Below are 45,322 nucleotides of genomic sequence, written 5' to 3' on the forward strand. Positions count from 1 at the left end.
TTCAGAAACATACTAAGCAGCACGTTGCCACCATCCGAGGTAATTGGTGCCCCATTGTCTGAAACTGCAACTAAAGGGTTGCTAGGTAATACTTTTTGAATCATAATTTTAGACGCTCCAATTTTTGAGTATTTGGTTTGTTTTTCACTAACAAAATATCATAAAAAGGAGCTCCTATGGTTTTCACCCAACGGGTGAAAGCGCAAAGCCCGCTGAAACGGTATTAACTTGCTGTTTCAGCGGGTTTTTGTTTGTCTTGATGAATAATCCGGGATTGATATTTGTACCACCAGATTGATACAATGAAATTATGGGTGTAAAACCCGATATAAAGGCGTTTGTGGGACTAGCGATGGCTAGGCTTTTTTGTTTTGGGGAGGATTTTGTTCGGTTTTTCAAGAAATCGCTTTTGAAAAATTACCCCCGGGGGTAGAAATTATTACCCCCTACTCTGAGATTTTACCCCCCTATAAAATATGGAAATGAGAGAGTGGTTTAGAGATGAACGGCTTAAAAGTCGAGGAATTGTGAGGAAATGTTGATGTTACGTGATATAATATACCTAGTGCAAAACGTGGTTGTTAAAAGAAATTTCGAGGTGAAGACGTGTCAATAACCTACAAGAATTTATGGAAAATATTGATAGATAAAGAATTAAAAAAGACTCAGTTGAAAGAAATCGCTGGGGTCAGCAGTAATGTCATTGCTAAGCTGGGGAAAAATGAACCAGTTTCAATCGAAACACTTGTTAAGATTTGTCTTGCTCTAGGTGTTGATATAGGCGATGTTATCAGTATTGAGCAAAAATAAATCAAGAAGTGGAGGTGGGCTGTTTGCTAGTGGAAGAAGAATCAGTTGAAAAAAATATAGAAGAATTAGAAAAGACGATCGAAGATATCAGCTCTACAGATATTCTTGAAAATACAATACGAGAAACGATGCCGGCGATTCTAGATATTCTCTTGATTGACCGTACGACATCAACTCCGAAAAAATCTAAAAATATCATTTGGGCCAACGAGAACTATCTACAGTATGGTCAAAAGTCATACGCTGCAACAGCTCAAATGCTTCCTTCGTTAGTCACAGGACAAATGGGACAAATCATCATGCCGCGTGCCCTTAAATCACGAGAACTTCAAAAAGAGCGAACCAAATCTAAGGCTGAGGTATTTACTCCGACTTGGATTGTGAAAAAGCAAAACGATGAAATGGATAACGACTATCAGAATGATGAACTTGAGACTTATGTCAAACGTAAATGGCTCGAAATCACATGTGGGGAAGGGCCTTATATGGCTACCAGATACGATATGGAAACTGGTGAAATAGTACCACTTGATGAGCGTGTTGGCTTTGTCGACCGCAAATTGAAACGAATCAATGCCGAAGTCGAAGATAAGGCTGAATGGCAACGTTTAGTCGAAGAGGCCTATAAATCAAGCTACGGTTTTGAGTGGAGTGGGGACTCGCTCTTGTTAGCTAGGGAAAATCTTCTATACACATACAGAGATTACTATTTCGCAAAATGGTTAGAGGAACCGCTATATGGATTGTTTGAAGATATCGCAAAAATCATCAGCTACAATATTTTCCAGATGGATGGGCTGAAATACATCATTCCACTATCAGAGAAACGAGAAAAAGTAGAGAGCTATCAGCTGTCGTTATTTGATTATGACGATGAAGAGCCAGCTGAAGAGTGGATCATAAAACCTGGGAAACGCGTCAAATTGATGAATTGGGAGACGAACAAAATGGAGTATTTTGATAAGGGGGTCAAATAAATATGAGCGCTATTGCCACTAGACCAGATACAACAAACTTTGAATTTCTAAAATTAGACTGGGATTTGAAAGTTCAGTATTACGATCGTGCGAAATACGTTGAAGACTTCTATGTACAGGGAAATTTTGCTAAAACAATTGAACAAGCTGATTCGTTTGAAACGGCCATTATTAATTCTAATGTCGTGAAAGAACCTACTGAGAAATATTCGACAGGAAATGAGCAAGAAGATGCATTGATTCGATTAAGAGTCATTTATCAGGCTTTAAAACAAATATCAATTAATGCTGGCCAACCGGTAAATAATGAATTTGAAAATCCTATCTCAGAGAGTCTATATCAGTCCAACGAGCGTAAGATGATCTATATCCAAACAGCGGATAACTCGTCAGGTAATTGGGATGTTTATGATGGATCTGAAAAAATAGGTGAAACGACGGCGGATAGTAGTTCCAATCCGCTAGACTTCCAAGCCAATAGTGAATATCTTAGAAACCAAGCCAATACGCGTATTAGATCATACATGACGACGTCTGGCGTCCCATATACAACCGATTGGGCAGAACTTGCATATAGACCGCAGGATAAGCTGAATCCATGGTTTGGTGATAAAGATGTTCACGAAGTTCTGAGACGCTCAAACTTTAAAAAGAATGAAGACGTTGAAGGAAACGAGTGGTGGCAAGTAACTCTGGATGTTGCCAAACAAGCAATTGCTGCGGTTAAAGAAAATCGTGAAGTAATTGATGGTCCTGTCGTTGATAAGAGTAAGATTGTTCTTCGGCCGGAACAAAAAGCTGCAGTGGCACAGACTAAGACGGTGTTTAAGAAGAAAGACCGAATGCTCTGGAATGCTAAGATGCGTTTTGGTAAAACCTTATCAACATATCAATTGATCAAAGAAGAAGGTTACCATTCTGTTTTGATCCTAACGCACCGACCAGTCGTATCAGATTCTTGGTTTGAAGATTTTTCAAAACTAGAAATGAAAGAAGCTGGCTATCGTTATGGTTCTAAGAAGCACGAGAGCATTGAAAGCTTAATCAAGGATGGCGGAAAGTTTGTTTATTTTGCCAGTATTCAAGACCTACGCGGGTCATCTCAAGTCGGAGGAAAACAAGGCGAGAAAAATGAACTCGTATTCGCTACTGATTGGGATTTGATCGTCTTTGATGAAGCCCATGAGGGGACGCAAACTGAATTGGCGCAGAACGTTGAAAAGACCATCAAAAAGAAAGATACAAAAGTTCTTGAGTTGTCAGGCACGCCGTTTAACTTGCTCGAACAATATGAAGAGGACCAAGTTTATACTTGGGACTATGTCATGGAGCAAGAGGCCAAATTACGTTGGTCAACAGAAAAACCAGACGAGCCAAATCCATATGAGACATTGCCTAAAGTCAACATATTTACCTTTGAAATGGGCAATAAAGAAAAATACGCAGATGACAACAAGGCATTTAATTTCAAAGAATTCTTCCGTGTAAAAGATGATGGTTCCTTTGAACATGAAGCAGACGTTAATAATTTTTTGAATCTAATAACGAAGAAATCAGCAACCAATTATCCATATTCGACCGAAGAGTTTAGAAATGAACTCAGACATTCACTCTGGTTGTTGCCGGGGATTGCAGAAGCTAAAGCCATGAAGTCTTTGATGAATAATCATCCGGTTTTTGGTAACGAGTATAAAATTATTAACGTGGTCGACAATGATGATAAAGAAATCACGAGTAAAGACGACCCTGATTTAGGTCGCGTCCGCAGTGCGATTAGTGATAAGCCGTGGGAAACTAAAACGATCACACTGTCAGTCCGTAAATTAACCACAGGGGTAAACGTCAAAGAGTGGACAGCGGTCATGTTCTTAAACAACACAAGTTCTGCGATGAACTATCTCCAAGCTGCCTTTAGAGCTCAAACGCCATACTCAAATGAAGTTCAAGGCCAAAAGACCAATGCATATATTTTCGACTTTGCACCTGATCGTGCTTTGACCGTGATGGCGGAATCTGCTTCGATCAACTCTGGTGTTGGGAAACGCAATACTCCAGAGCAAAAACAAAAAATGGCAAATATGCTCAACTTCTTACCGATTATCGGAATGGATGGAAACGGCATGAAGACCTTCAGTGTCGATCGCATGTTGACGCAGCTGAAGAAAGTTTATGCTGAAAAAGCTGTCCGTTCTGGATTCGATGACGATAGTTTGTATTCAGATGCATTATTAACTATCAACCCTGAGGCAGCCGAGCTCTTAGAAAAGCTCAGAGGAATTATCGGTAAGACGGGTGCTTCAAAAGGTGCAAAAGAAGTTAGGGTTAACGACCAAGGTCTGACTGATGAAGAGTACGAAAAAGCGGAAAAAGCTAAGAAAAAAGCAAAACGCCAACGTACCCCTGAAGAACAAGAAGCGATTGATAAACAAAATCAAGCAAAGAAAGAACGACGGAATGCCATCTCTATTTTGCGTGGGATTTCGATCCGTATTCCGCTAATGATTTTTGGTATGGAAGTTGATATTTCAAAAGATATTGATGTTGAAACATTCGTAAACGAAGTCGATGATGTTTCTTGGGAAGAATTCATGCCAGCAGGTGTGACTAAGGATATGTTCAGGGAACAGGCTAAGTACTATGATTCTGAAGTCTTTATTGAAGCCGGACGAATCATCAGGACAAGAGCAAAATCGTATGACGATTTATCTTATACCGATCGCGCGGAACAAATCGGTCTTTTGCACGGTACATTCAAAAACCCAGACAAAGAAACAGTTCTTACTCCTTGGCGAGTTGTGAATATGCAATTAGCCTCAACGATTGGTGGCTTGTCTTACTACAATGATGATTTTTCTGAAACTTCTATTGATGGTACACCGGCGCTTCACTGGGTAGACCAAGAAGATACAGAAAAGATTTTCGGGGATGATAGCAAGATTTTAGAAATTAATTCTAAGACGGGGTTGTATCCATTATTCTGTGCTGCAAGCTTCTTCTTCAAACAACAGATGGAGTTTATTGACAATAACGTTGGTAAAATCACGCAAATTGATGAAGAGAATATCATCCAAAATGTCTTGAAGAACAATATTTATGTGATCGCTAAAACTCCGATGGCTAAGACGATTACTCAGCGGACGCTGGCAGGTTACAAAGGTTGGGATACAAATATTCTATTCATTCCAGACCTGGTCAAGAAAATTAGGAACAACATTGACGATGTCGAAAAAGAAGTTCAGAAAGGGTTTAAGGTAATGAAATTTGATGCAGTAGTTGGGAACCCTCCATATCAGGAAAATGATGGTGGATCTGGTTCAAGTGCAACCCCCGTGTATAATAAGTTCATTCAACTCTCCGATAGGGTATCGAACCAATATGTTTCTCTTATCACGCCTTCTAAATGGTTTGCTGGCGGGAAAGGTTTAGACCAGTTTCGTGATTACATGCTTAATAATGATTCAATTAAAGTAATGGTTGATTACGATAATGCGAAAGAATTATTTCCTAATACCTCAATTGCTGGTGGAGTGAACTACTTTATTATTGATAAGGATTATCATGGGACAGTGCAATTTACGAACATTCATGATGGCCGTACTATCACTTCAACGAGGAAAATGAATGAATTTGATACATTTGTCCGGTATAACGAGGCGGTAAGTATTATTCATAAGATAGGTAACGTGGGATCTGTTAGTGATTTCGTTTATCCCCGTAATCCCTTCGGTTTTTCTTCAAAAGACAGGGGAGGAACGGATGGAGATATTACTCTAATTTCAAGTGCTGGAGCGGGTAAAGTAAAACTTAGTGAAGTTAAATCTGGCAGTGAACTAGTAGATAAGTATAAGTTATGTATTAGTAAAGTAACATCAGAGCATGCAAATGAACCAGATAAGAATGGTCAATATCGTATAATTTCAAGTAATTTTGTCGTTCCTCCGCAATCTGTTGTAACTGATTCGTATCTTGTTATATATTCAGATTCTGATGAAAACAAAGTACAGTCATACTGGAACTACATGAAGACTAAGTTTTACAGAAACCAGCTGCTGCAGTCGGTAACCTCTATAAACTTGTCAAAAGATAAGTTTCAATTTATTCCATTACAAGATTTTAGTGAAGCCTCAGATATTGATTGGACTAAATCAATATCTGAAATAGATCAGCAACTATATACAAAATATGGACTTAACGAGGGTGAAATCGCCTTTATTGAAGAGAAAGTGAAGGCGATAGATTAAAATGATGGAAGAAAAGAAAATTTTTGTCAACATTGCCAACTCTTAGATTCTTGAGGTTTCAGATATGGCAATGGAGAATACAGAAAGCATAACTGTAGGGTCCCTTGATGAAGCAATTGATTCCTTCAATGAGAAAAATTGGGAATTCGATGATAATATCCGAGCAAAGCTTGAGGAAATTTTTTCTGAAGATGAGGGTGATGTATTAGAAGTCTTTGATATTAAGGTCTCCACTGAAAATCGGTCATATAACGAATTGGCAGATATGTTTAAAGAAAACGACATCCGAATTCCTGATGTCCAAAGAAAATTCGTCTGGGATACGAACAAGTGCTCGAAACTTATAGGGGAATAATGTCAATACTTTGGAGTGGTTTTTAGATAGCCCCGCGAGGGGCCGGAGCTACCCCGAAAGTTTAATCAAAAAGAATAAACGAGGTCCAGGCAATCATCGCCCGGACCTCGTTTGTTTTCTATAATTTATTTTCGGATTCAATCATGTGAGAATCATAGTTGTCAATTTTCCACTGTAAATAATCACAGGCATCAACAATTTCTTTTACCTTTTCGTTAAGCGTATTAATTGCTTCGCCTAGAATGTCTTTACGGGCTGGAATGGTAGTCGGGTCGTCTTCGAACACGGCGCTGATGTCAAGATTATGGACAGGCTTTTTTGGCACCGAGAGGTACCGCACTCCGAAAATTTTTCAAAACCCGGATTTCAGCTTAAAACGGCGTGATTTCTGGGTGTTTTTGTAGGTGGAACAGGGCCGAGTCCTACCGGTGAGAGAAAACAGGTGGTATAGATTGTGAACCAGCCGGATTTCACAAGTTGTATCGTGCAAGAAATAAGCCTTCACAAGGCGAATTTTTGAAATTCACAAGTGACGGCTTATAAACGGCGTCGTACCGGCTAGTGCCGATAACCGGCATTATGTTAAGCAGCAAGTGGTATAGCTGCCGGACGGGTCTTCGTAGATATTTTGGTGGTGTTCCACCAGTAGTCATAGCGGTGCGCTCCTGCAATAATCGCATTGATTGACCAACTTAAGCGACGTGGGTTGAAGAATTCTGATTTGAAAAATGAGTGATAGTTTTCGATGATTGTGTTGTGCTCGGGATGCCCCGGTGAGCTGAATGAGTGCATGAGGCCATAAAATGAGACGGTATCTTCGTATTCCTCACTGATGAAGTGGGAACCGTTATCTGAGTGCAAAATGATGATGTTTCGGCGTTGAGAATCGATTTAGGAATTTGACGCATAGCTGTTTGAAGTGCTCATTTAGTTAAATCAGATGTCATATCATAGCCAACGACGGCACCAATGACATCACCGGTAAACCAGTCTAGAACGCTGGCTTTATAGAGTTTCTGCTTATCTGGCATTACCAGGTAAGTTACATCGGTTGTGAGAACTTGGTATGGTCGTTCAATGATAATGTCTTTAACCAGATTGTCGCGTTCAACAACTGGACGGCCGCGATTTCCTTTATAAGACTGAGTGATAACAGACTTATATTTAATCTTCTGCATCAAGCGATGAACACGGTGTTCACCGGTATGTATGTCATATTGATCGGCCAATTCCTGCACCATACGCTTAATTCCGTAGGAATTATTGAACTCGTGCGCGTCAACGATTTCTTGAATTTTCTCGATTATCAGAGCGTCTTGTAAATCGTGTTCTGTGGGCGATTTTGGAGCTTTGTGCGAATAAAAAGTGCTTGAGGGCACATTCATGACCGCAGGCAACTTGGTTTGAGAATATTTCGCATTTTCAGACATATCGACGACGGCGCGCTCCGCTAAACTCATCGTCGGTTGGATTTTTTTATCTGTTCACGTGAGTATTTGTCCATTAAAGTGACTGCTTCACGCAAAATTTGGTTATCTTGTTCGAGTTCGGCGATTCTCGCTTCAAGTTCAGAGACTGTTTTCTTGGTAATTTTTTCGCCATTGTCATTCATTCACCGCAGGTGAATACTCACGGACCCAGCGCCGAACGGCGCTTATTGAGATTTTATTTTCACGTGAAATTTGGCTTAATGTTTGTTTTTCATCCCAATGTAGGGCAGCGATAGCTGCCTTCTGTTCAGGGGAATAATAATTTCGTGTAGTCATAATAAAAAGATGCTCCTGCTGGTTTCATTTTACAGGAAATGGTTCTAAAAACCACTCCATGAAACTAGCATAAGCACCGATGATTTTGGATTTAACAGTAAAAGCATTACCGTTGATAATTATCGTATTGCAGATTATCAGCTACAACAAGCACGTAATGCGATGAACATGGCATATGATGTTGATAGCGGGATGCAGCAAGTGAAACAAGCATTAGGGATTTACTAGTTTCATCTCCTAGATTTTCGCCACCGAACAACCGGTGGCTTTTTAAGTAGTTCATAGGTTGGACACAGAACCTGTGTTAAAATGTTTGTATACATAAAATCAGGCTTGGAGGTAATGTGATGGGTTTTAAGGAATGGGCTATTAGTTCAGGGAAATTAAACGAAAAAACCGCTGCGACACATTGGAGTGGACTGACAAATACAAGATTTAAGGAAGATGGTATAGCAGTAGCTGATGTTACGAGTATCGATGAATTAACTGAACGCATTGGTAAGGATACTATCGATACACAGGATATCGAAAAGCTTTTTAATAAACCTAGTTATCGTCCTGATTCGGATATTAAATCTTTTGTTCAAAAATACATTGATTACCTAAAGTCGGAGACAACAAATGGTGTTGTTGGTGACTATGAAAACTTTTTTGAAATGTTGAAATTTTGGATTAAACAGACAGACAACAATATTGTGAATGACGGGCATAGAGTTAGTTTCCAAGAAATACAAGAAGGCAATCTTGATGGACCTGATGGAGCGGTGATGAGATTCACTGAGCCACAATTTCACAAACAATACATTCAGTTTTCAGATTTCGCTATTCGAATTTCATTTTTTAGAAGCGGGCGATACAAAGGGGAAAAAGTAAATTTCGTTGTTTGTCGACCCACTGGATTTAAAAGTTGGGGGCTTCATATCCGTTATCTTTATGATTTGAAACAGTTACGAGTCAGCTATAGACGAGATCTACCAAACAACTCAGATAGGCAAGCTTTTAAGGATTACATGACTGCTCTTGATTATCAGAAGGATGTGTCATTTTCTATTGGGGAACTTGGTCTTACTCAAAGTGAGCCCAATAGAAAGGTTAAGGAATTATTCGATTATTTCCATAACATGATAGTATCAGCAAGGAATTATGAAGAAGTGGATGATGAAAATGTGAAAGCTATGGAATTATCAGAAAAGTTGAAACAAAATTATAACTTGATTTTACGTGGAGCGCCAGGGACAGGTAAAACTTATCTCGCAAAGGAAATCGCTGCAAGCATCATAGGAATTCCTAAAGAAGAACTAGCATCAAGCGACCAATTCGAGTTTGTCCAATTTCATCCAAGTTATGACTATACAGACTTTGTTGAAGGATTACGGCCGGTGCAAATTAACGGGCAAGTCGGTTTCGAACCCAAAAATGGTACATTCAAGGAGTTCTGCAAAAATGCATTGTTGCAGCAGAATGTTCAATTTGATTCATTTGATAATATTTGGGAGAATTTCATCAATAACGTGGATGAGGCAGGAGAAGTTGTGATACCTCAGGTTCGTTCTGAACGTGAGCTGACTTATTCACTAAACAGCAATAGGAATCTTAAAGAAGAAAATGTGAACAGTGTACACACACTGACGAAAGAGAACATTTTTCGCGTTTGGCAAGGGTTAAAAGGTCGTGAGAGTGGAGGGCATCAGTCGATAATGACGGCCGTTGTCAATTATTTGAAGGACCAATATAACTTACCAGATTATGATGAGTCGCTTGGTAAAAATACTGGAGTTAGCGATAAGAAGTATGTTTTTGTGATAGATGAAATCAACCGTGGCGAAATCTCTAAAATCTTTGGTGAGTTATTCTTTTCCATTGATCCTGAATATCGCGGTGTCGCTGGTTCAGTTTCAACACAGTACGCTAATCTCTTTGAAGAAAGCGAAAAATTCTACGTGCCAGAAAATGTCTATATCATTGGGACTATGAATGATATTGACCGTTCCGTAGATACTTTTGATTTTGCGATGCGCCGCCGTTTCAGTTTTGAAGAAATCACGGCTGCCGATTCGCAAGTGATGTTGAAATCGGATGAAGTCAAAAATCGTATGAACGCCTTGAATGATGCAATCATCTCGCCTGAAGTTGCACTGAGCACCGATTATCAAATTGGGGCAAGTTACTTCCGAACGTTGGAAGATAAGTCTAAGAATCTTGGAGTAGATGAGTTGTGGAACAATAAGTTGAAACCTCTGCTTAAAGATTACTTCCGTGGCGAAAGGAATGCAGAGCACAAACTAGACGTTCTTGAGTATGCATATTTCATGAGTGATGCCAATGATTCAAGTGAAGGATAATAGTGACGTAACCAAATACCAAGAAAATCCAATAGTACAAGAATTACTCGATAGAGATTTAAGTGATTTGGCAAATGAAAACTTTATCATCTTCCCGCCACAACTTCAATCTTCGGATGACTTAGATGGTGAAAACTATATTTTTCATCAACACAATCGGCATATTCGAACCGGGAACATTGTGGGTGTGATGAAACGGGGAGCGGAAGAAGCTCGAATTCATTCTAGATTTTACGATTCAGAAAATGAAACGGATGATTTCTTTATAAAGTATCTCCTGCATCAAGTGCTCAGCATGAACGTTGTCAGGACGAAGATTAATATTGACCCAGCTGATTCGTACTATGACTTGTTGGCTTTCTTGTTCCCAATGTACCTGAACTCTGCTTTGGAGAAAGGTGTTTATAAAGAGTACGTCAAAAGGCAGTACAATGATGCAAATGTTAAAGGACCAATCAACATTGCAAGACACATCAAAACCAACACGCCATTCATGGGCAGGATAGCTTATGACACTCGTGAATTCAGCTTCGATAACCGTCTGACTCAGTTAATCAGACATACGATTGAAAAGTTGAATGCTGAGTATTCTTATGATTTTGCCTCTGACTCGCTTACCAAGGATAATATGAAATCGATTATTCATGAAACGCCCAGTTATTCTCGTATTGAGCGATTTGAAGTCTTGTCTGAAAATGTGGCTAATCCCGTTCGTCATGGGTATTATGAAGAATACTATTTATTGCAGAAACTGTGTATCCAGATTCTCAATGAAGAGAAGATAGGTTTCGGTCATGAGGATGATGAAATTCACGGGATTATTATTGACGTAGCTTGGCTATGGGAGGAGTACCTTAACACGTTGTTGAGTGAACGGTTCATCCACCCAGAGAATAAGAACTCTAGATACGGTATTTCACTTTTTTCCGATATACAAAGAACCGTCTATCCCGATTTTTACAGCAAGGATAAACAGGTCGTATTAGATGCGAAATACAAGATGTTGGACAACAGCGAAAAAGGAATCAACCGAGGAGACCGATATCAAATCATCAGTTATCTTCATGTTTTGGCTGCAGAGAGGGCAGGGCTTGCTTATCCTAGTAAGTGGAAGAGCGATTATGTTCACGCAGGGAAATTAGATGGGTTCGGTGGTTCATTGTTTAAGCTCCCCTTGATGATACCGCAGAATGTCGAGTCCTATGATGAGTTCGTCACCGTGATTCAAGAAAGCGAAATGTCATTTACTTCAAGCCTTATCGAGATTTTTTAAATTGGTAATATGACTATACCCGATTGAACCAATTTTCTAAGCCGTATATAATTTTTAGAATAGGTAAGTCATATGCAATACTGATTGAAAATGTAAAAGAATTATTGCGTGAACGTGGATGGACACAGGAGAAACTTGGAGACGAGGCAGGGCTAAGGCAGGAGGCAATCTCGTATTTACTGAGAGGTAAAAATATTCCAACGTTGGAAACGGTCGATAAACTTTCCGCAGCCTTTAATGTATCTACTGTTGAACTACTAACTGATGGTGCCTTGTCAGACCGAGCTAAAGAGCCAACAGCTCCCTATTCTGCGAAGCGTAATAAAGAAGTAGTATTCACAAAGTATGGTAAGAATAGCAAAGTATCTAACGTCACCATAACCATCCCTCATCATCAGCGGTTTAGGGATGCGTTCATTGACTTCAACTTTGATAAGAGCAAGCCGAAGTCCGGCAAACCAAGTTCCTATGCGAACTACATGGAATACACCTTCCAAAACTACTATGATAATTTTTTCGAGGTGCTCGATCCGTTCGATAGGGAGTCCCTCGAAAAATCGACAAGCTAAGAAATAGTCCAAACTTCAAGGAGTACAATCTCAATGAAGGACGATTTCCAAATGCATCCATCGAGGCGTATCATAAATTTATTGAATCGAAATAACCTGAAAAGGAATCATCCTAGCAAGACGAACCTTGCTGGCATGATTCCTTTTTTCTTATTCCGGCCTGATGTATACTGAATCCGAGAGCCTACACTTTTACAAACTCCTTAGCTCTTTGTAAAAGTGTGCGACCCCCTTGGCTGATACTTTGACAAATTGCTAGGGGTACTTTGACAAATTGCTCTACCCACTTTGTCGTAGTATGGCAAGCAGTTTGTAAAAGTTCAACATAAGCAATTCCGCATTGTATTTATGCTACGAAAAATGATTTATTCCTGCTCATAGAATCTAAGTCAAAAAGTTTGCGAGATTCAGAAAAAGTTGCAGTTCGTTCACAAAATAATTTATTTAGTAATTTAGCCAATGTTGAATGGGCAAAAGTAACAGATAAGGACCAAGTAATTAATTTGTTGAAAAATTTTAATAATTAGTGGAAATTATAGATATTTATAAATAAAATATGTCAATGACAATATGGAAAGCATGATATCGAGATAGGGAACAGAATTTAGTTAAATAAGCACCAGTACAAAAAGTTTTACTTTTATGCTGGTGCTTATTTATTTTGGCATTAAGAATTATTACTAAAATAAATGTAGTACTTTTTTAGGTTTGAATAAGTCGGGTTTAATTAACTAGACCAATTCAAGTTGACATAATTGTTGTTTTATAGTCAGTTGTTGATTTGGTGGGTTTGATCAACGTTTGTGCAATTCATGAAATTCACAAACTTATTTTTTCCTGCCAGCACATTTCACAAACTTGAAATTCAAGAAATTTCACAAAGTAGACCACTTTATAAATTAGGGGTTATTCGGATGGAATTGTTGCCATTTACTTCGAAGATAACTCCACATATAACCACCACAAAAAGCAATGCCACAGAGCAACCAAATTCCTACAGTTTTAAAGAGCCACCAGCTGACAGATACAATCAAAATAACTAACCAACGAATGATTCGCCAGGACCAACCAATGGTGAGACCAAAAAGATAACAGACGAGAAATAACAGCAGGTAAAGAATAAAGTAAGGCATGGTCAGACTCCTTTCTGTAGGCGCTAAAATATTATGTATCCTAACTCATAGGAGTTAGGTAATCTGACAAACAGGTGTTTAGTATCTTATTGGAGAATTTAATTTTTTTTAAAGGAGGTTTTGTCAGAGTGATCTTTTCGGCAGCCACGTTCCATAGGTTTAATATATCATTTTTACGATGCTAACAACTGGCTAAAAGTATTGATAACCCGCTTGCCAATTTTTTAGTTCGTGTGTAATGATTTTTTGTAATTGTGATAAAAAGTTTGCATCAGACATTTTGTGTTGAAAAGTCATTGCTAGGATGGTCCCTAAGTAATTGACGAAGTAATGTGCTATATCAGCGTCATTGACGTTTAATTGAAAGGTGGCCGCCGTTAAATTAGTGGCACTAGCCGTAATCCCAAACGAAACTTGATTGTGTTGTTGTTGTAGCTGTAATTGATAAGTGGTGACAGGTGTTGTGACAGTTGTTCGTATCATAGCTAGCCTCCTAAAATTTTTCTGTTGGTCAATTGCCTTTCAGCAACTAACCAAACTTTCATTTTGACAGGAGAAGCGTGATACAGGCGGTGTCCGATGACAAGGGCAGCGTAGCTGTGCTATTTACCCTTGTCATCGGGCCTAGTGTTTCTTAGTGCCTGGGCACTTAGAAACACTGCCTGTATTAGAGTTTGGATGGCAAAAAGAAAGGATGGGTGATGAAAGGACGGTTGCGCCAAGCGGAACCGTTTGGCCCCGGTGGGGTCGGGGGTGTAAGGGAGCCCCGCTTGTGGGGACTGGGGCACGCAGGGAAGGGCGCAGTGCGCCCCGGTGATTTAGATTTCAACCCAACCGGTGTCAGTGGTTGGCGTATTGATGAGATATTGTGCATTTGTTAAGTCGGTAGCGGATAACACGACTTGTTCGTTCTGGTAGGCTTGTCGTACTTGTTGGTCAAGCTTGTTTTCACTATCGACTGTTAGCGCAACGGTACGGGCTAGTGTTTCTTCAAATGTGACGTAAATTTCTTTTTTCATGGTTTCTCTTACCTTTCAAAATCGTTTTTTACATGTAGATGAACTGATTGGGTGTCATCTGGGGTTAGGCTAATCTCGCCGTTGTCGTACATATTCATTGCTTGTTGACTTAAATCGTCAATGTTCATTTCAGGTGTTAAGTCAAGGGTGACTTCTTTTTGGCGATATTCCTCAAATAAAATGCGTACTTTCATTAGTTTTCTCCTTCATTTCTAAAGTGATACAAGGTACCGTTTTCTAATACATCATTAAAGGTCGTATGTGTTTGTTCATTCAACATGTGCGCCTTTTTTGTTTGAGCAAATTGATCAGTCGCAACGGATAGCGCTTGATACTGGCTTGCGGACATGGTACTTGGTTTAACCCCGGTGTCCATTAATAATAAGGCTTGAAAGAATAGCCGGGGGCTTTCTTTTTGTAAATCACTTAGCATGTTACAAATCGTTTCAACTAATTTTGCGTTGACGTTAGCCGATACCAGTTCTTCATAACCAGTCGATAAGGCTTTTTTGTAGTGTTCTTTGGGTACTTGAGTTTCTTTATAACCAAAGGTTATATCAGCCATAGCTTGCGCCATTTTGGTTAGGGGCAACTTTGTAAAATCATCATAATAAGTTTTCGTCATGGTTGTTCTCCTCGTTGTTCAGCGTATTTAATGAGTGTTTTTAGACTTTCGACATCTTTTTGATAGTCGTCATTGCCTAAACGAATGGTTACGGTGTCTTGTTCCTTACGGGCTACTAATAATTTCATAATCAAATCATCAAGCTCACTGGTTGATAAATCAATATCGGCAAAATTATCGTTTGCGAAAGGTAACGGTGTGGGACGAACACCACGCCACGCTAAAAACGTTAATGAAAAGTCGGTTAAGTTTTGAAACATAGTAAAACTCCTTTAAGATTGACTAGGTGTGACAAAAATTTATCTGCCAGCAACCACCTGTTGTTGCTGGGTTTGTCGTTGTGACGGGAAATTTTTAGCAGATAGCGGGGCCAAGCACAAGGGCGGCGCAGCCGTGCTATTTACCCTTGTGCTTGGCACTAGTTGTTCTTAGTCGCTTGCGACTTAGCACAACTGCTGTCTTGCTATAAATGATAGGCACATAAGGCAGGCCCAGTAACATCAGGTGGTGGCAGGCGTAAGCCTGCTTTGACCCCCGCTTGCGGGGCCTGGGGTTACTAGGTTATTACTGTTTGAAAAATTGTTTGGGACACTTTTACATAGGCCTCTTAAAATTCGTTACGATAACCCTAGAGTAAAGCAATGAATTTAGTTATTTAGGGAGGCTATCACATGGTATCGAAGAAATTAGCAATACGTTTAGCAAAGAAAAAGACTGAATTGGCAAATGCCGAGGATCGCGTAAAAGTGTTGAAGGAAGAATTAGCAACGTTAAATCAACAAGTCCAACTAGAACTGGTTAAACAATTACAAACGAATCTAAAAACGGATGATTTAACGGAAGTGGCTAATTTTATTGCCCAGGTTGATCCAACACAAGTCCCCGCTGATGACGGAGGTGAGCAAGATGGCTATTAATCGTGCTGCAATGAAAGCCTTACCGATTCAAGGCTATTTAGATTACAAAGGAATTGATTATACGACGGAACACAACCGCTTGCGGCTTGTGGACCATGATAGTTGCGTGATTAATACTGATAAGAATGTCTTTTTTTGGAACTCCAAACAAATTTCGGGTGATTTAGGTGACTTTATTGCCGCGTATGAGGACATCACCCCGAAAGAAGCCTGGGTGCGCTGGTCAGAATTTGGTCGGCATTACAACGGACAAGATGAGACCGAGAAGGCTAAATATCAAGCATCCTCTCGGGAAAATAATTACAAGTTTAATTGGCAAAGATGGCGAATAGCGCAAACCACTAACAATTCAGAAGATTATTTAGTGAACGAACGTGGTTTTGACGCCATGTTCGTGCAACGTTTGGCGAAAGCTGACTTTATTAAACAAGGTAAACCAAGACAGGACCGACAGACAAAAGAATGGCAAAAGCCGGCGATTTTATTTCCATGGCACGATGAAAATGACCAAGTTGTTGGTTTAGATCAACAAGGTACTGAAATTAATTTTGAAAAATATGGTAAACGTGGGACGCAAAAAAAGGTGGCCACTGGTTTGGATACCCGTTACGGGTATAACTTTCGCACAGGGAATGGTGCTGACCAGTTAATCGTGTTTGAGTCACCAATTGATGCATTATCTTATGCCCAGATGCATTTTACGGAACCAACCAATAAAAATACGACTTTCTTATCATTATCCGGGACAGATCATCAAAAAGTCTTGTCACAACTTGATCGCATGAAGCAATTAAACGGCCATTTACCAAAGCAATTGGTTTTGGCAACGGATAATGATTTAGCCGGATTTAAAGCAGCAGCACCCTTTGATATGCTGCAATTTGAGGGTATGACAAATATTAGGCAAATCCCAACACAAGGTAAAGATTGGAACGATCAATTAAAGGCACATGACCCCACTATTAAAACACTCACAATGGATGAAAACCAACAACAATTAGCCGCACTAGAGACGTTTACACAACAGGCCAAGCCAGCAGTGGCAAAAGCAACGACTGATGAAAAGCAAGTTGCCCAACCGCAACGTGTGGCGCGCCAGCAACGGCGGGAAGTCCGTAAGGGTAAGAGTCGTGAGCGGAATGAAGAAATTATTAAAGATACTTTGACGCGTGTACAAAATTATCAAAATGATCCCAAAGAAGTACAGCAATATTTGGATTTTGTGGCCCAGGGGCAAAACTATTCTCCTCGTAATACTTTACTAATTTATGGCCAACGACAAGATGCCACCATCGTCATGGGGTATAAACAATTTGCTGAACGGGGCATCCAAGTTAATAAAGGCGAAAAAGGTATGAAGATTTATGGTGCTCCCAAAAATCTTCAAAGTATTGTGACTCCTGCCGGTGATCGGGTTTATTGGCGTGATGCAACAGCAGAACAGCGACAACAAGCCAAAGCCGGTGAGCTAGAAACGCGGACAGTTAAGCATTATCCGATTGAGACAGTCTTTGATGTGAAGCAAACTAATGCCAAATTGGATGACTTGCCTAAGTTACTGCCAAATCGGCCGGTTAATTTAGCCACTGACCAATCACCGGAACACCTTGAAACGGTGTATCAAACGCTTAAAAAGTATGCGCAAGATGAACAACATGCACGAGTTGTGGATCAAGACCAGGGTGCGATTAAGTTTTTAGCCGATCACAAACCAATGACGAGTCACGGGATTGCCAAAGGCGTCACAGCGATTAATCGCCAGAAACCAGATGAGCCGATTATTATTTTACGACCGGATTTACCCTTTACTGATCGGATTGCCACGTTAGCGCACGAGATGGGCCACACAGCATTGCATCAACAAAGCGATGCTAAAACCCCCAACGGGGTGCAAGAGTTGCAAGCTAAAATGACCAGTTATGTCGTGTTGAAAAACGTGGGTGTGGAACCCGGTGATATTAGTGAAAAATATATGAGTGATTGGACGAATCACTTAAAACAATTTACGGATTTAAAAGAAAAATCACCAAATATGATGGCGGATGTGACTAGAGCGAGTACGTCAATCACAAATTATCTGGCAGATCGCCTTTCAGATGGGCAACAAATAACGCATACCCGTCGTGCAGCGCCCAACATACAACCAACGGCTGTCCAATTGGCAACCAACCAAGCAATTCAAGATCAAACAAATGAAACACGAGGACCTAAGCGATGACACAATTAACCACCTTACAAGGCAAACTGGTACAAGTGGCCCAAGGTAATGGCCTTTATATGTTGACTATTGATCCGGCACAAGCAGCAACTGGTTTATTAGAATTACCGGTAACCGCCGAGCAATATCATGGTTTATTTCCTGCCGGTGATCCGGTTTTAAATGAGGAATATGAAGTGACAATACAACAAGATGCGCAACACATGACGTTAGTTAATGTTTTTCCAGTCGATGCTGAAGTAATCCCGGCTGATTTAGTCCCAACATTGACCACAACGCAAGATATGGAACTACAAGGAGAGCATTTTATGGATACGCAAAAGCAAGCGGCTGCTTTAGAAAAACGCTTAAATGAAATTCGACAAGATGATTCTTTAATGCAAGATATTCAAGCAGAACTTGATCAAGAAGCTGAACAACGCCGCGCAAATATTGAAGCCCGTCAACAAGGACAAGGCATTGAACAACTCTTTACTGAAGAAGAATTAGCCCAGATGCAACAAAGACAACAACAGGCAAAAACCGAAACGATTTCTCTGTCAGAACAAACGCGGGTTGCCAAACAAGATGATGACGATTTACCACTGGGAGGAGATGATGAGGTATGACCAACACCTATCTAGAAGGGTTTACAACCAATTTAAATCTAGTCATTGCTGCACAACCGTCAGAATATGGGGCGTTTGGTCGTGATGCAGAATTAGGTCGGTTAATTCGCATTTTAAATCAACATAAGAAAAATAGTGCCGCAGTCTTAGGTGAAGCCGGGGTTGGAAAAACTGCCTTAGTTGAAGAGTTGGTAAAACGCATTTTGACGCAAGACGCCAGTTTACATGGCACGTTAGTCAATCGTGAAGTCCATTCATTAGAGTTAGCCAGTTTAATGACGACAACCGCTGGTGGTAATTTTGCCTCAAATCTGCATCATTTAGTGGCTGAAGTTAAAGCAAATCCCCAGATCTTATTATTTATTGATGAGATGCACGAATTAATTGGCACAGGTGCTGAAGGCACGTCTGGTATGGATGCCGCTAATATCTTAAAGCCGGCCATCGGCCGGGGTGAAATTCAAGTTATTGGCGCCACCACAACGGCAGAATTTAAACAATATATTGAATCTGATAATGCGATGGAACGTCGTTTTGATAAAGTCATGCTAGATGAATTCACGCCATGTCAAACCAAAACAACTTTACAGCGAATCATTGCGGCAACCAGGGATCATGTTGCGGTACCTGATCCAGTCATTGACACCATTATTCAATTTTCTGACCGGTACATTACTACGCATTTTTTCCCGGAGAAGGCGATTACCTTGCTTGATAATGCCTTAGTCGCTGCAAAAATGAATGACCATTCAGTCTTAACAACAACAGATGTCGCCAGTATCATTAACGAGCGCTATCGCGTACCAATGTCAGTTTTGACGGAAGAAGATGACAACCGCTTGTTTCAGTTGTACGAACGGATGCAGCGTCAAGTGATTGGTCAAAACGCAGCGTTGAAAAAAATTGTTACGAGTATTCGTGTTCGTGCTGCTGGTTTAGGTGATATAAGTAAGCCCTTGTCATTTCTATTAGCCGGCACACCCGGTGTTGGGAAAACGGAAACCGCCAAAGCGTTAGCAACGCATTACTTTGGTGACGAACGGCAATTAATCCGCTTTGATATGTCGGAATTTAAATTTGCCAAGCAGTCGATGCAACGGTTTGCCGAGCGGGCAGCCGAAGCGGTGAAGTTTAATCCCTATTCAGTTTTATTATTGGATGAGATTGAAAAAGCGGATCCGATGGTCTTAGATTTATTGCTACAAATCCTAGACGATGGTCGTTTAACCAACGAACGTGGGCAAACGATTAACTTTAAAGATTTGATTGTTGTCATGACCACCAACATTGGGCATCAATTAATTATTGAACGCGCAGCTAAAAGTGATGACTACCGGCATGATTCACAGCATCAATTGACCTTCAGTAAAAATTTTGAAAATGCCTTATTAGGAGCCGGCTTACGGCAAGAATTTATCAGTCGTATTGGCGCTATTATTATTTTTGAACCATTAGATGTGCCGGATGTGAAGCGCATTATTGATTTGAAACTGACGAAACTTAATCAACAAGCCCAACGGCAAGGTTATCAATTGGTTTATCGTACGCAAGATGTTAGCCAATTAATTCCAAGTTTTGCAAGTGGCCAAGAATTTGTGGATGATCGGGTGATCGCCACGCATCCACTCATTGATTTCCTCGTTGATAAAGGTTATCGGAAGAGTTTAGGTGTACGCCCACTGGATGATTCCATCATGGAATTTGTGGAAGCACAGATGGCCACCGCAATTTTACACGAACGTCGCACTGGTCAAGTCAAAGGGCATTCCTTTGTCTTTCGGGCATGGGGTAATCCGCCGGATGCCACGCATCCACGGGGAAGTTGGCAAGCCGTTGTTTCGCAAACAGAATTACCAAGCAACCAAGAGGAGGAGGTTTCATGAGTAAAGAGTGGTTTGGCAACCGTTATGAACAAGCGCGATCGTATGAAAAACAAAGTCAAATTCGCTTGCGGGGTCAATTCTGGTTTCAAGGACTTGTTTTTGTCGGTTATTGTGCCTTAGGAATTATGATGGCACTGCTGGTGGGAACTTTAGCAGGCGCACTTTGGTACATTATTCGTTCTGGGTTGGGCAACATGGCGTTGAATATGTTCAATGTATACTTTAAACCGGCTTTTAGTTGGGATTACTTGCAACAATATGTCATGTTTTCATTATCTGGTGGCGTCTTACATGAACAGTCTTATGTCATTTGGGCGATTATGGTGGTCATGTTTGCCATTTTCTGCCGGTTAGGGATTAAGAATTGGTATGACTGGGTTCAAAAATTTGGTGACCGGACAACCAATCAAAATCGCTGGGCCACGCTACATGAAATTGAACGGACGTATGTTTTAATTCCCGACCGCAATAAATTTTATAAGGGTCCGGCAGGACAACCGATTAGTCACATTTCCGGTTATGCGTTTGCTTTTTTCAAATTGCATCCATTCCTGTGGTTAAAACAGGTGATAAAAGCACCCCTGGGTTTGAATCGCGAAACATTCCCCAAATGGTACCAGCAAGTGCGACCACGGTTGATGCAATTACCACTATTAAACAAGTACTTTGATGCCCAACTCACGGTTGAAGGTGGGTTTCAAGGCTTTTATTGGATTGATCCAAAACCGACACACGCGATTACCACTGGAGCAACCCGTTCGGGTAAGGACCAACGTCGCGGTTATATCTTTATTGATATTATGCGCCGAGCCGAAGAGCAACCCAATATTATTGATACCGATGCAAAAAATGAAGATGCCAAGATGTCGTTTATACCACTACAAAAGGCCGGATATGAAGTGCAATTACTCAACATTGCCGACACGGATTGGTCTGAATCGTGGAACCCGTTTCAAGTTGCTTTGAATTATGCAATGGCGGGTGAATTAGATAAGGCCCGAGACGAGGCAATGGTCATTGTTCAAATTATTGGCTCATCGAGTTCATATGAAGGTGGTAATGATATTTGGGATAAGACAGCGGAAGACACGCAATTAGCGATTATTCTGATTCTCTTATGGTTAGCGATGGCCCAAGATGATCAAACATTGGCTACACCAGCAGGGGTGCCGCAATTCATTAATTCTGTGAATCAATTTAATGATGCCAAGGACAAGAATTTGGATGGATTAACGCAATACTTTAACATGTTGCGTCAATTAGATCCGATGCCCCCAATTATTAATGAGGCCATCCTAAAAGCAGGGTCTTACTTGGGGGCGACTGGTGATACCAAATCATCCGTTATGTTTACGCTTCAAAGTCGTTCTAGTTTGTTTGCGTCTGAAACAGTGGCACGACTTACCTCACGGTCAACCATTCAAATTGCTGATTATGGTTTTCCTCGGATGCTAAAGGTGAATGTCCCAACTGACTATGCCGGTGCAACGGCGTTAGTAGAACTTTACAAACGCCAAGATGACGCACCCCAAGGGCATTATTTGGAACAAGATGCCGTGAAAGTGAGTCGTGCCGGCGTTATTCAATATCCGTTCCATCAAGTTTTTCCTGATGAATGGCTGATTAAGATTCACTTTGCTGACAAGGGAAATCCAAAGCATCTACAAAAGTCATGGCTGCAAATTACGGGTGAGAAACGCGTTAAGCGTCAATTGAATCAACAAGTCAAAATTGATCCACATAGTCAACGACCCGTTAAACAAGTGGTGACGTATCCTTTGCAGCAAGCGTTAATTAGCGATGAGCCGGCTACTTTTGACTTGCGTTATTCTGAAAAGCCCAAAGCCGTGTTTATTGTGACGCCACAAAGTAATGATAATTATGCCGCAATTGCGCCATTATTCTTAGGTCAGGTTTTTTCAGTTAATACGCAAATTGCTTCAGAAATTACTCGTCGTAAGATGGACCGGCAGATTATCTACAAGTTGAATGAGTTTTCAATGTTTCCCCGGATTCCCGGCTTTGATAACTTCTTAACCCGTGGTTTAACCTACGGTCATATTGTGGATATGTATGTACAAGATGATGTGCAAGTTGCCAAGCACTATTCAGAATCAGAAGCCAAAGAAATTATGAATAACATGTTAATGCAATTTCATATTCAAACTAAGGATCGTGATACCAACCAAGCCGTATCCGATCGTTTAGGTGAAATTGAGGTGCAAAAAGAAATTGTGAACTCGCAAATGGGTGAGCAACAACAAGACCGAGGCAATCGCCAAATCTCAATTGATAAGATGCCATTACTGTCAGCCAAAGAATTAGAGGAGTTAAATGATGGTGAAATGGTGATTATGCGTACGGCGAAGCGGAATGATAAGAAATGGCGCCGGATTCGACCACTACCGATTTTCGATACCGGCAAAATATTGATGCCAAATGCCCGGGATCTCATTGGTAAAAGTTATCGTTTGGATTACTACACCACGGATTTGCGCATTAAGAACAACACCAAGCATTTAAGCTATCAAGATATTTTCCAGGATTACAGTGGGTATTTCAAGCAATTAGCTGCCCAGGTGAATCCGGAGACCATTGAAACTGAAATTGAGACAGCACCAGCAGTCAATATGAGTACTGATGTGTCGGAAACATCAAATGAGACAACCTTAGATGCGGCAATGATGAATTCGTCTGCTACCAAGTCGACGGTAACGGCTAAACAACCAGTAGAACAGCCGGTATCTGACAGTGACGAAAGTCAACCGGTGGCTGACAATGGCAGTGAGGAAATCAATGATGATGAGGAAGTGGATGATTATACGATTTGGCAACGTGATTTTACGCAACATGCCAATGAGAAGTTAGTCTCAATTGTTGATTTAACGAATGCCGATTTTATGGCACAAGTTGAAGATACGATTGCAGCAGCACTAGATACATCAACCATCACAGCTGATGCCGAGAAGTTAGCGGTACAAGCCGATGCCGTTGACCATCAATTCTTTAAACGACATGGTGATTTAAACCAACAAGCGGCGATGCGGGAATTTCTGGCAGATGATGAACGGTGTTTTGATTTACTAATGAATATTGACGAGCTGCGTGAAGCACAAGTCACAGAAAATTAAGGAAAGCGAGGAACAAACATGATTGGATTGGTACCACTACCAGCAAGTGGCCCCACAAATGCGTTTTATGAATCATGGGCCGATTATTTACAACCAAAATCACGCATGTTTTTGTCAGTTTTACAGATGATGTGTCAAGGAATTGCGGATTTGTGTTATGACTTAGCAAACGCCGTACTAACCGCCTGGCATGCAGCTTGGAAACTAATGGATTTTAGTAGTTTGTTTACAGAAGCCAATGGTTCTGGACAAGATATGTCCGGATACGGATTAACCCAGTATATTGGCATTTTCTTTATGATTGGGATTATTATTTTAGCTTTGATGTTGGCGATTCAAGTGATTCAATTTAATTTAACTTCCGGTCGTCGAGGCAAAGAATGGCCAGCCGGTATTGTAACAGCGGTGATTATCATTGCAATGGTCCCACTACTCATTTCAGGTGGTACCCAGGTCGCTAAAAGTATGAATACGGAACTTTTAGGGGGTACCAGTACAACGAATGTTCGGTCAGGGAGTCATAGTATTTTGACAGATATTTGGAAAAATAATTCTGTTGATCTTAAAAAGGTGGCTCAAGCTAATTTCAATGTGGATGATAAAAAGATTCATGATTATAGCCCAATTCAAAAGAATTCATCCAATGCAATTGTTAAGTCATCCATCTTTACGGATACTATTGATGACGATGCCAAAAAGGGTATGAAGGATAAGGCTAAAGATGTTTTTGCGAATAAACAAGGAGAAAGCTCAATCAAGAAAGTCGATAAAGGCGGTTGGTTAAAAGGAACTGAAGAAGTTTACCCACGGGTGAAAGTGAACTGGATTGGGATTATTGCAGCAGAGATTGTCTTTGCGATTGTTGGATTCTTAGCAATTATTGAACTAATTGTGCGCTTCTTCCGGTTAGCTTATTATTCACTAACCTTACTAGCATTAGCTTTTCGCGATATGGAAGGTAAAAAGGCGATGCAAATTCTGCATGTGATGGAAGGCAGTATCTTAGGCATGGCTTTGTTGCCTTTAAATTTGGTTTTATTTTTTGCTTTCGTACAGTGGGGTATAATAGCAATTAACGATCAAAATCTCTCTTGGGGACCTTATACTGTGGTAAGCGTGGCGTTATTGTTAGCTGCCGGTAAAGGGTTGTTATCAGGATTTGCTTTGATTGACGACTGGACGGGTATGCCAACGGGTCATGGTGGTACGGCTAGTGGCCTCATTGGTGCCGTTGCGGCCACCGCAGGTGTTGGTCGTGCATCCAAAGGATTGGCGGGATCGGCCGTGCGGACAGCGGGTGCTGTTGGACATGGTGTTGCCAAAGGTGGTCAAAAAGCAATGGCTGGTGGTCAGAAATTTACTAGTGGTGCCCAAGCTATGAAGGAAAAAGTTAGTCAAGCTGGTAAACGTGGTAATGCAACACAGCAAGCAGTACAAGGTGGTGCCAGTGGTGGTCAAGGCCAACAAACAGCTACATCGGCAAATAGTCTTGGGACAAGCGGTTTGCCAATTAATGCAGCTGCTAGTGGACCAAATACCAGTGCAGATCACCCTGAAACAGCTAGTCAAGCAGCCGGAGCGACGACTACCGGTGCCAATACCACTAGTGATACGCAAGCAGTACCTGGTACCAGCGGATCACGAACACCAGCACAACCAGGGCGAGCAATCAGTGGTAATGCAGGTACCATGGCGCAAACTAACCAGCCAACCGGTGATCAACCTGAAAATGGCGGTGTAGTAGGTTCTGGTAACACAGCAACGGGTGGACAACCAGGGCTTATCTTACTAAATAGTGTGACAAGTAGCAGTGGCTCAAGCGAATCGTCACATGCATCTGTAACTAGTCGTAATGGTAGTCAAGCAGCTGCAAGACCGGTAGTTAACCCACCAAAAACGACACCAATGCCGTCAGCTACTGGACGTCAAAGTGTTCAATCACGGCCGATGGGTTCATTTAATGGTTCAACGGTTGCACCAACAAGCACTAGTTCGCCAGCAATGCCTAATCAGCAATCAAGTCAGATGCAACAACCACAGCCTAATCCAACGCCGGTACAACCAGTTAATTCAGTGGGAACTAATCGCCAACCAATTAATAATCAAGGGGTAACTTCGCAGCGGACAACTAGTCAACGAGGTACTGTTCAGCCAACTAACCGAGTGCAAACAAACCAACGCGCAACCAATAACACGTATAATAATCTGCAAAAGGAAGTGAAACAAGATCTAAGACAGGTTTATCCCCGAAAAGATAATCCACAACGTTCATAGAACCAGTCGGAGGTAAAACATGAATACAAAAATTAAATGGCTAATTAGTCTAATTGCAGCAGCTGTTGTTGTCGCTGGTGGTGTTTCATATGGTATCTACAAACACAATCAACCTTTATCAGATGAGGCTTTTAACAAATTGGAAATTGATAAGCAGTTTGAAAAGGCACCAGCTGGATATTATATACATTTACGCAAGGATGATCCCACACTATATCGGACGACTTGGTCAGCAAAACAAATAAAAAATTACTTTTTTAATAAATATAATATAGGAGTTAAAACTAGTGCTGACGGAATAACCGCAGAAAAAACTAAATTAGGAACTAATCACTTGTTTAACAACAATCGTTTAGTTGATAAACAACAAGGTTATGGAGAAATTGGTCGTATTTATCATGAAACTTACGGTAACAGTAAATTTAATTCGGGAATGACATATTACTCTGACTCGGTTTATAACTGGTACTTTAAGAGTCCAGAACAAGCACAAAAGGATCCTGACGTGAAGGAAAATGTAAATCAATTAGTCCGGTAATTGTACAGTTTATTTCATTACTCGTAAAAAAATTAGTAACCAAAAGTAGTTTGTTTAAACGGAAAATACGTATATATATAAGATACAAGTCTAAGAACCTGTGCTACAAAGCACTTAGTTCTTAGGCTTTTTTTGAATATGAGATGATTTTTTCCTTATATATTAAGTAGTTATCTTATATCTTAGTGCTGGATTTCCTATCACTTTACAGTAATGAAAATTATTTATTAGAGTAACTTTAGTCACCGAACAAGTTTAAATTTTCATTAAATTTTTTAAGCTATATTTTAGTCTTAGTGAATCATGGTGTATAACTGATATTGTTTACATATATGTATTATTATCAATAAATATAGGAATAGGTTTTCGAAAAATTATGAGATTTAAAGAACTAGATAATCAATTAGACCAATGGGAAGAGTTTGTGGAAACTAATGAGTTAGGGAACTTTGGTCAAAGTAGTTATCAATTTGAATTATTGTTAAGTAGAGGTCGTAAAGCAAAAGTATTTGGTGTTGTGAACGATACAGACGAAATTCTTGCGGGGGGGTCGTTAATTGGGACCCAACAAAATTAGGTTATAAGTATTCATTAGATTACGGACCAATTGTAAAGGATTGGGCTGATAAGGATGCTTTGCAATGTTTTTTTGATGGTTTAGTACAGTATGCTAAACATAATAAAGGGTTGTATTTAAGTGTGTCGCCAAATGCGATTTATCAAGAATTCGACAATGATGGCCAACCAATTTGTACACCTAAAAAGCAAATTCTTGATACGATGTGTAGTTTAGGGTTCACACATGAACCATTTAAGTATGGGATGCAAGATACTGGAGTGACAGTTTGGCAATATGTGAAAAAGATTGATGGTAAAACATACCCGGAAATAGCAAAGAGCTACCATAAGATGGCCAAGCAGTATTTAAAGAAGAATAAACTCTATCAAGTTAATGTGCGTGAACTATCTAGAGAAGAATTACCAATGTTTAAACAAATTATTGATGATACGGCTGAACGTCGGCATTTCTTGAGTAAAGATTTAATTTATTTTGAAACAGCGTATGATAAATTCCAGGATCGGATTAAGTTTGTAGTAGCAGAAGTATGCTTCTCGAAGTATATTCAAGTTGCGACCGATAAACTGGAAAAGGCCAACCGTGATATTGATAGGTTACAGCAGAAACGTGAGACAGCTGCTAATAAAACGCGTATTGATAAACAACTTAGTGAATTATTTAAACAAAGGGAAAATCATAAAGTACGCATTGAACATGGTAAGCAAATGCGGATTCACGTAGGAAAAGATGTAATTCCAGTTGCTGCAGCTATGTTCATCATTATGCCGCAAGAAACGGATTATTTATTCTCGGGATCATATGAAGAATACAGTGAGTTCTATGCACCTTACCAGATTCAAGACTATATGTTACAAATTTCGCAAAAATTAGGGGTTAAAACGTATAACTTCTTAGGCATTGACGGTAAATTTGACGGTACCGATGGTGTGTTAAAGTTCAAGACGCACTTTGAGGGTGTCGCACAGCAATTAATTGGTACTTTTGACATACCGGTAAATAAATTTAAATATAATATGTATATTAAACTGAAAAAATTAATCGCAAGATAGTGAAAATTTATTATGTTTTTTGACAAACCTAGCCTTAAAATAATTTAATGGAAGATGTTTTGTGGTGATTATACTATTACATAGTTGTAATATTAATTTGGGTAAAATTTAAAACAGAGTGTTCAACGTAACTTTATGTTGAACGCTTTTTTTGTGCAAAATTGTTCCTATTTTTCTTTGGGACACTTTTACATAGGCTTTTAAAAATTCGTTACGATAACGGTAGTTAATCAAAGAAATAAATTATTGAAAGGTGGCATTTTTATGCAAGGTTACAATTATCGTGAATTTTCACCAGGTAACAATATCTGGCAGAAACAACCCCGATTGCTATTTTTAAATTTTGAACGTCTCGCCGTATTGGGAGGCTTTTTCCTCTTTACGTATATCATGCTCTCCAAAGCATTTTCTTATCAATTTACTTTTTCCAAAGGCTTTTTTCTGGTGGTTATGGTCGTGACTGCAATTTATGCGATTCTACCAGCACCCAGTAACCCCAATAGTTTAGTAATTGATGAAGTGTTTGTGCGTGGTCCTAAAACCATTAGTTCACAAAGTCTTCATGGGTCGATGAAATGTATGCCACTGGAGAAGGAGGATTAAATGGGATTCAAAAAAGCCAAAAAGCAAAAATTTTCTCTCAAGCAACTTGCTGAATTACGCCGGCCGCAAGTCGGTGTTTTAGATATATTGCCGTTTAAACGATTCGAAGGTGACGATAACTTGTTAGTGTTGGCAGGTGAAAACAAACAAGATGCTGGCTATATGGACATGTTAACGATTTACGGGAAGGATTTAGATTTCGTTTATGGGGTCGGTTCTGAAGGGGCTTCTAATATTATTCGAGATTATCACTTACTGCTCAATACGTTTACCAGTGATTTTGATATTATCATCACACGAATGGCAGCAGAAACAACGATTCAACAACGGGCTTGGTTAGCCAATCGGCAAGCGATTGATCAAGAAATGGCACAGACTACTGATCAACGTCGTTACCGTCAATTACAACTGCGTTATCAATTAGTTACTCGCCAAATAGAAAGTTTACGGCATGTAGCAGAAAACGTGAAGCACCAAAGCTATACAGCATTTATTTACGGGGAGTCCGCAGCCGAAACCCGGACCGCCAGAGAAATCTTTATGAGTTCTGGCGGGCGGGCAATCACAGCTCAACCAATGTTATTAGATAAAAAAAAGACGATGTTGCAAATCTTACAAGATCCAACACAACAACTAAATCAATAGCTAAAAAGGAGGCTCCTTATGAAACGCAGTGTTGCGGCTAAATTACGCAATCAAGGGTATGACTTAGATTTAATCTGGCAGGTTCAAAATCCGAGTCCAACTATTTACCATTCAGATTATATTCATTTTGGTAATGGAGTCGGCACCATCGTGACGATTTATGATTATCCCAAAGAGACCCAACAACAAATGTGGTTCCGTAATCTGCTGGATACGGATAACACGATTACGATTCTTAAAGTGGGTACCGAAAGTCGTGCCAAAGTAGAAAAAGCCTTGCAAGACGCAGCTAATGCTAACAATGCAATTTTAGGAGATAAATGGCAAAATGACCAACGCAAGCTGTTGGCCAGCAATGAATATCAACAAAATATGGCCGATTTAAACGATGCGTTGAATGGCCAAGAAATTTATAAGCGTTTGTATGTCCGCGTGTTATTTACGGAACGTACGATTGAAAAATTACGCACAAAACTAGACGCCTTCCGCCAACGGTTGAGTAACTATAAATCAATGGTTTATGCCGGTGAAATGGCTAACCACATGCGTCAATTCTTTGTACCTGCAATGAAAGTACAAGATTTAGCGTTGAAAGATAAGGGTTTTCCGATGAAATCTTACTCATTGGCGGGTACCTATGCCTTTAATCAAACGTTTTTGGCAGACGCGCGTGGTGCAAACTTGGCCACGACGTTTCAAGGTGGCGAAGTGACGTTTGACCCGAGCCACTCTGATGGTAAACACCGCACAACGGCTTATAACTTAACCATTGGTGACGCCGGTTCAGGAAAATCAACCTGGATGCATCAACAATTAGATCCACTCTTTGCCCGTGGTGATACGATTTGGTTATTTGATCGGACCCGTCGCTATTTCCCACATATTCAACAATTAGGGGGGCTGATTTTAACGATGGATGGTTCCCAAAATCGGGTTAATATCCTTCATGTCTTCGGGACGGTCCTAGATGAAAATGGCCAAATTGATGTGATTAATTCTTTCTTACAACACTTAGAAAAAGTCAAAACGTATTATGCCACGTTAAATCCTGAAGCAGGTGTTGGTGAATTAAATCTATTCATGGATGAATTACGTCGCTTTTATATCGAAGATCAAGAAATATGGTCATATTCACCAGAAGATCACCCAGAAGAATTACGGATTATTGGTTTGGATGCCAATGCTTATCCGACGTTAGAAACATTTATCAGTTATCTGCAAGCGCGTCTGTTGAATGCTCGTGATTTTACGGGGAATAATCGGGAACGACTAGATAACATTGTGATGGTCCTTAATAATCTATTAAACCAGTATGGTTCAAAGGTTAATGGGCATACAAACGTTCCTGATTTATCAAATGAACAACTTATCATGTTCGATACTGCTGGGATGTCCGAATGGGACCCCAAGGTTTATGCAGCCCAGTATTTTAGTATTATGTCCTTGATGAATTCCTATGTCGTGATGAATGGGTATGAACAACTTGCACGTGAACAGCGTGGTGAGTTCACCAAAGAAACCGTCGCAGATGGTACAGCAGCTCCTAAATATTTTTGGTGGATTCAGGATGAAGCGGATGACGTCATCAATTATACGAATCCATTAGGCATTTCCTTTGCCGACAAAATGATGCAACAGCAACGTAAGAATTATTTTGGCTTGTTTATGATTTTCCCAGGACTTAAAAACGTGTTACCAACAGGACAACAACAAGATTCAGAAGAAGCCCGTGCCATGACCGATTTTTTCAATCGTTTTCAAAATCATCACATTGGACGGTTACCAGAAGATGATAAAAACCGTTATGCCAACGTGACGAGTCGTTCAGATGCCACGCCGGATCAATTAAATACTTTACCAATGCTACAAGTAGGACAATTCTTACTAATCTTACGTGGCTTCCAGTCCATCTTTATTACGGCTTATCGACCAACCGATGATGAACTACGGATGTATGGTGGGGGTATCTAATATGAGTAAAAAAGAAAAGAAACCAGCAGTCAGTCGTTTGCATCGGTACAAGCCCAGTACGATTCGTGCTGATGCAGAACGTGATTACCAGCACTATAAGGAGACGGGTGAGTGGCCTAAAAAAGATCCAGCTGTGGTGAAACGCACACTGCGCTTATTATTAATCACCGTCGTGATTTTCTTAGTGTTGGGCATTATGCTGTTGCTGCAAGCGATTGGGGGTTAGCCGATGAAAAAAGCCATTACAGTTTGGTTTTGGGTTAAAATTTTAATTCCGGTACTACTTGTTTTACTGGGTTTGTTTTTCTTTTTTCTGGTGGTCATTAACTTATTAGCCGGTGGCGGCGGTGATGATAGTAGCGTCTGTTACACCAGCAATAACGATACACCGTCCGGTGCAGGCATTGGGGGTGATTGGAAAGACAGTAAGTCCAATACCCACAAAGCAATGCAAACTGCAGCTGATAAATTTAAAAATGAGCTCCATATGAGTGGTGATAACATTGCCGCTGCGTTAGCCATTGGTTTGCGTGAAAGTCAATTCAATCCCAAAGCTGTTAATCCTGGCGGGCAAGTGAAAGGCATTTGGCAATGGGGTGCCGGTAATGTGAATGGTAATCGGTATAAAGATACGCAAGACAATGTGGATAGTCAAATCAACTTAGCCATTAAAGAATTGAAAACAACGCATGCAGCGACGTTATCGGATATGCACAACGCTGACTTAACCCATTCACTGGAAGCCTGGGACGTGCATTTTGAAGGTGTTGCTGCTTCTGATCCGCAACGAAAAGCCACGGAAACCTTAGCTACAGCACAGAAGGTCAAAAAAGTTTTTAAGCTAGATTTTTCTGGTAGTTTAATAGATTTAACGGGTGGTGATTCAAACACAGCTCAAGGTGGGGCAACCTTAAATCCAAATAATTGCCCACCTGCAATGGGGACAAGTTCTGGTTTGCCAATTAAAGGTCAGTACAATATCACCGGTGGGTATCCCAATTACCAAGGTGCCGGCGGTAGCCCACATTATGGGGTGGATTTCCAATCGGTCGGCGCAAAGGAAACGGGTGATTCCAGCAACGTTTATGCCGTTGCTGACGGTAAGGTGTATGCCAAAACCTCGGATTCAACCGGTGGTAATTATGTCGTGATTAAAAATAATGATGGCAGTTATACCTATTACGGTCACGCCCCTTCACAAAGTGCCATCGTCGTTAATAAAGGGGATACCGTCCATAAAGGGCAACATATTTCACACCAAGGACAAACTGGATTAGCAACAGGTGTGCACGTGCATTTCGGTGTCAACAAAAAGAAGCCGGCCTTTGCCCCACAATCTGATGGTTTAGTTAGTGGTGGTGATTATCTATCAAAGGTACCCCGCAAAGCGGTCCCAGCTAAAGGCCAAACCGTACCTGCCGGACCATTTTCAACGGATCAAACCAAAGACAAAAAGTAGGTGAATGATGAAAGTTAAACAATATGCAAAAACAATTGTCGTCTTATTAGCCAGTCTAGCAATTGCAGCTGGTGGATATTGGACCTGGCAGAACTACACTTACCATGACACCAAGCAACCGCAACAAATTTTACGGCAACAACAAACAACGCAAGATGACGTTGTGTTGATTTTCCACAAAACCGGTTGTCCCGACTGTCAGCAAGTCGTCCGCCAAGTCAATCGAACGATTAAACAAGGCCAAGCCGATCATTATGTGATTGTCGACACGAAAGACTCAAAATTATATCAAAAATACAACGTCATTGAAGTGCCAACTGCGATTCATTTAAGAGGTAGTCAAGAAGTAGCGCGGTACTCGGGGGCCAATAATCCCCAACGATTGACAAAAGTTATTAAAGCAATAAAGGAGTAAAGGTTGATGGATAAACCAAAGCTATATCGCGGCCTAGTCAAATTGGTTTTAGGATTAAGTGTTCTCTTTGCCGGGTTAGCGATTATCTACTGGCAGCAACAAACCAAACAACAACAGACTACGCATAATCAAATACAACAAGTGCAAAAGAAACAACGAGCGACGCAAAAACAACAGCAAAAGCCAGAAAAATTGGTTAATGATGCCATTTATCAAAAACGGACGGTGGCCTTTTTAGATCGTGCGTTAGCTGGTGCAACTAAGCAAGGTGATATTACTGCCAAGGATGAAACCTACGGCAATGCCGATGCTTATACGGCGATTCAAGCAATTGTCGGTATGAATAGCGGCATGAAATTAACCCAGCATGATTTGCAGTTTAACAAAATGGCCGATGGGGAAATTGTTGGTGATGGTCAGATTGAAATTGAAGCTTTTGGTATCTCGGATGATAAAAAAGCGAAAACCCGACATACGAAAACAAAATTTACGGTGTTAGTCACATTAAGTAAATACCAGCATCAATTACGCGTCGAAGATATTCAATTAGGAGAGGTGAAAGCAAGTGAGAACGCCAACGACACAATCTACTAAGCGCTTTTATTTTATTTGGGGTGGCTTGAGCGTGGTGGCAATTGTTATCGGTTTTGTTTTTATTTTCATGGGTGCCAATCAAAAAGCAACACAAACCGAACAACAAGACCACTTACAGCAGCAACAAACGCAGCAAAAGTTATCCAAATTTGAACGGGAACGCCCCCTATATAGTCAAACAGAAAAACGATTGGATACCTTTATGAGTGCTTACTTTAATTACGACGATCAAAAAGGCTATAATCACCGTCGTAAAGCGGCCAAAAAAGTGGTCAGTCAGGCTGTGTATGACAATCGAAAATTATTCAAAGAAGATAAGTATAGTAAAACCCGCCAGTTAGGCTTACAGTCAACCTTTGTAAAAAATCAAATTATCCCGACGAAGATTACTGATCAACAATTAGAAGCCACGGTTTATACAACTCAAAGATTGAATTTTGAAGATGAAGATGGCAAAGACACGGTGAAAGTCTTTCAGGTAACGTATGATGGAGAGACTGATAAATTAGTGAAAATTGAGCAACGAGGAATTTACAATATCGCTGTTGATAGCACGGAAACAGTTGATTAGTAAATGTAAATAAGAAAGGTGGCAGATATGAACTGGATACCACAACTTATGGCTGCTGGTCAGGGGGATTTAAGTAGTTCGGCTGCAAAAGAATTAGGACACGCTTTATGGCAAAATTCTGCACAGGGTCATTATATTGTTGATTATGTTAAATATTTTAGTAACCTAATTGAGTTAAGTGAATTTTTACGGGTGACACAAGTTCATTTACGTACCGCAATGGTCAAAGCTGATCAACATGGTAGTCGTCAATTTAGAATGAATGATCATGTTATTCGGTTTAATAATAACGAGGGTTATCAGTCTTTTTTAAAACCTAAAAACTTCTAAAAAACTTAACTGACTTAGGTAATTAGATTTTAAGGAGCAACTGTTCATTTGGTATTTTGCACTGCCAAGTTGAACGGTTGTTCTTTTAGTTTAAAAATTTCTTTGGGACACTTTTACATAGGCTTTTAAAAATTCGTTACGATAGGGTTGCACTAGAGATAGTGACAATAATTTTTTTGGAGGTCACATTATGACAACAGTAACAAAACCTTGGTCACGAGGATTATCCGCAACCGCTCTTAGTGCTGGGACAGCTTTATTGGTCAGCAGTCAAGCTACTTTAATTCATGCTGCCGCACTAGAAGAAACTGCTAAGAATACCGGAAGTAAGGTTATTACTTTCTTAATTCTACTAACAGTTGTTTTAGGGGCGATTGGGGCTGCTTTAGGAATTGCTATGATGGCATCAGGTAATCAAATGCTACATGCTTCTGGCACCAAAAAAGTGATGATTGGTTTAGCTAGCATCGTTGGAATTCTATGCTTAGGTTTGGGGGTTACCTGGATTGTTCAAACCGTTACCAGTGCTGGTGGTGGCTTTACTTGGCAATGGCCATTTTAAAGTAACCAATTAACTCGAAAGGAGGTCAGATATGCCCTGGTTGAAAACAAGAAAACGACCATCGATTGATTTAGGCGCTTATCGGGCACAGATTGTTAAATCTAACTTGGATCGTGAAAATCCATTAATCAAAAATATCATTGCAGAAACCGGTCAAATTGCACAAACGTGGCCGAATTTAAAATTAGATGAATTAAAAGCACTGACAGAAAAATTACAACAAACCGTGGTAACGGCAACGGGTGAAATTGTCCCGTTAGGTGACGTTAGTTTTTTAACAGTTGATCCGCAAAATCCTAAAAAGGTGGTTGAAACAGGTATCACGTGGGAAAAAGCCACTGTTAAGCCGGATATGGAAAATTTTGTTGTGGAAACGGTCAATCAAGTTTTGAATGATGAACAAGTCCGTTTGGATGACGATTTAACTTATACTGACTTAGCGGAAGCCTTAACCAGTTTTCTGGCGGCTAGTCATGATTTAGGTGGCTTTGCTTATCAGGAGTTACCAGAACTACCAAGTGAAGAAAAATATGTAGAAGCTGTAGAAAATAATCAAATTATTCATTTATTACCTAAACGTTTGATTGTTAGCGAAGCAGCGCCCGTTGGCCAGCAAGCTAACGAGCAGGCAAGTAATGATGATGTGCGAGCAACACCGACGAAACCAGAAGTGAAATCATCAGAAGCTGCATCTGAATCAGTTAGTGCCACTAGTCAAGCATCATCAGAAGCAACACCTGCAGTAGTCAATGATGAACCGGTTAAAGCACAATTTGATAACAGTACGGTCACCATTGCAAGTCTGATTAAGGCTTTTGATGTGAAAACGTCGTTTTTTAAGACCGCATCAATTGATGAACAACAGGTTGTAGTTCCGGAAAGTGATAACTATGTTGATGTGATGATGGCACGGGAAACACAAGAGGCCAATACTTTCATGCAACAAACTGCTGATAAAGTGGCCGATGCTTATCGAGAAACTTTGACGCAAAACATTGCTGATGTGCATGAGGATACGCAAGCCATTGATGAGTTACTTGCGACTGATTGGCAAACCCCTGTTAAACAACAAGTGACGCAACGGCATACCAAAGATTATAGGGAACGCTTAGATAATTCACTACAAGCGTTAGAGTCCGATTATCAACAAGCCGTGGCAGATGAAGAACAACGCCATACACAAACATTAGCTAAACTTGAACAAAATTTAACGGCTGATAAAGCTAAGACCACGGAGAAATTAACAGCCGATCGTGATCAAATTATTCAACATGAAATTGCCCAGATTATTACAACCCAAACGCAATATATTGAACAGGAAGTGCAACAATTACGCTACAATCAAGCAGAATTTAAACGCCATAAGGTGATAGATCAAATTGTCACTGGTCAAAAAGAAGCCAACGAATTGTTGACGAAAGCTTATCGACAATTATCAAGTGGCCTTGAAGAGCGCCGTCAAGAGTTTATGAAAGAACACGAGCAGGCCCTTGCAATCCGTCAGGATTCAGACCAAGCACAAGCTGAAAAGGAACGCTTGCAATTTGCGAATGCAGAAGTGCTCAATCTTGAGGAACGTCATGATCAACTTAAATCAGTTAGAATGGATCTAGAAGGTCAGATTGGTCAATTGCAAGCAGAATCTTCTAAGTGGCAGTTCCGCGCTGAAACAGCACAGGAAGACTTAGAACGTGTGAAGCAACAATTGGCCACTGTTAATCAACAATATGAGCATCGCTTGCAGAGTGATCAAGTTGATTTAGCGCAGCATCAACAATTAGCACAACAAGCCCGCCAAGCCAAGTTAGCGAAGTGGTTGCATCCATTTAAAAGTCGGCAAAAAGAAACTGAACATGTCTCACAATCGTGAGCAAACCCGTCATGCCTGGTGGTCAGTTTTTAACTGAATGAGGTTCGATTCCTGGTCATGATGATTGCCGAATGATCAGCAACTAATAAGACATTAAACATCAAAGGAGAGGGGGACGTAAAATGTTCTTTAAATTAAAACGATTGCAGCAACGGCTTAGTTATTATTTTGGTTATATGTGGTCGTTCTTTTTTTACATTGCACCAAGTTTTATAGTAGTTGACATGTTTAATCAGGGAGAAGTAAAGTTTGGCTTAGCGTTTGTATGTTTTGGCTTTTTCATGAGTGTTTTGTGTTTTATGACCAGCCGAGAAAAGAAAAAACGTTATCATGAAACGCAAGTTGCACTTGCTGAACTTGATGAAAAAATTCGAAAGACAGGTTATGAATGAGTACCGTATCCTAGCTGAGAAGCCTAGCCAAGCACGTGCATATGTTGAGGCTTTTCAACACAATACTAAGAAACTGGTTTACTTTGAAGTAAGTGACCCGGTTTTGCCGTCAGATACAACTATTATGTTAATTAGCCAAGTTGGTAAAGAACGAATCATTATGTCAGGTCAATCATCTTAGAGTATAATAAGTCTCAATTATTTAAATTAAATGAAGGAAAATAGTTACAATGATTAAACATAGAACATTTAAGGATTCAGACGCAGAAGAAGTTGCAAATGTAGTTAAGGAAACTATGTTAACTACCAATATAAAGGATTATTCTAAAGAATATTTAGACAATGATCTAAAAAGACTTACTGCTCAAGATTTTATAGAGAGAGCAAAATATTTACACTGCTATGTATTTATTGATAATTCTATAAACAAGATTATTGCAGTTGGTTCAATTAGTGCATATTGGGATAAAAATGATGAAAGTAGCCTGTTTAATATTTTTGTATCGCCTAAGTATCAAGGACAAGGAATTGGTAAGCAACTTATCCAAGTATTAGAACAGGACGAATATTTTACAAGAGCCAAGCGCATTGAAATTCCCGCTTCAATTACCGGTTTAGGATTTTACCAAAAAATGGGTTATTCATTTAAAAACGGTAATAGTATTCTTGATGATGAACAATTATATCGCTTAGAAAAATTTAATTAAAAATATCTGTACAAAATCATGCCAATGGCGTTAAAGTTACTAATTGAGGGAGTGACATCTTTTATATTGAAATGTTTTGCCTGTACACAAACCCACCGCTGATAGTGAATTTCTTATTTAGTAAGAGTTTAAAGAGCAAGGCTCTACATTATATTTATTAAGTACTGCTTTAACAAGGTCAGGTATTGGGATTTCAAGATAATAATGTCGTACTATCAAATAATTCAAAATTATTTCCAATTCATGATATTTTATACATTGGATAAATGGAATTTTTTGTGTAGCAAATTAAATATAGATAATTGCTTTTTTTATGATTCTCTATATTTTTACTACAATTAGATTGTTTCTTCTGTCGGTCCATGAAATCCGGATTGATGCACAAAAAAGCCAGCAAAGTTGCTGGCTTTTTTGTGCGTATTTGAGTGTTGAGAAACGCATTCTACGACCATTTTTATTGTATTAAGTGGTACCTTGTCCAGTAACGACAATTCAAATTCATCTAATAACAGTGTAATTGGAGTAATATTGCTTATTATAATTGAAATTAACCATGAAAATAGTTTAAAGAAATATGATTTAAAAGGTAGGTCAAATGTTATGAGTCAATCCATTTCGTATGAAGAACGAATAAAAATTGAACTATTGATTAAGGAAGGTTATTCATTAATTAGAATAGCTGAACGATTAAACAGAAACCGCTCATCAATCACGCGAGAAATCCGACGAGGCACTGCAGATAATAAAAAAGATAATTTACGTTATCCAACAAAATTACTGAAATCTATGTACCGTGCTCGCGATGCGCAATTTCGCGCCCAAAATCGGCGGCATCATGCTGGTAGACCTTCGTCATTGACTAATTATAAAAAACAAGTTTTACAAACAGAAATACAACAGCATCACTTTACACCCGGTCAAGTGGTTGCAAAGCATCGGCGTTTATTTTCAAATACAACTGTGATTTATACCTGGATCAATCAGAATAAAATTCCAGGGCTATCAAACCAGGATTTGCCAATGCAAGGGAAACGGTATCGTCGTAATATAAACCGGGCATTGAATAAATACAGACGACCTTTAGCAAAAAAATATCAACGTCGTTATCGGTCTTTTCGACCGCTTGTCACACCGGAAGAAGTTGGTCAGTATATTGGACAACGACGCAGTATCAATGAGCGGCCGGCATCAATTAATCAGCGTCGTACTTTTGGTCATTGGGAAATGGATGGGGTTGAAAGCAAAAATCATCAGGGCTCCTTATTAATTACCTTTGTTGAACGTAAAACACGTTATCAAGTAGCTATTAAAGCAAAATCCAAGAGTGCTTTGGAAATTGTGAGGGTACTTAGTCAATTTAAACACCAGTATGGTCGTTATGTGAAATCAATCACATGCGATAATGGGCACGAATTTGTGAATAGTCGTGTGGTGAAGTTTATTTTGTGTTATTTAGGGGATTTATACGTGGCCAATACTTATGCGCCGTACGAGCGAGCAACTAATGAGCGGACTAATCGAAACTTACGCGCCCGATGGTATTTTCCCAAAGGCACTTTGTTTAGTGATGTCACGCAGCAACAAGTTAATCAAGTGATCAACGAGATTAATAGTAAACCGCTGACACATGCTGTTAAGAGTCAGAAATCCCCAAATTATCTGTTTAAACGAGCAACAAGGCGTTTACAAGTAACTGCATGAAAGTAACCGTAGTTTAACAAATATCGTTGCAAAAGCCTGATAAAGCTATTTTTTAAAAACAGCATAATGAGGCTGGTTTTTGTGTGCTTAAAAAATATAAAAAGATGCAATAATTTTTAATTTTGCTAATTTAAGGACGATATATTGAAGCTGGTTACTAAATTAATGTAAAAAACACAAATTTATCGTGAAGAATTGTAAAATGTCATTAAATTGTTAAAAAGCTGGCTGAATACTAGCAAATCAGACTTTATAAGCATCAAAAAAATGGCAAAATTACTTGAGTTGCATTAAATACTTGACAATACCTGTTTTTAACGCAATTTGCCAACACAGGTGAATCACCATTTGATAATTTATTTAAAAATAAATAAGAAAGACGGTGTTTACTCGTGAAGTGCTCCATAATTGTTAGACATACAATCTAACGATTATGGGATATTTTTATATGACTAAATTTAAAATTGATGCCGTGCAACGTTACTTTAACCACAACTTTCATTAGATACACTTTCAACAAAGGCCAAGCCTACGTCTTGGCCTTTTTGTGCATTGAAGCGCCCTATAATTGTTTAGATTGTAAAGCTAACAATTATAGGGCGCTTCGGTCTTGCATATCTAAAAATACTTTAATTGTTCTTGGATCAATGTCAAATGCACGTCCAAGTTCTGCATAATTGAGTTAATGTGTTCCATACGAATTTTTGGATTAAATAGTAAAGATTTTTCCAATCAGGTGGCCCAGGAGCAGATTTCCAAATAACTTGTTTACCCTGAAATGATGGATTATACACATCTGAAATAAATTTTTTTGTTTCTCTATTAATTTTTTTATTAACGACAACATTGAAAAAATTTTTATCAGTTATCGTTTTAACTGTTTTTGCAATGTAGTTATTATAAAAATCACTATCAGTAAAATCAATGGCTATATAAATAGGGTTAATACAGGGCGTCAAAAATAATTCAGTTAATCTTAATAAATAATAGATATTATCTATTTAATTAATAGTTTTACTATTTAATGTGATTGGATAAGCCTCTTTATCAATATCTTGAATTAACAACGTCAGAACCTTTTTTATTTTATCATTTGTAAATTTCTATTAAAACAAAGTCATCCGTTGACATTTTTTGCCATACATCTTACGAAGTGATTAGTAAGCAGTTTGATTTTAGGAGTTGTATTAAAATGATAAAATTTACATTTTCTTTTTTAGTTATGATAAACCCCATTTTAGAGCGATAGTAATTGATAAATATAAAAAAATTTAATTCGAGTCTTTGACTTTTTGTGGGATTGATATTCCATATTTGAGAGGCATAGGTAATAGAATTTCTTAGTTTAAGAGAAGAAATTTTTGAGTTGTAATACGGCTCTATAAATTCAAAATATGAAAAATATTTAAATACCGTGTATATGTAATATCGAAGCTTTATTTCAGTTTGAGAAATATTTTTAATAAGACTTTTCCCTAGACGATTAAACATATTTTTTTTGGCCTAAAATAGGTTGAAATACTTATGTTTAAATTTTGTGCAAAGGATTCATTAGATTGATTTTTAATGTTAGAAAAGCATGACAAAAAATTTGGAAGTTAATTGAATTTCTAGCTTCATAGGATATTGCTTGATGAACACTGGTGCTATTTATTAAAGTGCAACTCAATAAACCATTTGAGTGAGTCATTTTAATTTGTAGGATAGTTTTTGAAATATCTTCGACTTCTTCTAACAAATGATGCATTTTATAGCTACTTATAGCTAATTCTTTTTTTAACTTATATATGGAATAAGTAGTTTGATTCTGATCGTATAGTAATTCAAAAAAATTAATACTCAATAATCGATTTTCATCAATAAAAGGTGTAAATGTTTGTAACATATCATATAACTCCAATAACCATTATTTAACTTTCATCAGTAGAATAAGAAATTTACCTCGATTAGTAATTTTTATTATTAAATTATGGCAACAATTAGAATTCTGTATCAAAAAAGAAGAACTGTTTTATGCAATTATTAGTAATAAATATCATTTTTTTATTAACCTGTGAAATTAATGAGATAAATTTGAGAAAATCGTTCTCCTTTAAGCCATTATTTTTACTAATATTTCTCTATAGGTTAAATGAAACCTAAATTAATATTTTTTAAATACTATTTTGTAGGAGGATAAAATGGGTTTAGGTAATAGTCGTTTACATTATAAAATGTACAAAGACGGAAAAAAATGGGTTTTTGCAGGATTAGCCTCAATTACCTTGGGAGTGGGGTTGATTGGTAGCGATGTAATCGTTCATGCTGATGTTTCAGAAAATTTTCAGACAATGACAAGTAGTAAAAATGATGCGACGAGTGTGCTGTCTTATAGTAACGAAGTACCAGATGAGGGTGCAGTATCAAAAGAAGAAGCGTCTTCTTTATCTGAATCTGTGCCAAAACAAGATGTTAAATCAGAAAGCGTCAAATCTGGAAAGACTACTGAAGCTGAAGTTACACAGTCTTCTAATAACGAAGTCAATGATAGTTCTGATACTGACAAGAGTGGCATTGAAGACGCTGAGAATTCTACGAGAGAAACGTCAGTTGCTGATAGTGATGATGAAGAAAGTAGTACTTCTACTAATAATTTGTCTGAAAAGCCTGTTTATGACCAAGCACAGAGCAGTTCATCTGAGGAAACCGATGAATCTTTAAGTACTAGTGGCAATTTTACTGAAGAAAAAGAAGGAAATTCAGTGAATAGTTTTGATGCTGATAAAAATGTTGTTAATTCAGATAGTGATATGGTTACTGATGATGTAACAAGTGATTCAGCAGATAAATTAAGTCAACAGGATAATGAAAGTACTGCAGATTTAAATACAAATATTTCTCATGAAGAACAAAAAAAAGATGATACTGTTGATGATAACTCAAATTCTAAAAAAACAGAGCAGAATAAAAAAGTAGATATCAATAAAGCAGTCACAATTAATTCAGATGAAAAAGTTGTAAACAATAATGTTTCGGCACAAAATGCTAGTGTAAGTGATCCAGATTATCCTAAGGATATGTGGGTTGATCCCGATCAAAATCACTATTCATTTTATTATTTGTTAAGTCGTGATAAACGACAACAAATTATTTTATCTACTAATCGTGCAGGATCAGGCATTGTATACGTTCATTTAATTGACGCTCGAAATAAAAATGTTCTTGAAGAAAAGACACTAGAAAAGGGGAAGACCGTTAATTTATCAAACGGGACTAAAATTTATAATGATGACTATACTGGACTAGTTGCTGGTGGAAGAGAATCTTGGTCACGTGAGTATGCCACTGGAGGCTATAATCCAGGGGTATTGTATAACAAAGTTACTTTTTTCGTTCCAAAACTAATTACGCAAACGGTATCTTATGTTGATGAGAATGGTAATAATATTGTCGATGTAAACGGCCATGAAATTAAACCTATTACACAAGATGGACTAACAGGACAGAAATATACTACTGATGGTCCGAAGTTGGTCAATGGCTACTATAATGAACATTATTTAGTTATACCTGAGAATGCTTCTGGTACAATGTCGCAATTTGGTACTGTTGGAGATCAGTATGTTAGAGATTTTCATAATGGTTATAAAATAGTCTTTACCGAAGTTGATGGTAAAGGTACAATGGATGCCAAAATATATGATGCTAAAGGCAATACGGTTTATACAAAATTAGGACTTCAAAAAGATCAAATTATTGAAGGAGCCTATAAATATCCTGAAGGATCGATAACTGTTTCTAATCCATATGTTGATCAAACAAAAGATGTTCGATATGTTTACCGTCAACTAGGCTCATTGGTACCTGACGTACCAGGTGTGGACCCAGTGCCATATCCAAATGATCCAACGGACCCAACTAAGCCGGGTGAGCCAATTATTCCTGATGTACCAGGTTATACGCCAGTTGATCCATCAGGAAAGCCAGTTACCCCAGGTGATGGTTATCCCGTTGATCCAACTAAGCCAGGTGACGATACGCCATTGCATTATGAAGCTAATGAGCAACATGCGACCGTCAACTACGTTGATGCCACAACTAGTCAAACGATTAAGGTTGACCAGCTAACCGGTGCCAGCGATACAACGAGTGATTACCGCACAAACCAGAACATTCAAGACTTGGTTAACCAAGGTTATGAACTAGTTTCAGATAATTACCCAGCTGACGGGGTGGTCTTCGATCATGACGATGCCGCTAACCAAGAGTATACGGTTACATTGAAGCACAAGACGACAACCGTTACGCCTGAAGAACCAGGTAAGCCAGGTGAGCCAATCGATCCTGAGAATCCAGATGGACCAAAGTATCCGGTCGATACGGATTACGCAGCTTTGCATCACACCGTGAACCAAACGGTTCAATACGTGGATGAAGCTGGGAACGAGGTCTTCGCACCGGTAACTGATCAAGTTAACTTTGACCGCACTGGTGTGATTGATGAAGTGACTGGTGAAGTGACTTACACTGATTGGCAGGCTGAAAATGACGACAAAGTCTTCGACGCTAAGCCAACCCCAGTAAAGGATGGTTACTACGCAGATCAAGCCAGTGTACCAGCCCAAACGGTAACGGCTGATAGTGCTGATCAAACGGCAACAGTGGTTTACCATCAACTAGGCTCATTGGTACCTGACGTACCAGGTGTGGACCCAGTGCCATATCCAAATGATCCAACGGACCCAACTAAGCCGGGTGAGCCAATTATTCCTGATGTACCAGGTTATACGCCAGTTGATCCATCAGGAAAGCCAGTTACCCCAGGTGATGGTTATCCCGTTGATCCAACTAAGCCAGGTGACGATACGCCATTGCATTATGAAGCTAATGAGCAACATGCGACCGTCAACTACGTTGATGCCACAACTAGTCAAACGATTAAGGTTGACCAGCTAACCGGTGCCAGCGATACAACGAGTGATTACCGCACAAACCAGAACATTCAAGACTTGGTTAACCAAGGTTATGAACTAGTTTCAGATAATTACCCAGCTGACGGGGTGGTCTTCGATCATGACGATGCCGCTAACCAAGAGTATACGGTTACATTGAAGCACAAGACGACAACCGTTACGCCTGAAGAACCAGGTAAGCCAGGTGAGCCAATCGATCCTGAGAATCCAGATGGACCAAAGTATCCGGTCGATACGGATGT

Annotated in this window: 40 protein-coding genes; 32 read left to right on the top strand and 8 right to left on the bottom strand. The window is 39.4% G+C overall.

The features are described from left to right. The first annotated feature begins 606 nt into the window (after positions 1 to 606). From FFM55_RS07755 to FFM55_RS07770, 4 genes are all read left to right on the top strand, one after another. Positions 607 to 810 carry a helix-turn-helix domain-containing protein gene (locus FFM55_RS07755; protein WP_113813886.1) on the top strand — a complete coding sequence of 68 codons (204 nt, stop codon included), beginning with the start codon at positions 607 to 609 and terminating at the stop codon, positions 808 to 810. A gap of 29 nt (positions 811 to 839) precedes the next feature. Further along, entirely contained in the window at positions 840 to 1,787 is a 948-nt protein-coding gene (locus FFM55_RS07760) for a restriction endonuclease (RefSeq protein ID WP_240006016.1), read from the top strand. 2 nt (positions 1,788 to 1,789) lie between these two features. After that, positions 1,790 to 6,028 carry an Eco57I restriction-modification methylase domain-containing protein gene (locus FFM55_RS07765; RefSeq protein ID WP_137600814.1) on the top strand — a complete coding sequence of 1,413 codons (4,239 nt, stop codon included), beginning with the start codon at positions 1,790 to 1,792 and terminating at the stop codon, positions 6,026 to 6,028. A 64-nt stretch (positions 6,029 to 6,092) separates the two neighbouring features. Continuing rightward, a complete protein-coding gene (locus tag FFM55_RS07770; RefSeq protein WP_137600815.1) occupies positions 6,093 to 6,383 on the top strand; it encodes a DUF262 domain-containing protein in 291 nt (96 codons plus the stop codon). 923 nt (positions 6,384 to 7,306) lie between these two features. Here FFM55_RS07770 and FFM55_RS07785 read toward each other — a convergent pair. Both FFM55_RS07785 and FFM55_RS10145 read right to left on the bottom strand, forming a co-directional pair. Further along, the gene (locus FFM55_RS07785) at positions 7,307 to 7,813 is read right to left on the bottom strand and encodes an IS3 family transposase (protein ID WP_170999671.1); all 507 of its coding nucleotides are present in this window, start codon (positions 7,811 to 7,813) and stop codon (positions 7,307 to 7,309) included. A gap of 174 nt (positions 7,814 to 7,987) precedes the next feature. Next, entirely contained in the window at positions 7,988 to 8,149 is a 162-nt protein-coding gene (locus tag FFM55_RS10145) for a transposase (RefSeq protein WP_137600818.1), read from the bottom strand. Positions 8,150 to 8,496: 347 nt separating this feature from the next. Between FFM55_RS10145 and FFM55_RS07795 the strand changes: the two genes are divergently transcribed. Genes FFM55_RS07795 through FFM55_RS07805 form a run of 3 tightly spaced genes read left to right on the top strand, consistent with a single transcriptional unit; the run spans position 8,497 to position 12,333 of the window. Then, positions 8,497 to 10,491 (top strand): McrB family protein, encoded by a 1,995-nt coding sequence (locus FFM55_RS07795; RefSeq protein WP_137600819.1) that lies wholly within the window; start codon positions 8,497 to 8,499, stop codon positions 10,489 to 10,491. Then, positions 10,472 to 11,764: a 5-methylcytosine restriction system specificity protein McrC gene (locus FFM55_RS07800; protein ID WP_170999672.1), complete on the top strand. Its 1,293-nt coding sequence runs from the start codon at positions 10,472 to 10,474 to the stop codon at positions 11,762 to 11,764. The genes FFM55_RS07795 and FFM55_RS07800 overlap by 20 nt, the downstream gene beginning before the upstream one ends. 23 nt (positions 11,765 to 11,787) lie before the next feature. Continuing rightward, entirely contained in the window at positions 11,788 to 12,333 is a 546-nt protein-coding gene (locus FFM55_RS07805) for a helix-turn-helix domain-containing protein (protein ID WP_137600821.1), read from the top strand. A gap of 1,325 nt (positions 12,334 to 13,658) precedes the next feature. Here FFM55_RS07805 and FFM55_RS07810 read toward each other — a convergent pair. The 5 genes from FFM55_RS07810 to FFM55_RS07830 form a co-directional block, all read right to left on the bottom strand. Continuing rightward, positions 13,659 to 13,949: a hypothetical protein gene (locus FFM55_RS07810; protein WP_137600822.1), complete on the bottom strand. Its 291-nt coding sequence runs from the start codon at positions 13,947 to 13,949 to the stop codon at positions 13,659 to 13,661. A 335-nt stretch (positions 13,950 to 14,284) separates the two neighbouring features. Next, on the bottom strand, positions 14,285 to 14,485 hold the full coding sequence (locus tag FFM55_RS07815; RefSeq protein ID WP_137600823.1) for a DpnD/PcfM family protein: 201 nt from the start codon (positions 14,483 to 14,485) through the stop codon (positions 14,285 to 14,287). 8 nt (positions 14,486 to 14,493) lie between these two features. Next, a complete protein-coding gene (locus tag FFM55_RS07820) occupies positions 14,494 to 14,679 on the bottom strand; it encodes a hypothetical protein (protein ID WP_043941729.1) in 186 nt (61 codons plus the stop codon). Next, positions 14,679 to 15,110 carry a hypothetical protein gene (locus FFM55_RS07825; protein WP_137600824.1) on the bottom strand — a complete coding sequence of 144 codons (432 nt, stop codon included), beginning with the start codon at positions 15,108 to 15,110 and terminating at the stop codon, positions 14,679 to 14,681. The genes FFM55_RS07820 and FFM55_RS07825 overlap by 1 nt, the downstream gene beginning before the upstream one ends. After that, entirely contained in the window at positions 15,107 to 15,370 is a 264-nt protein-coding gene (locus FFM55_RS07830; RefSeq protein WP_137600825.1) for a hypothetical protein, read from the bottom strand. The genes FFM55_RS07825 and FFM55_RS07830 overlap by 4 nt, the downstream gene beginning before the upstream one ends. A gap of 411 nt (positions 15,371 to 15,781) precedes the next feature. Between FFM55_RS07830 and FFM55_RS07835 the strand changes: the two genes are divergently transcribed. From FFM55_RS07835 to FFM55_RS07950, 24 genes are all read left to right on the top strand, one after another. Beyond that, complete coding sequence (locus FFM55_RS07835; RefSeq protein WP_137600826.1) at positions 15,782 to 16,027, top strand: hypothetical protein; 246 nt, start codon at positions 15,782 to 15,784, stop codon at positions 16,025 to 16,027. After that, positions 16,017 to 18,245: a toprim domain-containing protein gene (locus FFM55_RS07840; protein ID WP_170999674.1), complete on the top strand. Its 2,229-nt coding sequence runs from the start codon at positions 16,017 to 16,019 to the stop codon at positions 18,243 to 18,245. The genes FFM55_RS07835 and FFM55_RS07840 overlap by 11 nt, the downstream gene beginning before the upstream one ends. Beyond that, on the top strand, positions 18,242 to 18,853 hold the full coding sequence (locus tag FFM55_RS07845; RefSeq protein ID WP_137600828.1) for a hypothetical protein: 612 nt from the start codon (positions 18,242 to 18,244) through the stop codon (positions 18,851 to 18,853). Before FFM55_RS07840 ends, FFM55_RS07845 begins: the two co-directional genes overlap by 4 nt. Continuing rightward, positions 18,850 to 20,736, top strand: a complete 1,887-nt coding sequence (locus tag FFM55_RS07850; RefSeq protein WP_137600829.1) for an AAA family ATPase — start codon at positions 18,850 to 18,852, stop codon at positions 20,734 to 20,736. The genes FFM55_RS07845 and FFM55_RS07850 overlap by 4 nt, the downstream gene beginning before the upstream one ends. Beyond that, positions 20,733 to 23,867 (top strand): type IV secretory system conjugative DNA transfer family protein, encoded by a 3,135-nt coding sequence (locus tag FFM55_RS07855; RefSeq protein ID WP_137600830.1) that lies wholly within the window; start codon positions 20,733 to 20,735, stop codon positions 23,865 to 23,867. Before FFM55_RS07850 ends, FFM55_RS07855 begins: the two co-directional genes overlap by 4 nt. An 18-nt stretch (positions 23,868 to 23,885) precedes the next feature. Continuing rightward, the gene (locus tag FFM55_RS07860; protein ID WP_137600831.1) at positions 23,886 to 26,141 is read left to right on the top strand and encodes a pLS20_p028 family conjugation system transmembrane protein; all 2,256 of its coding nucleotides are present in this window, start codon (positions 23,886 to 23,888) and stop codon (positions 26,139 to 26,141) included. 19 nt (positions 26,142 to 26,160) lie between these two features. Next, a complete protein-coding gene (locus FFM55_RS07865; protein WP_063067205.1) occupies positions 26,161 to 26,679 on the top strand; it encodes a hypothetical protein in 519 nt (172 codons plus the stop codon). 376 nt (positions 26,680 to 27,055) lie between these two features. After that, on the top strand, positions 27,056 to 27,256 hold the full coding sequence (locus tag FFM55_RS07870; protein WP_137600832.1) for an aminoacyltransferase: 201 nt from the start codon (positions 27,056 to 27,058) through the stop codon (positions 27,254 to 27,256). A 29-nt stretch (positions 27,257 to 27,285) separates the two neighbouring features. Continuing rightward, complete coding sequence (locus FFM55_RS07875) at positions 27,286 to 28,308, top strand: peptidoglycan bridge formation glycyltransferase FemA/FemB family protein (RefSeq protein ID WP_373863714.1); 1,023 nt, start codon at positions 27,286 to 27,288, stop codon at positions 28,306 to 28,308. Positions 28,309 to 28,572: 264 nt separating this feature from the next. Continuing rightward, on the top strand, positions 28,573 to 28,911 hold the full coding sequence (locus FFM55_RS07880; RefSeq protein WP_137600834.1) for a hypothetical protein: 339 nt from the start codon (positions 28,573 to 28,575) through the stop codon (positions 28,909 to 28,911). Continuing rightward, a complete protein-coding gene (locus tag FFM55_RS07885; RefSeq protein ID WP_137600835.1) occupies positions 28,912 to 29,556 on the top strand; it encodes a hypothetical protein in 645 nt (214 codons plus the stop codon). Between the two features lie 18 nt (positions 29,557 to 29,574). Then, positions 29,575 to 31,527 carry a putative type IV secretion/conjugal transfer ATPase gene (locus tag FFM55_RS07890; RefSeq protein ID WP_137600836.1) on the top strand — a complete coding sequence of 651 codons (1,953 nt, stop codon included), beginning with the start codon at positions 29,575 to 29,577 and terminating at the stop codon, positions 31,525 to 31,527. A 1-nt stretch (position 31,528) separates the two neighbouring features. Next, positions 31,529 to 31,753, top strand: a complete 225-nt coding sequence (locus FFM55_RS07895; protein ID WP_170999675.1) for a hypothetical protein — start codon at positions 31,529 to 31,531, stop codon at positions 31,751 to 31,753. Positions 31,754 to 31,756: 3 nt separating this feature from the next. Then, positions 31,757 to 32,986: a phage tail tip lysozyme gene (locus FFM55_RS07900; protein WP_137600838.1), complete on the top strand. Its 1,230-nt coding sequence runs from the start codon at positions 31,757 to 31,759 to the stop codon at positions 32,984 to 32,986. Between the two features lie 7 nt (positions 32,987 to 32,993). Continuing rightward, positions 32,994 to 33,401 carry a thioredoxin family protein gene (locus tag FFM55_RS07905; RefSeq protein ID WP_170999676.1) on the top strand — a complete coding sequence of 136 codons (408 nt, stop codon included), beginning with the start codon at positions 32,994 to 32,996 and terminating at the stop codon, positions 33,399 to 33,401. Between the two features lie 6 nt (positions 33,402 to 33,407). Beyond that, complete coding sequence (locus FFM55_RS07910) at positions 33,408 to 33,995, top strand: hypothetical protein (protein ID WP_137600840.1); 588 nt, start codon at positions 33,408 to 33,410, stop codon at positions 33,993 to 33,995. Then, complete coding sequence (locus FFM55_RS07915) at positions 33,967 to 34,566, top strand: hypothetical protein (protein WP_137600841.1); 600 nt, start codon at positions 33,967 to 33,969, stop codon at positions 34,564 to 34,566. Before FFM55_RS07910 ends, FFM55_RS07915 begins: the two co-directional genes overlap by 29 nt. Before the next feature lie 27 nt (positions 34,567 to 34,593). Beyond that, entirely contained in the window at positions 34,594 to 34,896 is a 303-nt protein-coding gene (locus FFM55_RS07920) for a hypothetical protein (protein ID WP_137600842.1), read from the top strand. A 190-nt stretch (positions 34,897 to 35,086) separates the two neighbouring features. Further along, on the top strand, positions 35,087 to 35,458 hold the full coding sequence (locus FFM55_RS07925; protein WP_137600843.1) for a hypothetical protein: 372 nt from the start codon (positions 35,087 to 35,089) through the stop codon (positions 35,456 to 35,458). A 31-nt stretch (positions 35,459 to 35,489) separates the two neighbouring features. Then, entirely contained in the window at positions 35,490 to 37,328 is a 1,839-nt protein-coding gene (locus FFM55_RS07930; protein ID WP_137600844.1) for a hypothetical protein, read from the top strand. Between the two features lie 122 nt (positions 37,329 to 37,450). Further along, a complete protein-coding gene (locus tag FFM55_RS07935) occupies positions 37,451 to 37,720 on the top strand; it encodes a hypothetical protein (protein WP_137600845.1) in 270 nt (89 codons plus the stop codon). Then, positions 37,713 to 37,901 (top strand): hypothetical protein, encoded by a 189-nt coding sequence (locus tag FFM55_RS07940; RefSeq protein WP_137600846.1) that lies wholly within the window; start codon positions 37,713 to 37,715, stop codon positions 37,899 to 37,901. The genes FFM55_RS07935 and FFM55_RS07940 overlap by 8 nt, the downstream gene beginning before the upstream one ends. A gap of 49 nt (positions 37,902 to 37,950) precedes the next feature. Further along, positions 37,951 to 38,427, top strand: a complete 477-nt coding sequence (locus tag FFM55_RS07945) for a GNAT family N-acetyltransferase (RefSeq protein ID WP_137600847.1) — start codon at positions 37,951 to 37,953, stop codon at positions 38,425 to 38,427. A gap of 600 nt (positions 38,428 to 39,027) precedes the next feature. After that, a complete protein-coding gene (locus FFM55_RS07950) occupies positions 39,028 to 40,128 on the top strand; it encodes an IS30 family transposase (protein ID WP_137600848.1) in 1,101 nt (366 codons plus the stop codon). Between the two features lie 1,528 nt (positions 40,129 to 41,656). On the opposite strand, the gene FFM55_RS07955 is transcribed toward FFM55_RS07950, so the two are convergent. After that, positions 41,657 to 42,013, bottom strand: coding sequence for a hypothetical protein (locus FFM55_RS07955; protein ID WP_137600849.1), 357 nt, complete (start codon positions 42,011 to 42,013; stop codon positions 41,657 to 41,659). Positions 42,014 to 42,308: 295 nt separating this feature from the next. On the opposite strand from FFM55_RS07955, the gene FFM55_RS07960 reads away from it, so the two are divergent. Further along, positions 42,309 to 45,322 (top strand): mucin-binding protein (locus tag FFM55_RS07960; RefSeq protein ID WP_170999677.1); only part of this gene is annotated, 3,014 nt, incomplete at its 3' end.

This window comes from Weissella sagaensis, assembly GCF_005405285.1.
In the GTDB taxonomy this organism is placed as follows: Bacteria; Bacillota; Bacilli; order Lactobacillales; family Lactobacillaceae; genus Weissella; species Weissella sagaensis.

What these genes read in the sequence shown, in the direction of transcription:
- FFM55_RS07765 (WP_137600814.1), top strand. Translation starts at nt 1,790, where the DNA reads ATGAGCGCTATTGCCACTAGACCAGATACAACAAACTTTGAATTTCTA.
- FFM55_RS07770 (WP_137600815.1), top strand. Translation starts at nt 6,093, where the DNA reads ATGGCAATGGAGAATACAGAAAGCATAACTGTAGGGTCCCTTGATGAA.
- FFM55_RS07785 (WP_170999671.1), bottom strand. Translation starts at nt 7,813, where the DNA reads ATGTCTGAAAATGCGAAATATTCTCAAACCAAGTTGCCTGCGGTCATG.
- FFM55_RS10145 (WP_137600818.1), bottom strand. Translation starts at nt 8,149, where the DNA reads ATGACTACACGAAATTATTATTCCCCTGAACAGAAGGCAGCTATCGCT.
- FFM55_RS07795 (WP_137600819.1), top strand. Translation starts at nt 8,497, where the DNA reads ATGGGTTTTAAGGAATGGGCTATTAGTTCAGGGAAATTAAACGAAAAA.
- FFM55_RS07800 (WP_170999672.1), top strand. Translation starts at nt 10,472, where the DNA reads ATGATTCAAGTGAAGGATAATAGTGACGTAACCAAATACCAAGAAAAT.
- FFM55_RS07810 (WP_137600822.1), bottom strand. Translation starts at nt 13,949, where the DNA reads ATGATACGAACAACTGTCACAACACCTGTCACCACTTATCAATTACAG.
- FFM55_RS07815 (WP_137600823.1), bottom strand. Translation starts at nt 14,485, where the DNA reads ATGAAAAAAGAAATTTACGTCACATTTGAAGAAACACTAGCCCGTACC.
- FFM55_RS07820 (WP_043941729.1), bottom strand. Translation starts at nt 14,679, where the DNA reads ATGAAAGTACGCATTTTATTTGAGGAATATCGCCAAAAAGAAGTCACC.
- FFM55_RS07825 (WP_137600824.1), bottom strand. Translation starts at nt 15,110, where the DNA reads ATGACGAAAACTTATTATGATGATTTTACAAAGTTGCCCCTAACCAAA.
- FFM55_RS07830 (WP_137600825.1), bottom strand. Translation starts at nt 15,370, where the DNA reads ATGTTTCAAAACTTAACCGACTTTTCATTAACGTTTTTAGCGTGGCGT.
- FFM55_RS07835 (WP_137600826.1), top strand. Translation starts at nt 15,782, where the DNA reads ATGGTATCGAAGAAATTAGCAATACGTTTAGCAAAGAAAAAGACTGAA.
- FFM55_RS07840 (WP_170999674.1), top strand. Translation starts at nt 16,017, where the DNA reads ATGGCTATTAATCGTGCTGCAATGAAAGCCTTACCGATTCAAGGCTAT.
- FFM55_RS07845 (WP_137600828.1), top strand. Translation starts at nt 18,242, where the DNA reads ATGACACAATTAACCACCTTACAAGGCAAACTGGTACAAGTGGCCCAA.
- FFM55_RS07850 (WP_137600829.1), top strand. Translation starts at nt 18,850, where the DNA reads ATGACCAACACCTATCTAGAAGGGTTTACAACCAATTTAAATCTAGTC.
- FFM55_RS07855 (WP_137600830.1), top strand. Translation starts at nt 20,733, where the DNA reads ATGAGTAAAGAGTGGTTTGGCAACCGTTATGAACAAGCGCGATCGTAT.
- FFM55_RS07860 (WP_137600831.1), top strand. Translation starts at nt 23,886, where the DNA reads ATGATTGGATTGGTACCACTACCAGCAAGTGGCCCCACAAATGCGTTT.
- FFM55_RS07865 (WP_063067205.1), top strand. Translation starts at nt 26,161, where the DNA reads ATGAATACAAAAATTAAATGGCTAATTAGTCTAATTGCAGCAGCTGTT.
- FFM55_RS07870 (WP_137600832.1), top strand. Translation starts at nt 27,056, where the DNA reads ATGAGATTTAAAGAACTAGATAATCAATTAGACCAATGGGAAGAGTTT.
- FFM55_RS07880 (WP_137600834.1), top strand. Translation starts at nt 28,573, where the DNA reads ATGCAAGGTTACAATTATCGTGAATTTTCACCAGGTAACAATATCTGG.
- FFM55_RS07885 (WP_137600835.1), top strand. Translation starts at nt 28,912, where the DNA reads ATGGGATTCAAAAAAGCCAAAAAGCAAAAATTTTCTCTCAAGCAACTT.
- FFM55_RS07890 (WP_137600836.1), top strand. Translation starts at nt 29,575, where the DNA reads ATGAAACGCAGTGTTGCGGCTAAATTACGCAATCAAGGGTATGACTTA.
- FFM55_RS07895 (WP_170999675.1), top strand. Translation starts at nt 31,529, where the DNA reads ATGAGTAAAAAAGAAAAGAAACCAGCAGTCAGTCGTTTGCATCGGTAC.
- FFM55_RS07900 (WP_137600838.1), top strand. Translation starts at nt 31,757, where the DNA reads ATGAAAAAAGCCATTACAGTTTGGTTTTGGGTTAAAATTTTAATTCCG.
- FFM55_RS07905 (WP_170999676.1), top strand. Translation starts at nt 32,994, where the DNA reads ATGAAAGTTAAACAATATGCAAAAACAATTGTCGTCTTATTAGCCAGT.
- FFM55_RS07910 (WP_137600840.1), top strand. Translation starts at nt 33,408, where the DNA reads ATGGATAAACCAAAGCTATATCGCGGCCTAGTCAAATTGGTTTTAGGA.
- FFM55_RS07920 (WP_137600842.1), top strand. Translation starts at nt 34,594, where the DNA reads ATGAACTGGATACCACAACTTATGGCTGCTGGTCAGGGGGATTTAAGT.
- FFM55_RS07925 (WP_137600843.1), top strand. Translation starts at nt 35,087, where the DNA reads ATGACAACAGTAACAAAACCTTGGTCACGAGGATTATCCGCAACCGCT.
- FFM55_RS07930 (WP_137600844.1), top strand. Translation starts at nt 35,490, where the DNA reads ATGCCCTGGTTGAAAACAAGAAAACGACCATCGATTGATTTAGGCGCT.
- FFM55_RS07935 (WP_137600845.1), top strand. Translation starts at nt 37,451, where the DNA reads ATGTTCTTTAAATTAAAACGATTGCAGCAACGGCTTAGTTATTATTTT.
- FFM55_RS07940 (WP_137600846.1), top strand. Translation starts at nt 37,713, where the DNA reads ATGAATGAGTACCGTATCCTAGCTGAGAAGCCTAGCCAAGCACGTGCA.
- FFM55_RS07945 (WP_137600847.1), top strand. Translation starts at nt 37,951, where the DNA reads ATGATTAAACATAGAACATTTAAGGATTCAGACGCAGAAGAAGTTGCA.
- FFM55_RS07950 (WP_137600848.1), top strand. Translation starts at nt 39,028, where the DNA reads ATGAGTCAATCCATTTCGTATGAAGAACGAATAAAAATTGAACTATTG.
- FFM55_RS07955 (WP_137600849.1), bottom strand. Translation starts at nt 42,013, where the DNA reads ATGTTACAAACATTTACACCTTTTATTGATGAAAATCGATTATTGAGT.